At 63.1% G+C, this 56,893-nt stretch carries 51 protein-coding genes and 5 tRNA genes (2 of these 56 only partly in view); 37 read left to right on the plus strand and 19 right to left on the minus strand.

What is annotated here, in order from left to right:
- From CCICO_RS00450 to CCICO_RS00460, 3 genes are all read left to right on the plus strand, one after another.
- On the plus strand, positions 1-72 hold the 3' end of the coding sequence (locus CCICO_RS00450; RefSeq protein ID WP_018018480.1) for a hypothetical protein. The gene continues 378 nt to the left of window position 1, outside the view; only the last 72 of its 450 coding nucleotides appear in the window; its start codon lies off the left edge, out of view; its stop codon occupies positions 70-72.
- Positions 73-117: 45 nt separating this feature from the next.
- Positions 118-1,161 carry a hypothetical protein gene (locus tag CCICO_RS00455; RefSeq protein ID WP_018018481.1) on the plus strand — a complete coding sequence of 348 codons (1,044 nt, stop codon included), beginning with the start codon at positions 118-120 and terminating at the stop codon, positions 1,159-1,161.
- Positions 1,162-1,247: 86 nt separating this feature from the next.
- Entirely contained in the window at positions 1,248-1,694 is a 447-nt protein-coding gene (locus tag CCICO_RS00460) for a GtrA family protein (RefSeq protein WP_026161240.1), read from the plus strand.
- A gap of 17 nt (positions 1,695-1,711) precedes the next feature.
- Here CCICO_RS00460 and glfT1 read toward each other — a convergent pair whose 3' ends face one another.
- The 3 genes from glfT1 to wzm form a co-directional block, all read right to left on the minus strand.
- Complete coding sequence (gene glfT1 / locus CCICO_RS00465; protein WP_018018483.1) at positions 1,712-2,614, minus strand: galactofuranosyltransferase GlfT1; 903 nt, start codon at positions 2,612-2,614, stop codon at positions 1,712-1,714.
- 67 nt (positions 2,615-2,681) lie between these two features.
- Entirely contained in the window at positions 2,682-3,482 is an 801-nt protein-coding gene (wzt, locus tag CCICO_RS00470; protein WP_018018484.1) for a galactan export ABC transporter ATP-binding subunit Wzt/RfbE, read from the minus strand.
- A 63-nt stretch (positions 3,483-3,545) separates the two neighbouring features.
- Entirely contained in the window at positions 3,546-4,445 is a 900-nt protein-coding gene (wzm, locus tag CCICO_RS00475) for a galactan export ABC transporter permease subunit Wzm/RfbD (protein WP_018018485.1), read from the minus strand.
- Positions 4,446-4,876: 431 nt separating this feature from the next.
- On the opposite strand from wzm, the gene CCICO_RS00480 reads away from it, so the two are divergent.
- The gene (locus tag CCICO_RS00480) at positions 4,877-6,073 is read left to right on the plus strand and encodes an aminotransferase class V-fold PLP-dependent enzyme (protein WP_018018486.1); all 1,197 of its coding nucleotides are present in this window, start codon (positions 4,877-4,879) and stop codon (positions 6,071-6,073) included.
- Between the two features lie 136 nt (positions 6,074-6,209).
- Here the strand turns inward: CCICO_RS00480 and CCICO_RS00485 are convergent, their stop codons facing one another.
- On the minus strand, positions 6,210-7,178 hold the full coding sequence (locus tag CCICO_RS00485; RefSeq protein ID WP_026161241.1) for an NAD(P)H-quinone oxidoreductase: 969 nt from the start codon (positions 7,176-7,178) through the stop codon (positions 6,210-6,212).
- 119 nt (positions 7,179-7,297) lie between these two features.
- Here CCICO_RS00485 and CCICO_RS00490 point away from each other — a divergent pair.
- A tRNA-Ser gene (locus tag CCICO_RS00490) sits at positions 7,298-7,384 on the plus strand.
- A gap of 541 nt (positions 7,385-7,925) precedes the next feature.
- Here the strand turns inward: CCICO_RS00490 and CCICO_RS00495 are convergent.
- The gene (locus CCICO_RS00495) at positions 7,926-8,618 is read right to left on the minus strand and encodes an ArsR/SmtB family transcription factor (RefSeq protein WP_083878208.1); all 693 of its coding nucleotides are present in this window, start codon (positions 8,616-8,618) and stop codon (positions 7,926-7,928) included.
- 93 nt (positions 8,619-8,711) lie between these two features.
- Here CCICO_RS00495 and arsB point away from each other — a divergent pair, with 93 nt between their 5' ends.
- Both arsB and CCICO_RS00505 read left to right on the plus strand, forming a co-directional pair.
- Positions 8,712-9,809: an ACR3 family arsenite efflux transporter gene (arsB, locus tag CCICO_RS00500; RefSeq protein ID WP_018018490.1), complete on the plus strand. Its 1,098-nt coding sequence runs from the start codon at positions 8,712-8,714 to the stop codon at positions 9,807-9,809.
- An 11-nt stretch (positions 9,810-9,820) separates the two neighbouring features.
- Positions 9,821-10,246: an arsenate-mycothiol transferase ArsC gene (locus tag CCICO_RS00505; protein WP_018018491.1), complete on the plus strand. Its 426-nt coding sequence runs from the start codon at positions 9,821-9,823 to the stop codon at positions 10,244-10,246.
- Here CCICO_RS00505 and hisC read toward each other — a convergent pair.
- On the minus strand, positions 10,243-11,265 hold the full coding sequence (hisC, locus tag CCICO_RS00510) for a histidinol-phosphate transaminase (protein WP_026161242.1): 1,023 nt from the start codon (positions 11,263-11,265) through the stop codon (positions 10,243-10,245). The two genes, CCICO_RS00505 and hisC, sit on opposite strands and share 4 nt — an antisense overlap.
- Positions 11,266-11,359: 94 nt before the next feature.
- Here hisC and CCICO_RS00515 point away from each other — a divergent pair.
- The 15 genes from CCICO_RS00515 to CCICO_RS00585 all read left to right on the plus strand — a co-directional run bounded on the left by CCICO_RS00515 (position 11,360) and on the right by CCICO_RS00585 (position 28,451).
- Positions 11,360-11,448, plus strand: a tRNA-Ser gene (locus CCICO_RS00515).
- A 30-nt stretch (positions 11,449-11,478) separates the two neighbouring features.
- A tRNA-Arg gene (locus CCICO_RS00520) sits at positions 11,479-11,554 on the plus strand.
- Positions 11,555-11,770: 216 nt separating this feature from the next.
- Positions 11,771-12,760, plus strand: a complete 990-nt coding sequence (locus tag CCICO_RS00525) for a choice-of-anchor M domain-containing protein (protein ID WP_018018493.1) — start codon at positions 11,771-11,773, stop codon at positions 12,758-12,760.
- Positions 12,757-14,379, plus strand: coding sequence for an anchored repeat ABC transporter, substrate-binding protein (locus CCICO_RS00530; RefSeq protein ID WP_018018494.1), 1,623 nt, complete (start codon positions 12,757-12,759; stop codon positions 14,377-14,379). The genes CCICO_RS00525 and CCICO_RS00530 overlap by 4 nt, the downstream gene beginning before the upstream one ends.
- Entirely contained in the window at positions 14,372-15,223 is an 852-nt protein-coding gene (locus tag CCICO_RS00535) for a choice-of-anchor M domain-containing protein (protein ID WP_018018495.1), read from the plus strand. The genes CCICO_RS00530 and CCICO_RS00535 overlap by 8 nt, the downstream gene beginning before the upstream one ends.
- Before the next feature lie 7 nt (positions 15,224-15,230).
- A complete protein-coding gene (locus CCICO_RS00540) occupies positions 15,231-15,986 on the plus strand; it encodes a metal ABC transporter ATP-binding protein (protein ID WP_208854309.1) in 756 nt (251 codons plus the stop codon).
- Positions 15,983-16,825, plus strand: coding sequence for an anchored repeat-type ABC transporter permease subunit (locus CCICO_RS00545; protein ID WP_018018497.1), 843 nt, complete (start codon positions 15,983-15,985; stop codon positions 16,823-16,825). The genes CCICO_RS00540 and CCICO_RS00545 overlap by 4 nt, the downstream gene beginning before the upstream one ends.
- Before the next feature lie 2 nt (positions 16,826-16,827).
- Positions 16,828-20,211 carry a choice-of-anchor M domain-containing protein gene (locus CCICO_RS00550; RefSeq protein WP_040357148.1) on the plus strand — a complete coding sequence of 1,128 codons (3,384 nt, stop codon included), beginning with the start codon at positions 16,828-16,830 and terminating at the stop codon, positions 20,209-20,211.
- A 171-nt stretch (positions 20,212-20,382) separates the two neighbouring features.
- Positions 20,383-21,579 (plus strand): MFS transporter, encoded by a 1,197-nt coding sequence (locus CCICO_RS00555; RefSeq protein WP_083878210.1) that lies wholly within the window; start codon positions 20,383-20,385, stop codon positions 21,577-21,579.
- A 154-nt stretch (positions 21,580-21,733) separates the two neighbouring features.
- The gene (locus CCICO_RS00560; RefSeq protein ID WP_018018500.1) at positions 21,734-22,789 is read left to right on the plus strand and encodes a glycerophosphodiester phosphodiesterase family protein; all 1,056 of its coding nucleotides are present in this window, start codon (positions 21,734-21,736) and stop codon (positions 22,787-22,789) included.
- A 304-nt stretch (positions 22,790-23,093) separates the two neighbouring features.
- The gene (locus tag CCICO_RS00565) at positions 23,094-23,963 is read left to right on the plus strand and encodes a PRD domain-containing protein (protein WP_026161244.1); all 870 of its coding nucleotides are present in this window, start codon (positions 23,094-23,096) and stop codon (positions 23,961-23,963) included.
- Positions 23,964-24,004: 41 nt separating this feature from the next.
- Positions 24,005-25,597, plus strand: a complete 1,593-nt coding sequence (gene nagE, locus CCICO_RS00570; RefSeq protein ID WP_018018502.1) for an N-acetylglucosamine-specific PTS transporter subunit IIBC — start codon at positions 24,005-24,007, stop codon at positions 25,595-25,597.
- A 149-nt stretch (positions 25,598-25,746) separates the two neighbouring features.
- A complete protein-coding gene (locus tag CCICO_RS00575; protein ID WP_018018503.1) occupies positions 25,747-26,226 on the plus strand; it encodes a PTS sugar transporter subunit IIA in 480 nt (159 codons plus the stop codon).
- 414 nt (positions 26,227-26,640) lie between these two features.
- Positions 26,641-28,227, plus strand: a complete 1,587-nt coding sequence (locus tag CCICO_RS00580) for an SLC13 family permease (protein ID WP_018018504.1) — start codon at positions 26,641-26,643, stop codon at positions 28,225-28,227.
- A gap of 148 nt (positions 28,228-28,375) precedes the next feature.
- Positions 28,376-28,451, plus strand: a tRNA-Arg gene (locus CCICO_RS00585).
- 197 nt (positions 28,452-28,648) lie between these two features.
- Here the strand turns inward: CCICO_RS00585 and CCICO_RS00590 are convergent.
- Complete coding sequence (locus tag CCICO_RS00590) at positions 28,649-29,698, minus strand: prephenate dehydrogenase (protein ID WP_018018505.1); 1,050 nt, start codon at positions 29,696-29,698, stop codon at positions 28,649-28,651.
- A 38-nt stretch (positions 29,699-29,736) separates the two neighbouring features.
- Here CCICO_RS00590 and CCICO_RS00595 point away from each other — a divergent pair, with 38 nt between their 5' ends.
- The 7 genes from CCICO_RS00595 to CCICO_RS00625 all read left to right on the plus strand — a co-directional run bounded on the left by CCICO_RS00595 (position 29,737) and on the right by CCICO_RS00625 (position 33,826).
- Positions 29,737-30,231, plus strand: a complete 495-nt coding sequence (locus CCICO_RS00595) for a tRNA adenosine deaminase-associated protein (protein WP_018018506.1) — start codon at positions 29,737-29,739, stop codon at positions 30,229-30,231.
- Positions 30,191-30,709 carry a nucleoside deaminase gene (locus CCICO_RS00600; protein ID WP_301354675.1) on the plus strand — a complete coding sequence of 173 codons (519 nt, stop codon included), beginning with the start codon at positions 30,191-30,193 and terminating at the stop codon, positions 30,707-30,709. The genes CCICO_RS00595 and CCICO_RS00600 overlap by 41 nt, the downstream gene beginning before the upstream one ends.
- A 104-nt stretch (positions 30,710-30,813) precedes the next feature.
- On the plus strand, positions 30,814-31,011 hold the full coding sequence (locus tag CCICO_RS00605; RefSeq protein ID WP_018018508.1) for a CsbD family protein: 198 nt from the start codon (positions 30,814-30,816) through the stop codon (positions 31,009-31,011).
- 133 nt (positions 31,012-31,144) lie between these two features.
- Positions 31,145-31,232: transfer RNA gene (locus CCICO_RS00610), tRNA-Ser, on the plus strand.
- A 245-nt stretch (positions 31,233-31,477) separates the two neighbouring features.
- Positions 31,478-32,380 carry a universal stress protein gene (locus CCICO_RS00615; RefSeq protein ID WP_018018509.1) on the plus strand — a complete coding sequence of 301 codons (903 nt, stop codon included), beginning with the start codon at positions 31,478-31,480 and terminating at the stop codon, positions 32,378-32,380.
- A 166-nt stretch (positions 32,381-32,546) separates the two neighbouring features.
- On the plus strand, positions 32,547-32,804 hold the full coding sequence (locus CCICO_RS00620) for a GlsB/YeaQ/YmgE family stress response membrane protein (protein ID WP_018018510.1): 258 nt from the start codon (positions 32,547-32,549) through the stop codon (positions 32,802-32,804).
- Positions 32,805-33,187: 383 nt separating this feature from the next.
- A complete protein-coding gene (locus tag CCICO_RS00625; protein WP_018018511.1) occupies positions 33,188-33,826 on the plus strand; it encodes a TetR/AcrR family transcriptional regulator in 639 nt (212 codons plus the stop codon).
- Between the two features lie 172 nt (positions 33,827-33,998).
- On the opposite strand, the gene yidC is transcribed toward CCICO_RS00625, so the two are convergent.
- Complete coding sequence (yidC, locus tag CCICO_RS00630) at positions 33,999-35,549, minus strand: membrane protein insertase YidC (RefSeq protein ID WP_018018512.1); 1,551 nt, start codon at positions 35,547-35,549, stop codon at positions 33,999-34,001.
- A gap of 204 nt (positions 35,550-35,753) precedes the next feature.
- Here yidC and CCICO_RS00635 point away from each other — a divergent pair, with 204 nt between their 5' ends.
- Together CCICO_RS00635 and CCICO_RS00640 are read left to right on the plus strand one after the other, a co-directional pair.
- The gene (locus tag CCICO_RS00635) at positions 35,754-36,599 is read left to right on the plus strand and encodes a class E sortase (protein ID WP_018018513.1); all 846 of its coding nucleotides are present in this window, start codon (positions 35,754-35,756) and stop codon (positions 36,597-36,599) included.
- Complete coding sequence (locus CCICO_RS00640) at positions 36,600-36,752, plus strand: hypothetical protein (RefSeq protein WP_018018514.1); 153 nt, start codon at positions 36,600-36,602, stop codon at positions 36,750-36,752.
- A 3-nt stretch (positions 36,753-36,755) separates the two neighbouring features.
- On the opposite strand, the gene CCICO_RS00645 is transcribed toward CCICO_RS00640, so the two are convergent.
- The 5 genes from CCICO_RS00645 to CCICO_RS00665 form a co-directional block, all read right to left on the minus strand.
- On the minus strand, positions 36,756-37,349 hold the full coding sequence (locus tag CCICO_RS00645; RefSeq protein ID WP_018018515.1) for a DUF2020 domain-containing protein: 594 nt from the start codon (positions 37,347-37,349) through the stop codon (positions 36,756-36,758).
- A 120-nt stretch (positions 37,350-37,469) separates the two neighbouring features.
- Entirely contained in the window at positions 37,470-37,817 is a 348-nt protein-coding gene (locus CCICO_RS00650; protein ID WP_018018516.1) for a histone-like nucleoid-structuring protein Lsr2, read from the minus strand.
- 318 nt (positions 37,818-38,135) lie between these two features.
- Positions 38,136-38,768, minus strand: a complete 633-nt coding sequence (locus CCICO_RS00655) for a DUF6474 family protein (RefSeq protein ID WP_018018517.1) — start codon at positions 38,766-38,768, stop codon at positions 38,136-38,138.
- 166 nt (positions 38,769-38,934) lie between these two features.
- The gene (locus CCICO_RS00660) at positions 38,935-41,553 is read right to left on the minus strand and encodes a multicopper oxidase domain-containing protein (RefSeq protein ID WP_018018518.1); all 2,619 of its coding nucleotides are present in this window, start codon (positions 41,551-41,553) and stop codon (positions 38,935-38,937) included.
- 65 nt (positions 41,554-41,618) lie between these two features.
- The gene (locus CCICO_RS00665) at positions 41,619-42,875 is read right to left on the minus strand and encodes an MFS transporter (RefSeq protein WP_156809778.1); all 1,257 of its coding nucleotides are present in this window, start codon (positions 42,873-42,875) and stop codon (positions 41,619-41,621) included.
- A gap of 92 nt (positions 42,876-42,967) precedes the next feature.
- On the opposite strand from CCICO_RS00665, the gene CCICO_RS00670 reads away from it, so the two are divergent.
- Positions 42,968-43,927, plus strand: coding sequence for a LysR family transcriptional regulator (locus CCICO_RS00670; protein WP_051067221.1), 960 nt, complete (start codon positions 42,968-42,970; stop codon positions 43,925-43,927).
- Between the two features lie 108 nt (positions 43,928-44,035).
- A complete protein-coding gene (locus tag CCICO_RS00675; RefSeq protein ID WP_018018521.1) occupies positions 44,036-45,067 on the plus strand; it encodes an aspartate-semialdehyde dehydrogenase in 1,032 nt (343 codons plus the stop codon).
- 78 nt (positions 45,068-45,145) lie between these two features.
- Here the strand turns inward: CCICO_RS00675 and CCICO_RS00680 are convergent, their stop codons facing one another.
- On the minus strand, positions 45,146-45,859 hold the full coding sequence (locus CCICO_RS00680; protein ID WP_040357150.1) for an aldose epimerase family protein: 714 nt from the start codon (positions 45,857-45,859) through the stop codon (positions 45,146-45,148).
- Between the two features lie 96 nt (positions 45,860-45,955).
- Between CCICO_RS00680 and CCICO_RS00685 the strand changes: the two genes are divergently transcribed.
- The 4 genes from CCICO_RS00685 (at position 45,956) to recR (ending at position 50,322) form a co-directional block, all read left to right on the plus strand.
- Positions 45,956-46,885 (plus strand): 2-dehydropantoate 2-reductase, encoded by a 930-nt coding sequence (locus CCICO_RS00685; protein ID WP_018018523.1) that lies wholly within the window; start codon positions 45,956-45,958, stop codon positions 46,883-46,885.
- A 23-nt stretch (positions 46,886-46,908) separates the two neighbouring features.
- Positions 46,909-49,161, plus strand: a complete 2,253-nt coding sequence (locus CCICO_RS00690) for a DNA polymerase III subunit gamma and tau (protein ID WP_018018524.1) — start codon at positions 46,909-46,911, stop codon at positions 49,159-49,161.
- Positions 49,162-49,213: 52 nt separating this feature from the next.
- Positions 49,214-49,543: a YbaB/EbfC family nucleoid-associated protein gene (locus CCICO_RS00695; protein ID WP_018018525.1), complete on the plus strand. Its 330-nt coding sequence runs from the start codon at positions 49,214-49,216 to the stop codon at positions 49,541-49,543.
- Positions 49,544-49,695: 152 nt separating this feature from the next.
- The gene (recR, locus tag CCICO_RS00700; RefSeq protein ID WP_018018526.1) at positions 49,696-50,322 is read left to right on the plus strand and encodes a recombination mediator RecR; all 627 of its coding nucleotides are present in this window, start codon (positions 49,696-49,698) and stop codon (positions 50,320-50,322) included.
- 101 nt (positions 50,323-50,423) lie between these two features.
- On the opposite strand, the gene CCICO_RS00705 is transcribed toward recR, so the two are convergent.
- The 5 genes from CCICO_RS00705 to leuA form a co-directional block, all read right to left on the minus strand.
- Complete coding sequence (locus CCICO_RS00705; RefSeq protein WP_018018527.1) at positions 50,424-51,176, minus strand: type 1 glutamine amidotransferase; 753 nt, start codon at positions 51,174-51,176, stop codon at positions 50,424-50,426.
- Positions 51,177-52,469: a MurT ligase domain-containing protein gene (locus CCICO_RS00710; protein ID WP_018018528.1), complete on the minus strand. Its 1,293-nt coding sequence runs from the start codon at positions 52,467-52,469 to the stop codon at positions 51,177-51,179. It abuts the gene before it with no gap.
- A 60-nt stretch (positions 52,470-52,529) separates the two neighbouring features.
- Positions 52,530-53,591: a hypothetical protein gene (locus tag CCICO_RS00715; RefSeq protein WP_018018529.1), complete on the minus strand. Its 1,062-nt coding sequence runs from the start codon at positions 53,589-53,591 to the stop codon at positions 52,530-52,532.
- A 61-nt stretch (positions 53,592-53,652) separates the two neighbouring features.
- Positions 53,653-54,930, minus strand: coding sequence for an Nramp family divalent metal transporter (locus tag CCICO_RS00720; protein ID WP_018018530.1), 1,278 nt, complete (start codon positions 54,928-54,930; stop codon positions 53,653-53,655).
- A 457-nt stretch (positions 54,931-55,387) separates the two neighbouring features.
- Positions 55,388-56,893: the 3' portion of a 2-isopropylmalate synthase gene (gene leuA / locus CCICO_RS00725; RefSeq protein WP_018018531.1), read on the minus strand. It continues 312 nt past the right edge of the window; the window shows 1,506 of its 1,818 coding nt (coding positions 313-1,818); its start codon lies off the right edge, out of view — the gene reads right to left on this strand; the stop codon is at positions 55,388-55,390.

A 56,893-nucleotide genomic window follows, 5' to 3' on the forward strand; every position in this document is an offset into this window, starting at 1 on the left:
GAGCGGGCGAGGTTGCGTCGAAAAGCATTGAAAGAGGCCGACCCCTCCTACCGGCCCCTGCCTGCGCGCTAGGCGCTCGCGCTGCGAGGCGGGCGCGGCTGGTTTACATTAGCCCCTGTGAACCATTCCCATCCCAGCTTCGAGGTCGATGACTACGACTACGCGCTGCTCTACCACGTAGAAGAGCCTGCCTCCGGCGCGTGGCGGCGCATCCGCGTGCCCGCCAATATTCCCATGGATCGCTTCGCGCGCATCATGCGCGTGGTGCTTGACCAGCAGGAAGCCGGCGACTACTGCTTCTACACCCCCGCCGCCACCATCAAACCAGGGGCCAAAACCAGCACCGACATGGATGAATGGGCCGCAGAGGCCATCATCTTGGGCTCCCTCGACGATGACAGCTTCCGCTTCCGATTCGACGATCACCTCTCAGTGAACCTGCGGCTGATCACCACCCTCAACGACACCGGCGACTCGGACACGCTGTGCATCGACGGCGAAGGCAAACTGGACGATCCGGAATTCTGGGTGGATGTGATCAACCGCGAGCTGGATTCCGAGCGCTGGGTAGAAGCCACGCTCAGCCGAGCGAAAAGCTCCCTCAAAGATGTGATCAACCGCGCAGGGCTATGGGAGGCCACCCAGCTGGTGGCACTCGGAATGGACACCAGCCAGCGTGCCAGCGTCGACGAGCGCCACCAACTCCTCGAACCACTGGTGCACTACATTCACGAGCGCCACGAATGCACCCCCGGTGATCCGCTGCTGCGCTCCCTCGGGCTGGTTCACAGCGAAGGCGGGCTCACCGCGGTGGGCAGCCACGCCCTCAGCGATCCCGATGCGCTGTGGGAGCAACTCACCCGCACCCTGCCAGTGGAAAGGGAAGTGGTGGGCAATGATGCCGCCTGGTTGCTGCTGCTCAGCTACATCGCCGGGATGCCGCGGGGAACCACCGAAGCCTTCGTGATGCAGGGGATGGTGTGGGCAGGCCACCGCAATACCGGCTCCACGATTCTCGTCACCGATGACATCCGCGCCCTGGCCTCGCGGACCCTGTCCGTGCTCTCAATGCTGGGGATTATCGCCAATGATCTGCTCGTGGTGGGCGGGCCACTACACAATGCGCGCATCGACCTCCTGCGAGAAATCATCACCGACTAGAGCAATGCCCACCGGCGCCACGGCGTGGGGGTGCTAGTATCCCCCTCGTGGATGCGAACACAACCAAGCCCGAATACACCGGACCGCTGCCCTCCGTCGAGGGCCTCGAAGCTGGCGCCCTAGCGCCCAGCGGCACCTCGCTGCAGGTGCAGGCCGTGAAGTTCATTGTCTCCGGTGGCTTGTCGGCAGTGGTGGATTTGGGCCTGACCTATCTGCTGCACATCGTCTTCGGCGTGGACAAAAACCTCGGCCGCTTGGTGGGCTTCATCTTCGGCACCCTCACCGCCTACATGATCAACCGTCGCTGGACCTTCCAAGCCGAGCCCTCAGCCAAGCGCTTCACCGCCGTGGCCATCCTCTACACCATCACCGCCGTGGTGAACCTCGGCTTCTTCGCCGTGGGCTACAGCATCTTCTTCGACTGGGGCTGGGGCGAGCGGCTCTCTACCGTGGCGGCCTTCGTGATCGCCCAAGGCACCGCCACGGTGATCAACTTCATCGTCCAGCGGCTCTGGATTTTCAAGGTGAGCTAAACAGCCGTGGCCTTAAGCTAGGGGCGCTCGAAGCGTTCGCGGCGGCCCAGCTGGTGCAGCTTGAACCACTCCCAAAAGCCGCGGGGATCCCGCCGCTGGATCAGGAAGAACCAGCCGAAGCGGGCATATTCCTGCGGCAGAAGTTTGCGCATGCCCGGCTGATTCATCAGATAACCGCGGTTGCGGTAGGTGAAAAAGCGCTTGCTCTCATTATCGGGATACTGGGTGTGCATCCGCCCGCCCAGAATCGGCTTGAACTCCTCCGAGCCATCCGGGTGCAGATAAGCCGCCTGCAGGCAGGTGCCGAAACGCAGGCCCGAGCGGGCCAAGCGGCGGTGATATTCCACCTCATCGCCGCGGATAAACAGCCGCAGATCCGGCACTCCAATGCGTTCGGTGGCCGCGCGAGAAATCACCGCCCCATTAAAGAGCGAGGCGATGCCTTCCAACAGATCTTCCTCGCCCAGCTCGGAGCGGAAGCGCCGCCACTCCACGCCGCGGCGCAAGGGAAAGGCCAACTTATCCGGCTGCTCCAGATTGCACACCACCGGCGAGACCTCATCCAATCCGTGCTTTTCCGCGCAGCGCAGCAAGGTGGCGAGCACCTCAGTGTTTTCTGGGCGGCCATCATCATCGGCACACCAGATACCGTCCACACCTAGTGCTAGGGCAGTGAGGAAGCCATAGGCAAAACCGCCCGCCCCACCGAGATTGGTGCGGCTGGGAAGATACACCCCCCGCTCGCCGGCGATCTCCTCCACCAGCTCACGCACCGCATCCTCGGCGCCATTATCCACCACGATGATGTGCGTCAATGGATGGGTTTGCGCAGCCACGATCTCAAGCGAGTGGCGCAGCAGCTCGGCGCGGTGGTGGGTGACAATAACAGCGGCGATGGAATCGGTAGAGTGCAGCGGCATAGCTTTCATCATCTCATAGCCGCGCCGAGGAGTCTGGCTGCCGAGCGCTTAGCGGGGCCGCGTGTGTTTACTCCGAGGACTCCGAGCCCTCGATATCGGCGAGCAGGCGGCGCACATGATCGGCCGCGCCCTTGCCCTCATAGGCCTCCACCACATCCGGCACCGTGCCGGCCTGCTTGATAGTGCCGTGATCAATCCACAGTGCCGTATCGCAAAGCTGGGCCAAAAAGTCATTCGAGTGCGAGGCAAACACCAAAATACCGGAGCGCTTCACCAGCTCCTGCAGACGCTTGCGGGCCTTGGCCATAAACTCCGCATCCACCGCACCGATGCCCTCATCCAGCAGCAGAATCTCCGGCTCGATCGAGGTGACCACACCCAGTGCCAAGCGAATACGCATACCGGTGGAATAGGTGCGCAGCGGCATCGCCAGATAATCGCCCAGATCCGAGAACTCGGCGATCTCATCCATCTTCTTTTTCATCTGCTGGCGAGTCTGGCCCAAAAACAGCCCGCGGATGATGATGTTTTCATAGCCCGAAATCTCCGGATCCATGCCCACACCCAGATCGAAGACGGGCGCGACCCGGCCGCGCACATGCGCCGAGCCGCGGGTGGGCTCATAGATCCCAGAGAGCAGCCGCAGCAGCGTGGACTTACCGGCGCCATTGTGGCCCACCAAACCCACGCGGTCGCCCTCCTGCAAATGCAGATTGATATCGCGCAGCGCCTCCACGACCACCACATTGGAGTCATTCTTGCCAATGATGCCACCGGCGGCGCCGAGGGCTGCCTTCTTTAAAGAGCGGGTTTTGGCATCGAAGATAGGGAAATCAACGCAAGCATTGTAGGTATCAATAGAGACCATGGGATCGTTGTGCACCTTTAACGTGGAAGTGAATAGGGGAGGCGTCGATAAGCGCGAAAAGCATTACACCCAATAGCTGACGCGATAGCGCCACGTGCGCATCGCCAGCAAAGCCAGAACCAAACCGACCGCGGTGAAGCCCAGCACCACCCACCAGTGATACACCGGCAGCGGCGCGCCGATAAGAGGAGCGCGAATAACCTCCATGTAGTGGTACAGCGGATTCAGCTCCGCCAAGCGGGCGCGGCCCTCCACCTGGCCGCCCTGATCCTTTAGCGTCTGCGTGGTCCACACAATCGGAGTCACATAAAACAGCAGCTGAGTCAGCGCCTCCAGCAGCGGAGAAATATCGCGGAAACGGGTAGAAACAATGCCGAAAAACATTGCCACCCACACGCCGTTGAGCAAAAGCAGCACCATCGCCGGAATAGCCAAGAGCAGCTCCCAGCCCAGATGGCGCGGGAAAATCAGAATCAGAATCACCCAAATAACCAAATTGTGGGCCAGGAACAGAGTCTGCTTCCACACCAGGCGATACACGTGCACCGACAGTGCCGAGGGCAGCTGCTTAATTAACCCCTCGTTCGCGATAAACACCTCAGAGCCCTCACGGATACACCCTGAGATGAAGTTCCACATGATCAAACCCACCGTCACGTGCGGCAGGAATTCCGCCAGCGGAATACGAAACAGCACCGAATAGAGCAGACCCAAGGCCAAAGCCATCACACCGGTGGCGATCGTGATCCACAGCGGGCCCAGCACCGAGCGGCGGTAGCGCTGCTTAATATCCTGCCAGCCGAGCTGCAGCCACAACTCGTGCTGCTGCGCGCCCCGCACCAGATCCGACCATGCGGCCGCGAATGTCTGCGAACGCGACGGCGGGGCCGTGGTTTCATCCGTGCGGGTGATCCGCTCGATCGTGGCCTCTAAGTTCCTTGATTGGCTGTCTGACACAGTCATTAACCCTATAGGGTTAGCGGCCAAAAGTGGATTAGATAGCCACGGGGTGGCGCTTGACTTACACGCGGGATTGCATAGCCGAGATGCTCCGGTGGGGGTTCTATGGGCAGTGCTGTGGTGGGGCTGTGATCGCAGCCTGTGCGCGTGGCTCGTGGGGCGCATGACTACGCAAGAGGGCCAGCATGCAGGCCCCTCGACGCTCGAGAGATTGTGACGTGCGTGGTGCGTGAGGCGCAGGTGACGAGCGGGGGAGGCACGCTGGTGGGGATAGAGTGAGCATTCTGTGAGCTAGATGGTTATCTTGTGGGAAACCTCGGGGCGGTGGGTAAGCTGTGTACTACCGTCGGGCGGTTGCGCACCGAGCTCCGGCGGCCGGCGTGCCGTGCAATCCGGCGGGGTACCACGAGAAGTAAAGGAGCGGTCAACACACGATGGTCTTCGACGCCCCACGTGTACGTGGACTCTACGTCTCGTTGAGTGATGGTTGGATCTACCTCAACGCCCCGCAGGCCCAAATCCCGGAAAAGGTTTACGCCGGCCTCTCCAATGCTTTCCGCACCAGCCGCACCATGATGCGCCCCGAGCCCACCAGCGGGCACCATTCCCGCAGCTACAGCGCGGGGCGCACCGGTGCGCAGAGCACAGAAGAAACCGCGTGCCGCGCCATTGCTGACCTCTTGGGCACCCGCGCTGACTGCGTGGTCTTGGGCCCGAACCGCCAGGATCTACTCATCGCGCTGGCTCGCTCTATTTCCACGCGGCTACACCGCTCCGATGTGGTGCTCAGCCCCGATCCGCTCTTCGAGCCCTTCGCCCGCGAAGCCAACAACGCCATCTACGCCCAATACGATCTCACCCTCGGCTCTATTCCTGCCGCACAGTTCAGTGAGCTCGTCACCGGCGCCACCCGGCTGGTGGCTCTGCCCGCCGCTGATGGGCTTTTGGGAGTGGTGCATGATATCACCAGCATCGCCGAGATTACTCACGACCGCGCCCGAGCCTGGGTGCTGGCTGATCTCACAGATGTGGTGCCCTACCGTTTGAGCTCCATGGATGAGCTCGGCATCGATATCGCCGTAGTGGATGTCGCCGGCATGGGTGGGCCGGAGGTGGCTGCGCTTGTCTTCCGCTCTGCCACGATGCTTGGGCGGCTACAACGGCCCCTCGAGTTCCCCACCGTCTCGCCCGGTTTGCTTGGCGGGGTGTCGCCGGTGGTCGACCACTACGCAGGCCTTAACGAAAACGCCAGCGGCACGCGCCGACGCCGTCTTGAGATCGCCTTCGAGGACATGTCCGCGCACATGAGCAAGGTGTATCACCACCTGCTCGAATCGCTTACCCTGCAGAGTGTGCACATAGTCGGTGTATCCGGCGATGCGACTGAGCTCGGCGCACTCGACCTGGACCGCATTCCCCGGATATCCGTGGTACTGCCGGATGTTCCCGCCGCTACCGTGCACGAGCGGCTCGCCTCCAATGGCATAGCCACCGTGCTGCCGCTGTCCTCGCCACTGCTGGAAGAAATGGGGGTGGCCGATGCTGGCGGGGCCATCACCATCGGCCTGGCCCCCTACAACTCCGAATACGATATCGATCAACTCGCCCGCGTTCTGGCCTCCTTGGCCTAAGGCGCCGATAGGCGAGATAGGAACAACCGTCGCGCGGTGCTTCGAGGACTCGAGGCCGCGCGCCGGTTGTGCTGTGCGGGGTTGCCGTCGGCTGGGTTGCGGCCTACGTCAGCGGTTGTGACGTGCGGAGCTGTGCCTATTGGGAGATCTCGAGAATGATCTTGCCGGTCATCTCGCCCTTGGCCATGATGCGGTGGGCCTCGTTGGCCTCCGCGATGGGCAGCACTGTGGAGATGTGGTGGCTGATCTTGCCGGAGTTGAGCAGCGGCCACACACCCTCGCGGGTCTGGCGCACGATCTCTGCCTTGTCCTCGATAGAGCGATTGCGCAGTGTTGTGGCGGCGAGCGTGCCCCGCTTAGAGAGCAAACGACCCACGTTGAGCTCGCCCTTCGGGCCGCCGATCAACCCAATGATCGTGACCGTGCCATCCATCGCCAAAGCCTTGACGTTCGAATCCAGATAAGAGCCGCCGACCACATCGAGGATCACATCGCATGAATTGCGCATGACCTCAGCGAAGTCCTGCTCCTTATAATTAATAGCCACATCGGCGCCCAGCTTCTGCATCAGCTCGACCTTCTCGGCAGAACCAGCAGTGCCCGCCACCGTGCAGCCCAGCGCCTTGCCGAGCTGAATGGCAAAGGTGCCAATGCCACCGCCGCCGCCGTGCACCAGCAACGTCTGGCCCTGCTGCAGGTGGGCCGTCATCACAATGTTGGACCACACCGTGGTGGCCACCTCCACGATCGAGGCGGCCTCGGCGAAGCTCCAGCCTTCTGGGATGGGAAGTAGCTGGCCGGCCGGCACCGCCGCATACTCGGCATAGCCGCCGCCGGCGAGCAAAGCACACACCTCATCGCCGACCGAGTAGTCAGTATCACCCGGATCAGCCACCACACCGGCGATCTCTAGGCCAAGGATCTCCGAGGCGCCCTCCGGCGGCGGGTAGGCTCCGGCGCGCTGCGCCAGATCCGCGCGGTTGACACCCGCAGCCTTCACCTCCACCAACACCTCGCCCTCGGCGAGGCGGGGGCGCTCAACATCGTCCCAGACGAGATCGGGGCGCTTGGGGTTATCGGACTCGACGAGAGTGATAGCTTTCATCTTGGGCTGCTCTGTGCGTTCAGTCATAGCCTCCACAGTAGGTGAACGCGGGGGCAATCGGCTAGGATGTTGTGAGTCTGTGTGCCGCCCGCCTATGCGGGAGGGGCATGCACGGCCTTGGAGGCGTGGCAGAGCGGCCGAATGCACTCGCCTTGAAAGCGAGCGACCCGTGAAACGGTCCGGGGGTTCAAATCCCTCCGCCTCCGCTCGTGTGGTGTGGCGCGACATTGTATCCAACAGTGTCGCGCCACATTGCTTTTCCCTTGTTCGTCCTGCGTACGCTCTGCGCATTCGCTGGGTGGACTGCAGGGGTGGGTAGAAACGGTCAAGGGGTGCACTGGCGCTGATAGTGAAGCGCGCGATCTATGTCATCCACATAGCGGCGTGGGGCGTGTGTGCGGCGCTGATGGCCTCTTTCACAGGCGGCGAGAGTAACTCTATTGCAGCGCTGGTCCTACCTCGGAGCAACTGTCGCCTCGCTGCTATTTCTAGGTCTCTATGGCGGGACAGTGTCCTTGACCTCACTAACCCTTCGGCCGTACGGAACAAACGCACCCTGTTGCTTGGTCGGCCGGTGCGGCAGGAGGGTGCTCACGCCCTGCGGCTGCCCGGGCTCAATCGGGAGAAAACCCACCTCCTGCTCATGACTGGCGATAAGCATGCAGCAGAGATCGCTCGGCTGTATGGCTAAAGACCCAGCTCGCAGCCTAAATGGGCTAGCTAGCTGGCGATGTTATGTTTCGGGGATTAGTCGGGGGTGGAGGTGATCCACGCTGCCAGCTTGGTGACACGATCGGTGATTTCTGCGCGGAGCTGATCCGGTTCCATGGCGTCTATGTCTAGCTCCCATGTGCTGTAATCTACGCTCGGAAAGCGGGGGCAGTCGCTATTCGGCCCGAGGATTATCACTCTATCTGCGCTTTTGATCGTGCCGGGATCAGGCTGCGCGCCATCCACGCTCACATCAGAGTTAGGTACCACTGTTGCTCGGTCGCCCAGTAGGGATCGGGCCGTGTCCGCGGCGAAGAGGGCGCTCTCTGCGGAGTTCGCACTGAGGAACACAATGGTTGGATCATCGCCGGCGCGCGAAGAGGCCGAGATGGGTTCGCCGCTGGCTAGTCCGCGGAGAAGAGTGAGCACGGCAGGATCAAGATTCTCGCTGATGGTGTAGTAACTCCACTTGCCACGTTTGCTGCGCTCGGCTACTCCCGCATCTACGAGTTTGCTCAAGTGATGAGACAGCGTGGAGCGGCTAATTCCAAAATCCTCGGGAAAGGCGCACGCACACACTGGTGACGGGCTGCACGCTGTCAGGAAGGCTGCGAGCTTCAATCGAGTCGGGTCCCCGAGAGCGGCAAGCACCGGCGCATGGCGGCTCGCCGTGGAGTCATCCAACAACGTGGGAGAGGGGCAGCATTCGGGTCCGGCGGGGGAGGTCATGGCACAAGAATAACAAAACGTTTCGACATTTATCGACGCGTTGATTTATGCTTATCGTGTCGACAATCATCGAAATGTATGGAGGCTGTGTTCATGACGACGGAACAACAATCCCAGCCATCCCGCACGGAACCGGCGTCGCTGTCCATCGTGGATCGTTACCTGCCGGTGTGGATCATCGCCGCGATGGCGCTGGGGCTGGCACTAAGCAGGATCGCGCCGGGGTTCGGCTCGGCGCTTCATAACCTTGAGGTCGGTACGATCTCTGTGCCCATCGCCATTGGCCTACTCGTTATGATGTATCCACCTCTGGCTAAGGTGCGTTATGACAAGTTGGGCGGACTCGCCACTGATAAGCGGCTCATGGCAGTATCGCTCACACTGAACTGGGTGGTGGGGCCGGCCTGTATGTTTGCGCTTGCTTGGCTGTTCCTGCCCGATCAACCAGAGCTGCGCACTGGGCTAATCATTGTGGGCTTAGCGCGCTGTATCGCCATGGTATTGGTGTGGTCCGATCTCTCCTGTGGTGATCGTGAAGTCACCGCAGTGTTGGTGGCCATTAACTCCATCTTCCAAGTGCTCATGTTTGGAGTCTTGGGCTGGTTCTATCTCCAGATCCTTCCTCAGTGGCTGGGGCTGCCCACCACTTCGGCTAACTTCTCTTTCTGGGCGATCGTTGTGTCTGTCCTCGTCTTCCTCGGCATTCCCCTGGCTGCAGGCGCGCTGTCTCGTGTCATTGGAGAGAAGGCGAAAGGGCGGAACTGGTACGAAGATTCCTATCTCCCCGCAGTCTCGCCCTTAGCGCTGATCGGCCTGTTGTACACCATCGTGGTGCTCTTCGCGATCCAAGGAGAGCAGGTGATCGCCCATCCGGGATCGGTGATGCGAGTGGCACTACCGCTGCTGTGCTATTTCGTGTTCATGTTTTTCCTCGGCCTCGTGCTATCACGAGCAGCCGGCATGGGCTACTCCCAATCCACATCGGTGGCGTTTACTGCTGCGGGCAACAACTTCGAGCTGGCTATTGCAGTAGCCATCGGCACTTTTGGGGCTACGTCTGGGCAGGCACTAGCCGGCACTATTGGTCCGCTGGTGGAAGTGCCCGTGCTTGTAGCGCTCGTTTACGCCGTCACGTGGCTGGGGCCGCGCATGTTCCCCAACGATCCCACCCTGCCCGCTTCGAGGTCTTAGGAGGATAAAGCATGAAATCCACCCCAACGGTGCTGTTTGTGTGCGTGGCAAACGCTGGAAAATCCCAGATGGCTGCTGCGCTCGCACGGCTCTATGCCGGAGACGCATTGCGCATCTACTCCGCTGGGACTGAGCCTAAAGAGCACATCAATCAGCTGTCCGCGAAGTCAGTGGCCGAACTTGGTGCAGACATGACAGGCGCCACACCTCAGCCGGTGGATCCCACTTTGTTAGAGAGCGTGGATCGCACCATCATTCTTGGAGAAGCCGCTCAACTCCGTCTCCCCGCTCATGCCCAGGGAAGCCTCGAACGCTGGAGTGTGTGCGAACCTGCCAACGACGGTATAGAGGGTGCCGAACGTATGGCGCTGATTCGAGATGACATTGCCGCTCGCGTTCGAGCCCTCATTCGTGAGCTTCTCTCCGAGAAGCCTTAGAGTCCCAGCTCGCGCCACGCGGCGAGGAAGCGATCCATCTCCGCAGGGTTGGTCACGGTCACCCGCAGTCCCTCGGGGAAGGCGCGCACCAGCACGTCCTTATCTGCAAGTTTCGACGCCACCTCGAGGGCGTCTTCCCGCGGAATCCACACGAAGTTCGCCTCGGAGGGCACAGCCCCCAGCTCCTCTTGGAGGCGCTGGCGCTGCTCAACCACCTCATCGGTGCGGTGCAGCAGCTCTTCGGACTCTGCCAGCGAGGCGCAGGCTGCGGCCTGGGCCACGGCGTTGACGCCGAAGGGGATGGCCACCTTATTGAGGGCCTCGATGATGTTCGGCGCGCCGAAGGCATAACCGATGCGCATGCCGGCCAGGCCATAGGCCTTAGAGAAGGTACGAAGCGCAATGAGGTTGGGGTGGGCGTCGATAAGCATGTGCCCGATGGGGGTGTCCTCGGCGCGCATGTACTCGAAATACGCCTCATCGAGGGCCACGATCACATCGCGCGGCACAGCCTGCATGAACTCCTCAAACTCGGCGGCGGTGATGGTGGTGCCCGAAGGGTTATTGGGGTTGCACACGAAAATCAGGCGAGTGGACTCGGTGACCGCGGCGGCCATGGCGGGAAGATCAAGACGGTGCTGATCATCCAATGGCACCGGCACGCTGGTGGCGTTCGCGACCTGCGCGAAAATGGGATACGCCTCGAAAGAACGCCACGGGAACACCACTTCCTCGCCACGGTCGCAGGCAATCTGCACCAGCTGCTGGCACAGTGCGGAGGATCCACAGCCCACCGCCACATGATCCACGGTGAGTCCAAGATGCTCCGCGATCTGCTCGCGAATATCCATCGCCGCCATGTCTGGATAGCGGTTCGCCTGGGAGACCACCTGCTCCATTGCGGCCTGAACACTCGGGAGGGGACCAAAGGCCACCTCGTTACTCGACAACTTAAGGGCACGCGGATTGCGCTTACCCGGAACATAGGCCGGCAAAGAAGCAAGATCAGGGCGAATCATGGTGCTTAACACTAGCACCCACCGCAGACACCCACGGTTTTTGCGCCCAGATGAATGATTGCTATTATTGCCAGAGCGCATCACGCATGCGCGTGGAGACGTGCCAGAGCGGCCGAATGGGGCTCACTGCTAATGAGTTGCTCTCTTAACGGAGGGCCGGAGGTTCAAATCCTCTCGTCTCCGCTCTCACCTCTCTTCGGAGAGGCTGAGAATGCGCCCGTAGCTCAACGGATAGAGCATCTGACTACGGATCAGAAGGTTAGGGGTTCGAATCCCTTCGGGCGCACCACTCAACCCCAGTTCATCGAAGCGATGGGCTGGGGTTTTCGCATGCCTGAGGCTGGTTGTGGGGGAGGGGAGTGGTGGCGAGGTGGCGTCGATAAGCAAGCTCAGATGAAGCTGAGAGAACCCTTTCCGCACGATAATGGGTGTCATTTGCAATTATTAGGAAGGCGGGTGATAATCGGCCCTATTACTGAAAAAAGTTGCTAATAGGGAGTGGTCGATGCCAACAATCCGCAAGCTCACCCGAATCGTCGTGGCGCTCAGCCTGGCGCTGCTTGCAAGCATGGGTGTGCCCGCCCACGCGCAGGAGGCTGTCCTGCTGGACAATGGGCACGTTGATGCCTTCAACGTCACCGCCGACGCTGATGGTCTCTACCTCGATCTGAAGGAAGATATCACTGGTCAGCACGTGATTCGTGATCCCGAGTCCGTGACCCTCGGGGTGAAGCAAGAGGCCTATCACGAGAGCATCCCCGGCCTCGATATTCCGGGCTACCTGCTGCCCCTGACCGCCCAGAGCGGCCTGCTGTGGCCGGGCTGGGACACCAGCGCTGTGGCCGCCGCGAACCTCGGTGCGATCGACATCGTCTTCCAGGAAGTTTCCGGCCCAGGTCGGGTGTTCCTGTTCACCCAAGAGGGCCTCGGTGGCGGCCTCGCACCGCTGGTTGATACCGGTCTGGAGCTGATGAGCGGCTCCACCATCCACCAGGATTACCCCGCGCACACCCACGCCTACTGGGTGTTCGAGGAGCCCGGCACCTACCAGATGAACGTCTACGCCTCCTCGCCGGAGACCGGCCAAACCAGTGATGTCCGCACCTACACCTGGGAGGTCGGCGACGGCACCGGCACTGTTCCGGACACCGACTCCACCGAGGGTGGCGAGTCCGGCGAGGCTGGCGGAACCGGCGACCACGGCGCGAACTCGGGTGAGGCTACCGGCTCCTCCGGCTCCTCCGCTGCGGGCGGTTCGGGCTCCTCTGCCACTGGCTCCTCCGCAGGTGAGGGCGCCGGCTCCGGCAAGCCCGTGCCCCCGGCCGCAGGTAAGAGCGGATCTGGCGCCGCTGGCGCAGCTGCCACCCCTGCGGGCGGCAAGGCCGGCAAGACTTTAGCCAACACCGGCATTGATGGCGTCACCGCCGCGATGGTTGTTCTCGCGGCTGGTTTCATCCTGCTCGGCGGCGCGATGGTGTACTCCCTGCGCCAATGATTCACTCCCGTCTTTCCAGCCGAGCAGGCGCTGCTCATCGACGCCGCGCCGCAGCCGCCGCAGCCCTCGTGCTCGCGGCGGTACTTGGTGTCACAGGGTGCGCCACGCCCCCTGCCGGCTCTTCTGCCCACGGCGCAGGCGACTCCGCGGGCGAGAAGCCGCTGCGTGTCGCTGCGACCACTCCCATCATCGCGGACATGGTCTCGCAGGTGGCGGGGCCGCGCGTAGAGGTGACCCAGCTGATTCCGTCCTCGGCGGATCCGCACATCTTTGAGCCTCGGCTCAGTACTGTGCGCGCAGTCGCCAATGCTGACGTGGTGTTCAGTAACGGCCTGCTGCTCGAGGAGCAATCCATGCAGCGCACCCTCGAAGCACACCAGCACCCGGGCGCGCGGCATGTTGTGCTCGGCGATAGCCTCACCACCGCCGGCGGCTATGTGCTGCCGCTGGTGGAACAGGCGAACCTCGACACCGTGTGGCTGGGCTTTCGGGTGGAAGGACGCAAAAAGGACGGCGCCAAGGTGCGCCTGCGGTTTATGGATACCGACGGCCCGGGCGATGTCGATGCCTTCATTACCGGTACCTTCGGCACCCCAGAGCGGCTGTTGAGCAGCCGCGATACTCGCCGCGAGGCGCTGCTACCGCAAAACGCTCACACCCATTTGAGCTGGGCGTTTAGCGCAGCTGGCTATTACAGCGTGCACATCGCCGCGGATTTGGTGGAAGAATCCACCGGCGAAGTGCTCGAGCCGCTCGCCGAGCAGGTGCTGCACTTTGCCGTAGGTGTTGCCCCCGAGCACTACCCGGCCGAGGACATCGAAGCCCCAGTCACCCTGCTCAACCAGGGACACCAGGACGTCACCGTGGATCTGCACAGCAACGCCATCACCCTCACCGGCGATAGCGAAGTCGATCCGGCCCACACCGTGATCGATGTGCCGCCCGCCACCTTGCAGCTGCTGCCCGCTGATCCGAGTTATCGCTTCCTCGGGCGCCCGCAGCAGGAGGTGTACATGCTGCACCAAGCGGTGTTGGGCAAACACATCCACGGCGATACCGACCCGCACGTGTGGCTGGATCCAAACAATGGGGTGGCCATGACCAAGGTGATCGCCGAGGCACTCGCCGCCGCGGATCCGAGCGGGCGAGCCGAGTATCAGCGCCGGGCCGAGGCCTACGAGGCGCAGATCAGAGACACCGCCACCGAGATGCAACGGGACATCGACCAGATTCCGGCTTCTCGACGCAAGCTGGTGACCACCCACGATGGCTACGGATATCTCGCCGAGGCCTTCGAGCTGGAGGTCGCGGGATTTGTCTCCCCCAACCCGGCGGTGCAGCCCTCCCCACGGGACCTGCGGGCGCTGCGCGAAACCCTGCGTGGGCTGAACGTGCCGGCCGTGTTTGTACAGCCCAACACCACCGCCCAAACCCAAGATTTGCTCTCTGCAGCCGATGACGAAGACGTGGAGGTATGCACCCTCTACGGCGACTCCTTCGGCCCAGACATCGACTCGTACCTGGACATGCTGCGCGCCAATGCGGCCAACATGCGCAGCTGTTTAGGCACAGATAACTCAACCCCTCACACACCAACAGGAAAGGATCGCCGTGCGTGATCGTCACCAGGCCCACCGCCATCGGCAGCACCCCGGAGCTGTGCTTGTAGCAAGCCTTCTGTGTCTCAGCCTTCTCAGTGGGCTGCTCATGGGCCTGCCGGGTAGCGCTCCGAGCGCCACTGCCGACACCGCTCCGGCCGCTGCCACCGCGATGCATGAAGGCCACGCTGACTTCGGGCCGGTGATCGCCGATGGTCAGTTTGCCCTGCAGATCAGGGACGATACTGTGTCCCCGCCCGAGTGGCGCAACCCAGATGAACTGGTGTTTGTGCTGGATCAGTCCTCCGCCCAGCAGCTGCCTGAAGGCGATGAGTTCGCCTTTACCGGTGCCGAGCCCGGGCAAAGCGTGTGGGTGATTCCGCAAACTCAAAAGCCCGAGGTGCCCTGGCTGGGGTGGAACACCCAGTCGCCCACTCTCGAAGGCGTAGTGGATGGGGGAGTCACCTTCACCTACGAAGGCCACCAGGGTCCGGGAGATTTCTCCCTCTTCCTCCAAGACGGCGGACTCAACGGCCCTGAGCAGGTGTTTGTGAACGCCGGTGATACCGCCTTCGTGGACCTCGGCACCCACACCCACGCCAACTGGGTGTTCACCGAACCCGGAGTGCACCTGGTCAAGCTGAATGTGAACGCCGGCGAGCAGACCGCCGAGGCGGTATTGCGCTTCGTGGTCTCGGACAGCTCCGCCAGCGAGGAGGAGATCACCGCCGCTGCCTCCGAGGAGTGGACCGGCCCCACCGAGGAGACCAGCTCCGGGGTGGATGGCCTGCTGCTGCTCGGCATCGGGTTGTTCGTTGTGGCCGTGCTCATCGTGGGCGCCGCCGTGTGGCTGCGCCGGAGGTAAACAGGTGGTGTCGAATTCGCAGTCCATCTCGGCCGCCCCGGAGCTTCCGCTGAGCCTTACAGGCATCACCGTGGAGTACTCCGGGCACCGAGCGCTGGACGATGTCTCCTTCGACGTGCCGGCCGGCCGCCGAGTGGTGCTGCTCGGGCCCAACGGGGCGGGTAAAACCACCCTGTTGCGCGCCGCGCTCGGGCTGATCCGCCCGCGCAGCGGCACCGTGCAGCGCACAAAACGCACCGGCTATGTGCCCCAGCACTCGGGCTTTCACTGGGACTATCCCGTTACCGCGCTCGATGTGGTGGCCACCGGTTTTACCCACGGCCTATTTTCTAGGCGGCCCGCTGCCGCCCGGGAGCGCAGCCGCGCTGCCCTTGCGGCGGTACAGCTGGAAGACAAAGCAGACCGGCCGATCGGGGATCTCTCCGGCGGCCAGCGCCAACGCGTGCTGCTCGCCCGCGCCCTAGTGAATGAGCCGGAGCTACTGCTGTTGGACGAGCCCTTCACCGGCGTGGATGTGCCCAGCCAAGTGCTCATTACCGAGGTGGTCGAAAGCCTCGAGGATGTCGGTGTACTCATGTCCACCCACGACATCCCCGCGGCACTAGCCACCGCCAATGATGTGGTGATGCTGCGCCGCAGGGTGATCGCCCACGGCGGGGCTAAGATGCTGTCCTCGCCCACGGTGTGGGCCACCACCTTCGACATCCCAGAAACCAGCCCGCTGATTCGCGGCTATCTCAACCACGTGGAGGTGATGGCATGATCTCCCCGCTCGACTTTATTGCCGACCTCACCAACCCCGCACTGGCCTTCTTGCCCAGAGCACTGCTGGTGGCGGCGCTCAGCTCCGCGCTGTGCGGGCTGGTGGGCACCCACATGGTGGTACGGGGCATGGCCTTCGCCGGCGACGCCATCTCGCACGCAGTGTTTCCCGGTCTGGCCATCTCCTTCGTCCTCGGCGGCTCACTCTTTCTCGGCGGAGTAATCGGCGGAGTGGCGGTGGCAGTGATCATCGCGCTCTTCGCCCAGCGCCGCGTGGTGGGGGAGGACTCCGTGATCGGCGTGTTCTTTGCCGCCTCCTTCGCGCTGGGCCTCGTGGTCTTAAGCAAAAGCCAGGCCTATGCGGGATCCTTGGCGTCATTTCTCTCCGGCTCCATCACCGGCGTCAACACCCGCGACATCGTGGTCACCATCATCGCTTTCGCCCTCATTGCCTTCGTGCTGGCCGTGCTGCACCACAGTATGGTGCTGGCCAGCCTCGACCGTGACATGGCCCGGGCTGCCGGGGTGAAAGTGCTGGTGGTGGACCTGGTGCTGTATGTAGCCGTGGCAGGGGCCGTGGTGGTGGCGGTGCACACCGTGGGCAACATCCTGGTGCTCGCGCTGCTGATCACACCACCGGCTACTGCCCGGCTGCTGGTTCATCGGCTCGTGCCCATGATGGCGCTGTCGATGACCTGCGGCGTGATCTCCTCCGTCATAGGGATCTACGCCGCATGGTCGCTCGATATCCCCGCCGGCGCGGCCATCGTGCTGGTCTCAACTCTTCTCTTCATCTGTGCGTGGGCGCTACGCCCGCTCCGAGCCCTCAGGAAGGTATAACAATGGCTTCTACTCACCGCCGGACGGTGATGCTCGCGATCGTCGGTGTGGTGTGCCTGCTCGCCGGGCTCTTCTCACCCGGTGGCGCCGGCATCCGACTGATCGCCGATGCCACCCAACCGCCGCACCGCCCCGGCAAAAGCGCGGTGTACACCTCGCTGCCCGAGGATCAGCGCTGGGTGAATCCCGATGGCCAAGCCACCGATGATCCCCACCCCTGCGCCGGGCGGGACCTGTTGTACAAGGCGCATATCGACGCCGGCTACGTCACCCGTAACGCCGAGGGCGCCCTCGACGTGATGGTGGTGAACTTTGCCAACGTCGAGCCCATGGACCAGAGCTGCATGCGCATCCCCCCAGAGAGCTACCAGGGCAAGGAAGTCTCCCGCTTTGTGGTTCCCGATGACCCGAACCTCAGCTTCCTAGGCGCGCCGGGCAGCATCGTGTGGCGTGCACCCTTTGAAAACTACGGCGGCCAGTGGCTGCCGGTGTGGGCGGGTCTCGGCGCTTTCGATGCGCACCACGAGTGGGAGGTGCCCAATGATTTCGTATCCAACTCTGTGGACCTCACCTTGGCCGATTTCGACGGCCCCGGTGAGATGAACATCTATAACTACGTCTCCAGCTGGGACCGTGCGAAGCGCATCATCTCCTCCCGCGATCTGCGCACCACCTCCCTCGACGTGGGCGGACACGGCCACATGAACTGGACCTTCTCCGAGCCTGGCGTGTACCGACTGGTGTGGCAGGCCCAGGGCCGGCACTATGACGGCAGCATCGAGCGCTCCAAGCCTGTGGAACAGATTTGGTTGGTGGGAGAGGACGGCCAGGTGGGTTTGGCCCCTGGCACCACCAAGGAGACCAATGGCTACGGCATAACCGCAGAAGAGCAGCGCGAGGAGATGGGGCTGAGCGAGCCCACCGAGGAGGTGGCCGACCCCGAAGTACAGGATCACGCCTCCGAAATCTCTGCTGAGGATGCCGCGAGCCTCGTCGAGCAAGCATACAAATCTGACGCAGGTGCCCCGATTTCTTCTGGGGATGTGAACCTCGAGCTGGAATACGACAAGGCGAATAACACGGTCACCCGCCGCACCACTCGAGACGGCGAAGAGCTCGACAACGCCGTGATCATCGAGGTACCTGATAACGGCGGACGCTGCGTAGACCCGGATGATCCGGTGTTGGGGTCGCTGGCGCGTGCCGCCGGCACCCGCTTCTTCTGGTCCACCGGCGAGCGCGGCGGCGACACCCCGTCCTTCTCCGTGGACACCTCTAAGCTGAACAAGGAAGACCTCAACCAACAAGAAGTGATGGTGGCCTCCGATGTGGAAGGTCCCGCAGGCATGGTCTATGCCTTAGGCCTAGGCGAGGGGGATTCCATCTCCCCAGATGCCACCAATGCCAGCACCCGTTCCCGCCCCGTGCAGCTGCTGGGCCAAAAGCCCCACGAGCTGAAGTATCTGATGTCCACCCCAGGCATCTACAGCGAGTACGGAACCGCACTGGTGTACGGCAAGGATAAGTCCAGCTACGGCTGGCTGGAACACCGTTTCCTCGTGGGTAACCAGGTGATCAATGCTTGGCGTGAGAAGGCCGGCATCGACGAGCGCCTGCCGGAAAACCCCATCGACTGCAGCGCCGTCACGGACCTCACCGGCCGTGATCCCTTCGCCAGCGCCCCCGGCGAGGATGATTCCACCACCCCGGGCGATGGTAACGAGGACTCCGAGCCTGAGGTCCCTGGCGATGGTGGCGATGGTGAGGAGACCAGCACTCCGGACACGACTACCTCCGAGCCCAGCGAGGAGGAGACGAGCACCGAGGAACCCGAGCCAAGCACGAGCAACCCTGAGCCAACCGCACCGGGTGATGCCGACAACGGCGAGGATTCCGGCGATACCGGTGACAACCCCGGTGCCGATGAGGGTACGGATGATGAGGAGAACTCGGATACCTCGGATCTGCACCGTATCGAGGCAGGCCACCTAGACTTCGCCCTCGGCACCATCGACGGCCAAGGCGTTGCCTATGTGCGGGATGATTCCGACCCCACCTCCCCGGTACGACGCGACTCCGGCACCGTGGCCATCGTGGTGCCTGACCGGGCGTGGCATGATGCCGCCAAGACCAAGCACATCGATGGTTTCGGCGAGGGCGCTTATGTGCTGCCCGAGGTGCAAAACCGCCACCTGCCGTGGCCGGGCCTGTCCAACGAGTCCTTCGACTTTGCGGGAGTGGATCCAGACAATCAGACCACTACGTTCCGCATCGCCGATGTGTTGGCAGCCCCAGAGGGCGGCCGGATGATGATGGGTGCCACCGAGAACATGAAGCTGGTGAACCAGCTCGACACCGATGATCTCTCCAAGGCCCTCGTGCTGAACCCGCGGACGCACGCCCACAAGGTGTTCTTGTTCAACAAGCCCGGCGTCTACGAGATCGAGTACGAGTACTCCTGGTACGACTCCACCGGGGAAGTCCAGCGCACCCCGCTGGTGGTCACCTTCGAGGTAGATGCCGAGAAGGCAGCTGAGGGCACCGAGCCTCCCACGGCTCCCGGTGACAACGAGGATGGCGAGGAGACCTCGGAGACAACCTCCACCACTCCGACTACCTCGGCTAAGACCGCCCCGAAGCCGGTGCCCAAGCCGAAGCCGACGCCTACGACCACCTCGAAGCCCGCTCCCAAGCCGAGCAAGCCCGCTCCCAAGCCCACGAAGCCTGCTCCTAAGCCTGCGCCCAAGCCGGGCGAGGATGCCGATGAGCACGGCTCCAATGAGGGCAAGGAATCGCCTAAGGCTCCCGGCACCGGCAAGGGCGATGCACCGAAGGACAAGGGCAACGCCACGTCGAAGCCCGGCAAGAAGCCGGATGTGCACGCGGTGTCCACGCCGAATAACACCTCCCGCGGCTACGTGCCGCCGGCAGGCAAGTCCGGCAGTGGGGCGACACTTGCCGCACCAGTGCGTGGCGCCGGATCAGCGGCCCCTGCACCGGCCCGCGCCGCACTGCCCGCCCCAGGTGCCAAGGGCACCCCAGCAAAGGGAGGCGCAGCCAAGGGCACCCCGCCGAAGGCGAAGGGTACCCCGGCAAAGGGCAAGCCCACCCCGCCGCATGCCAAGGACTCAAAGTCCCGAGTGATGCCGCCGAGTGATCCGCGCACCATGGATCAACAACCCGGCATTAAGAAGAACATCGCGGCAACCTCTGCCACCTCCGAGTTCTGGCGTGGCCTTATGCTCGGCATCGGAGGCTTAAGCATCCTCGCCGCCCTGTTCCTCTTCGCTCACACTCTGGGGCGCAAGTCGGCAGCAGCAGCCAGCGAGGACGATGAGGACACCACCAACAATGGCGGTAACAACCCCATCAACAACTCCTGGTAAGTCACGGGCCTAGGGGCCGATAGCAGAGACACGAGCCGGCTGGACTAAGAACCAGCCGGCTCGTGGTCTATCAGTAACCGCTACGCCGCTAACCCAACCCTAGGGAGGGCGGCGCAGACAAGCGCCCGCAATCTCCCCGCAGCAGAGATCTATGTAATACAGTTCACACACATGAAGAACAAGCAGTGGTTAAGGGTCGCGCTCCCGGTGTTCGGGGTGGCGTGGGGTGGAAATGGCTTCACGCCGATGCTGGTGCACTACCGCGAGCAGGGAGTGCTGGCCGCCGTCACCGTGGACCTCATGCTGGTGTACTACGCCATCGGTGTGGCCATCGGGCTGCTGGGCACGGGCCCGTTGTCGGATCGCTTCGGCCGGCGAGCACTGATGCTGCCCGCGCCGATTGTGGCTCTCATGGGTTCGGTGCTGATTGCCAGCGGCGAGCAGACCGCTTGGCTGATGGGACTGGGCCGCTTCTGTGCCGGCATTGCTGTGGGTATGGCCATGACCGCCGGCGGTAGCTGGATCAAGGAGCTATCCACCCCGCGTTTCGACGCCACCGCCAAGCCCTCCTCGGGAGCGATGCGCGTGGCGATGTCACTCAGTGCCGGCTTCGGCCTCGGCGCTGGGGCTTCCGGACTGATCGGTCAGTGCGCACCGCTTCCTGGCCAACTGCCCTTTGTTTTCCACATCCTTCTCACCCTCGCCTTCCAGCCGCTGCTCTTCGGGGTGCAGGAGACACGCCAATCGCCGCGCCGAGCTGCGGGTGCGATACCGCGCAGCGGGGTGTTTCCGCTGCGCGCCATGTTCAGCTTCCGCTTCCTCTTCCTCGCCGCCGCCGTGGCGCCGTGGGTGTTCGGCACCGCCTTCGTGGGTAATGCCATCTTGCCGCAGCGTTTCCAGCCAGAGATGGACCATCCCATCGCACTGACCGGCATGTTCATCACTATCGTGCTCATCACGGGCTTCGTGGTGCAGCGCGGTATGCCGCTTCTGCCCGCGCATCTGCGCCCCTCGTTGAGTCTCGGGGCGGTCGTGGTGTCTATGAGCGCCACGGTGTTTGTGGTGGATCACCTCAGCCTGCTGCGCGTGGCCTTTGCTTGTGTGCTGCTGGGCGTGTCCTATGGTTCCTGCATGTACACCGGCCTGTCCGAGACGATCGAGGTGGCCGTCCCCAATGAGCTGGGTAGCCTCTCGGGGGTGTACTACTCGCTCACCTACACAGGCATGGTGTTTCCCGCGCTACTGACCGCGCTGTCAGGAAGTTTCACCTATCCGCAGATGCTCGGGTTTGGTGCCGCGGTGGCGGTGGTGTTGCTCATCGTCAGCGTGTGGGCCTCTCGGAGGGTCTATCGCCCCCAGCGGGGGTAGTGCACGAGGGTACGGCTGCGTAGGTTAGTGGGCGCCGAGGAACATTGCCGCCTTAGAGTGGTCTATGAGTGCGGGGGCAGTGCTGCGCTTATGAACGCGTCCCTCCAGTCAGCTCCCGCTTGGTCCTCACTGAGACAACCACCAAGGAGAACATATGACACTGCGCCGAAGCCTCTGTGCCCTCGCCGTTGGATCGCTCGTCCTCGCCGGATGTTCCGACGGCTCCAACGATGATGCCAGCTCCGAGACCCGTTCCGACGCCTCCGAGTCCGTCACGGTGGACGCCTCCGCCCTCGATGTCCAAGCACATCGCGGCGGCAGGGGAGAGCACACCGAAGAATCCCTCGTGGCGTTTTCCCACGCCCTCGACTTGGGAGTGGACACCCTCGAGCTGGACATCGTGATGAGCGCCGATGGGGTGCCCATGGTGTGGCACGATCCGCGCATCGAAGACGACAAGTGTGCCGATACCGAGCCCGCTACCGAGGGCGATGAGCAGTATCCCTATGTGGGCAAGCTGGTTCACGAGCTGACCTATGAGCAGCTGGAGACGCTGCGCTGCGATAAGACCCTCGAGGACTTCCCCGACGCCACCCCGGCAGAAGACAATAGGATCGCCCAGCTCTCCGAGGTCTTCGACTTGGCCAAGGAGAAGAACCCCGAGGTGGCCTTCAATATTGAGACCAAGATCGAGGCGGAAAATCCGGAGGAGTCGGCTCCGCCGCGCGAGTTCGTAGACGCCATCTTGGCCGCCGCCGATGAGGCTGGGCTGCGGGAGAAGATCACCATCCAGAGCTTCGATTGGTCCAGTCTCGAGATCGTCCAAGAGATCGCCCCAGAGGTGCCCACCGTGGCGCTGTATGACGAGACCACATGGACTGAGAACTCCCCGTGGCTCGGCTCCGTGAGCTACGCCGATGCGGAAGGCGATGTGCTGACTGCGGTGCAGCAGCTCGGTGCCACCGTGGTGAGCCCGGGCTACGCGGTGCCCTATGGCGCAAAGGCTGGGGAGGATGATTACCACCCCGTGGCCACCGCCGACTATGTGGCCCGCGCCCATAAGCTGGGCCTGACCGTGATCCCATGGACCGTCAATGATGAGGCCACCATGCGCGATCAGATCGAGGCCGGTGTGGACGGGTTGATCACCGACTATCCCGCCCTGCTGGTGAAGGTTGCCCAGGACTATGGCTGGGAGCCGAAGGCCTAAGAATAGTCTGAGGCGAGCAAGCCCCCTGTTGCTAGTGTTGCGCAGGGGGTTTCGCGCTTCCTACCCCCACTTGTGCGCATAGGTGGCTGTGGCTTTTTCCACATTCCGTACTCATCTGACGTTATAACCAGCTATGCTTTGAGATGTATCACAGCCCTCGGGTGTCACTGATTCGATCAGGCATCACCGCGCACTGGATACTCCCATAGTGACTATCGCCGCCGGCCCACCCCCCCCTGATGCCGGGTTCGTGCGGTGCACGCCGTGGGAGTCGATCCCCTTGACACACCGGAGGTGAGCGAGCATGTCAGAGCTTCGAATAGCTCGTGTGCTGAGCAATAACGCCGTGGTGGTGCGCGATGCCGAGGGCCCAGCCCACCAATCCAAAGTGATTGTGGGTAAAGGACTTGGCTTCGGCGCCTCTATCGGAGACATCATGTCCCGCGCCGAGGTCACCGCCGCAGAGAATCGCCAAGAATATGTGGAGCTCACCGCGGAGCAGGAGGAAATCCTCACCAGCTTGGGGCGTATCGACGCCACCCAGCTGGCCGTTATCAGCGCCGCCATTGACTTGGCCGTGGATGTGCTGGGGGAATTACACCCCTCCATTTATGTGATTCTCACCGAGCATCTCTCAGCGGCAATTGAGCGCGTCGATCGTGGCGAGCTCATCGAAAATACCCTCGTCAACGAGATCAAAGCGGTATTCCCCGAGGCTTTCTCCGCCGCGGAAGTGGTGGTGCACTACCTCAACGCCAACCTCGACACCCGAGATCTCCCACTGGACGAGGCCGCGTTTATCACCCTTCACCTCACTGCCGCCCGCACGGGTGACACCGTGAAGAAACCCCTGGCCACAGCCAATGCCATATCTCGGGCGGAACAGCTCATTCACCGGCGGCTGGGCCATCTTCGGGCGGCTGAGGTGAGCGTCGATAAGCGCGATAATTCCGATGATTCCCTGCCCATTAGGCTGCGTTATCTCCTCACGCGACTGCGGGAGCACAACTACCGCCATAATGCACTGGCCAGCACCATTGCTCGGCACTTGCCGGAGGAGTGGGAGCTAGCCGAAGACGTGATACGCGGCCTGCAGGGCGCAGAAACGTTGGATCCGGAACTGCGCGGAGAAATCGCATTTCTCGCGATATATCTGCACGGATACACGCACTAAAACACAACTATTTCCACACAAAGAAGGGGTGAGTGAAGGTCATGAACAAGGTAATGACTTCACTGCAGCGTCTGGGCAAAGCCCTCATGGGCGCTGTGGCCGTCCTCCCAGTGGCGGCAATTCTCATGGGTATCGGTTATTGGATCGACCCCACCGGCTGGGGCGAGGATAATACCTTTGCCTCGATTCTCATTTCCTCCGGAAGTGCGATTCTGGATAATCTCGGCCTGATCTTCGCCATCGCGATCGCCTTCGGCCTAGCCAAGGATTCCAATGGTGCCGCGGCGCTTGCCGGTTTCATCGGCTTTGCCACGCTCACCAAGCTCTTGGGTGAAGACGCCGTGGCCGTCTACCGCGGAATTGGTGATCCCGAGGAACTCACCGGCCAAGCGGCCCGCGACTGGGCCGCCGAAGGCTGGGCTGCCGTGGGCAGCAAGAACGTGCTCTTCGGTATCGTCATCGGTGTGCTCGCCGCCTGGGTGTATAACCGCTTCAGTGGCGTGAAACTACCGGACTTCCTGGCGTTCTTCTCCGGCCGCCGTCTGGTGCCGATTCTCACCTCTTTCTTCTCCATCATCCTTGCCGGCATTTTCTACTTCGTGTGGCCGGTGATCTACGGAGTGCTCTTCAACTTCGGTACCTGGATCCAGGGTCTTGGCGCCGGCGGCGCAGGCGTGTACGGCTTTTTCAACCGTCTGCTCATCCCCACCGGCCTGCACCACGCGCTGAACTCCATCTTCTGGTTCGACGTGATCGGTATCGATGACATCGGCAAGTTCCAGGGCGGTGCATCCACCATCGCTGATGCTGCCGCAGCCAGCGACGCCGCCAGCTGCCCCGGCATCTGGGACGGCAGCCACTGTGAGGTAGTGGGCGTGATCGGCCAGTATCAGGCCGGCTTCTTCCCGATCATGATGTTCGGCCTGCCCGGTGCGGCACTGGCCATCTACTTGCGCGCCGACCGCAAGCGCCGCAAGGTGGTGGGCTCGCTGATGCTGGCCGGCGCCCTGGCCGCCTTCTTCACCGGCGTGACCGAGCCGCTCGAGTTCTCCTTCATGTTCGTTGCCCCCATGCTCTACGTGGTGCACGCGGTACTCACCGGTATCTCCCTGGCGATCGCCGCCGCATTCCACTGGACCGCAGGCTTCGGCTTCTCCGCCGGATTCGTGGACATGCTGCTCTCCGCCCGCAACCCGCTGGCCAATAACTGGTGGATGCTGCTGGTGCTCGGCGTGATCTACTTTGCCCTCTACTTCGGCATCTTCTACTTCCTCATCGGCGCCTTCAACATGTCCACCCCGGGACGCGGTAAGGACGCCGAGGTAGACAGTGACGAGGACGACGATGCCGGCGACGATGACACCCGCGCCACCGCCGCGAAAATCATCACCGCCCTCGGCGGCGCTGAGAATATTGACGCCCTCGATTACTGCGCTACCCGCCTGCGCGTGGTGGTGAAGGATGGCGAGAAATTTGAGGAGTCTCAGCTGCCTCAGAACAAGGTGCTCGGCGTGATTAAGCCCTCCAAGAACTCGGTGCAGATCATCATCGGCCCCCAGGTGCAGTTCGTCTACGACGAAGTTGTGCGCCAGACCCCGAGCAGTGTGAGCGCCACCGGGGAAGGCGAGGACTAGCCTCCCCACGCCAGCTGCCCCGCAGCTGATGGGATGAGTGAGGCCGCGGTGCGTGCTGCGGCCTCACCACAGCACTAGACTCGCTCATGGCATGCGGGCACACCCTCACAGCCCGCACAGCGCGAGTAGACACAACCCAAGGAGACACAATGTTCGGATTCGGCAAGAAAACCAAGGTTCACGCACCCTGCGAGGGTGAGGTCTGCGCCATGTCCGAGGTCGATGACCCCGTATTCGCCGAGGGCATGATGGGCCAAGGCTTCGCCCTCAAACCCGCCGGCGGCGTACTCGAGGTGACGGCGCCTGTCGACGGCACGCTCGTGACCGTATTTCCTACCGGCCACGCCTTCGCCCTGAAAACCGAGAAGGGCCTCGAGGTGCTGGTGCACGTTGGCATCGATACCGTGAGCATGAAGGGCCGTGGCTTCGAACGCCTCGTGGATAAAGGCCAGAGCGTGAGCCAAGGCACCCCGATCGTGCGCGTGGACTTCTCCGAGATCGACAAAGAGGGTCTTTCCACGATCATCCCCGTGGTGTTTACCAACAAGAAGCAAGTTAAAAGCGCAGAGGTTCACCCGGCGAAGGCAGTCACCCCAGCCGATGTGGCCTGCGAGGTCTCCATGAACTAACAGCGTGGGCCTCGCCCAACCGCGCCACCTCCAGTGGACGAGGGGCCGGACACCGCCTGCCAAGTGCAGCCGCGGTGGCCGGTCCCTTTTGCGTATCTATGAACCAACCGCCGGCCCGAGTGCATACCGTGGCCACGGAACCCATCCAGATAGGGGTAGTGTTCTCAGGTTTTCCGGTGATTTCGGGCGAAAACACTCACAGTGATCACCCTAAGAACTACTCTAAAAAGGGTAAGCACTCCCTGCTACAGGAAGTGCTGCGCGGAAGCTGCCTTGGCAGCGGCCCCCGCCCCTGCCAGCAGGGGAAATGCCAGAAAAAGGGGGGCCGTACATCACCACAGAGAGCCCATGAGGTGTTGGCGAGCGGCTTCGCACCCGTTTTTCTTCACTCACACATGGAAAGCTGGTACCGCTGTGTCTACCCCAGTTACTCACGAGTCGAGCTCCCACGCGCCGGCTGCCGACGCGGAGGCCCCCTCGGCCTCAGCGTGGCGTCGACAAGCCTTTGGACTCTTCTTGGGCGTCGTGCTCGCACTGATCGTCTACTACATCTTCCCGGAATCCGCGGCTGAGACCGTGAACAAGGCCTACCCAGACGCCGAGGATCCCTACACCTATCAGGCACTCCGCACCACAGCCGCAGGCGCGGTGCTCATGGGCGCCTGGTGGATGACAGAAGCCATCCCGCTCGCTGCCACCGCCCTCGTGCCGCTGGCACTCTTCCCCTTGGCGCAGCTGGTGGACTTCGGAGACATCTCCGGCCAATACGGCAACCCCACCATCTTCCTGTTCATGGGCGGATTCATCCTGGCGCTCGGCATGCAACGCTGGAACCTGCACCGGCGTCTCGCGCTCAGCGTGGTGATGCTCGTGGGCACCAAGCCCAAGCAGCTCATCGCCGGCTTCATGATTGCCACAGGCTTTTTGTCCATGTGGGTCTCCAACACCGCCACCGCCGTGGTGATGCTGCCCATCGGTGTTTCCGTGCTCGCGCTCACCGCTGAGCAGATCGGTGGATTTGAGAAGCAGAAGAAGTTCGCCACCGCGCTCATGCTCGCCATCGCCTACTCGGCCTCCATCGGCTCGCTCGGCACCATCATCGGCACCCCGCCCAACGCCCTGCTGGTCGGCTACATGTCCGACAACCACGACGTGCACATTGGCTTTGGTCAGTGGATGCTGGTGGGCGTGCCGCTCGCGGCGGTGTTCCTCGCCATCGCGTGGTTCGTGCTGGTCACCGTGTTCAAACCCGAGGTGAAAGACATCCCCGGCGGCCGCGACCTGATCCGCAATGAGATCAAAGCAATGGGCCCGATGAGCCGCGGCGAAATCTACGTGGGCCTGATCTTCCTACTCACCGCGCTGAGCTGGATCTTCATCCCGATCATCATCCGCATCAGCGGCTCGGCGCTCAACATTGCCGACGCCGCCATCGGCATGACCGCAGCGCTCCTGCTGTTCATTCTCCCCGCCGATGCCAAGACCGGTGTGCGGCTTATTGACTGGGACACCGCCAAGGAACTCCCCTGGGACGTGCTGCTGCTCTTCGGTGGCGGCTTGGCGCTGTCCAAGATGTTCTCCGTCTCCGGACTCTCGCTGTGGATCGGTGAGCTCGCCCGAGACCTCAACGCCCTGCCCACCATCCTGTTCATCTTCGTCATCGCCGCGGTGGTGCTCATCCTCACCGAGTTCACCTCCAACACCGCCACCGCCGCAGCCTTCTTGCCCATCCTGGGTGGTGTGGCCGTAGGTATCGGCCTGACCACGATCGGTGGCGAGGAAAACGTGCTCCTGCTCACCATCCCCGTGGCTCTCGCCGCCACCTGCGCCTTCATGTTGCCGGTGGCCACGCCGCCCAACGCCATCGCCTTCGGTTCTGGCTATGTGCGCATCGGCGAGATGGTCAAGGGCGGTATCGGGCTGAACATCGTCGGCCTCTTCCTCATCACCGCCACCGTCTACCTCCTCGCGGTGCCTGTGTTCGGCCTCGTGCTGCCCTAGGCGCTGCGCTGGGAGAAAGCGGCGCATCCGCCTCGGAAGAAACCGGCATTATGCCTTATGAACAGGCAATTTGCCGGTTTCTTTGCGGAGGGTGTAATGTATTTTCTCGTTGCACAGCACTGATAATCATCATCAGTTGCCACGCACTGCGCCCGTAGCTCAACGGATAGAGCATCTGACTACGGATCAGAAGGTTAGGGGTTCGAATCCCTTCGGGCGCACCAACAGAAACCCCAGTTCATCCACATGATGAACTGGGGTTTCTGGTATGCGCGGCTGGCTGTGGCTCGCTATGGCGGGCCGGTGAGAGGCGGAAGCGGGGCGGTGCCTCTCGGCGGCCAGTATCACCGGGGTGCGGTGGCTGGTGCCTGCACAGGCCGTGTCCGCCTCCTGCCGCACCGCACCGCCTCGCCTGTTTTTTTTACAGCTGCTCCTCGTTCGACAGTGGGGCAGGGGCTTCGAGGAGTTCGATCCGGGCTCCAAGCCCCTCGGCGTGCACCAACTGCTGCACCCAGGAGGCGCTGCCGGGTTGAATGCGCAGCACGGGGCGGGAGCTGATCTGGGTGCCGCTGGTGGGGGTGGAATTGCTGCGTGCCTCGAAGCGCACGCGGGAGCGATACCCGAAATCCACCAGCTCGCCGATGTTCGGCGCGGAGGTGGTGAGGTGCGTGCGGGCGTCGTTCAGCAAATTCAATGCCTCATCAAGGGCGGTGAGTACTGCCTCGTGGTTGGTTTCGCACATGGCGCGTACGAGCGAGGGCGCCGAGCCGGCCACGCGGGTGCCGTCGCGGAAAGAGCCCGCGGCAAGGGATAGGGCGAGCGGTCCGCCGTTGTCACCCACCACGGCGAGAGCCTCGGCGAGCAGATGCGGCACGTGGGAAATGCGGGCCACCGCGGAATCGTGATGATCGCTGCGTGCAGGAATCACCTCGGCGCCGACCTTGCTGGCCATGCGCACGCAATCCACCCACAGTTCCAGCCAGGTATCGTCCACGGCCTCTGGGTTGTCTGCTGCGTAGTCAAAAGTAATCACCCATGCGGCCCCTTTGAAGAGCTCGTGGTGGGCGGCCGACCAGCCGGAATCGGCGGTACCGGCCATGGGGTGTCCGCCCACGTAGCGGCTGGCCATGCCGCGGGAAGTCACCTCGGCGAGCACGGCGGACTTCACGCTCACCACATCGGTAATGCCGCAGGAGGGGGCGTAGGTGGCGATGGCATCAAGCATTGTGCCGATCGCCGGCATCGGCACCGCCAACACAATGAGGGCCCCCTCCCGCTCGGCGCGCTCAAGGGTGGGCTCGAGCTCAGAGGAGACGTTATAGCCCTCATCTTGGGCCGTAGACACGGCAGAGGGGGAGCGGTTAAAGCCGAAGCAGGCGTGGCCGGCGCGGTGTAGATCGCGCAGCAAAGAGCCGCCAATCAGGCCCAAACCGAGGATGCAGACGGGACGAGAAATGTTATGCGGGATCATCCGACAAGTGTGGCACAAAACGACTACGGTTACGTGGTATGAGTGCCGATCGCGTCGACTTTTCTGTGGTGGTTACCCTCAACAACGGCCAGTGGCAGGTGCAGAGCTACGAGGATGACTTCGAAAGCCTAGACACCTCCATTTCTGCGGTGCGCAGCCTCCGCGCGGAAGGCCCCGCCTTCGCCCTGCTGTGCAGCGAGGACGACTATTTCATCATCGTTCGCCCCACCCCTTCGCGGGTTTTTGCATTGCTTTCCGACGCCACCTACGCCCTCGAGGACGACCTTGCCGAGGACGTACTCGATGAACTCGGCATCGACCTGCCGGATCTGGATGAGGACGAGCTTGATGATGTCGACCCGTGGGCTGAAGGAGACTTCACCATCCTCGAAGACGTCGGCCTGCCCGAGCAGGTGATGGACGTGATCCTCGACGACGAGGAGCTCTGGCCCTCCGAGGCGCTGATGAAGATCGCCGAGGAGCTGGGCTTTGATGAGCAGCTCGCCGATGTCACCGGGCTTGAGCTCTCCTAAATCCGTGTTGCCCACACCGCGCTACCTGCGCGAGGCTGAATTGCTCATGCACCGCGCCCTTGAGGTGGCGGCGCGTACCCCCGCCGGCGATGTCCCCGTAGGTGCGGTGATTGTCGATCCTGAAGGGCGTGAGGTGGCGCGGGCAACGAATCGTCGAGAAGCCGATGCCGATCCCACAGCCCACGCCGAGGTGCTCGCCATCCGGGAGGCCGTGCGCCAGGTGGGCGATGGCTGGAGGTTAGAAGACTGCACGCTGGTCGTGACCCTCGAACCCTGCGCCATGTGCGCCGGCGCGGCCGTCGGGGCCAGGGTGGGGCGCATCATTTTCGGAGCGTATGAACCCAAAACGGGCGCCTGCGGCTCCGTCTATGACATCCCACTAGATCCGCTCACCGTGCATCGCCCTGAGCTTATCGGCGGCGTGTTGCGAGAAGAGTGCGAGGCGCTTATGCAGGGGTTTTTCCGAAACCTACGGTGAGATAGGTAACGATTGGGTCTCAAAAACAACCCCACGTGGCGCGAGACGGGTTTCACATCTATTGTCGGTGATTGATAAACGTTCACCAACGGAAGGAGACTTTTATGTCTGATCTCGAAAACGCAAAGGACGACCTCGTAGGAAAGGCCAAGGAAGGCTTCGGCGAGGCTACCGACAACCAGGACGTCAAGAACGAGGGCAAGGCCGACCAGGTTAAGTCCGACGTGAAGGACAAGGTTGAGGAAGCCGGCGAGGCTATCAAGGACAAGGCCAACGAGGTCCTCGGTAAGTTCAAGGACTAATTCCTTAGCGCACGCCGCCGCTGTCCCAGTAGCGGCCGTGTGATTAGCCCGATCCGCTGCGTGCAGCCACTGCTGGACAGTGCTGCGCCAGCGGATTTGGTGTATGGCGCCACCTGACCGTAACCTATTACGCGGTGGCGTGTCCGAGCGGCCGAAGGTGCTCGCCTCGAAAGCGAGTGTAGGGTAATCCCCTACCGAGGGTTCAAATCCCTCCGCCACCGCTCTTTAACTCCCGATGTATCTGTGATGGATGCCTCGGGAGTTTTTTCATGCCCGGCCCAAGCTAGGAGGCATAAGTGCAGGTCACAGTCTATGTGGGTGGGCAGGTGGCTGCTCGTGGGGGAGATCCCTCACGGTGATAGTGGCCTCACCGGGCCCGCACTGGTTATAAACACTATCCCCACGGGCTATATCCAGGTAGGCTGAGAGGTGACAACAAGCCACGTGATTGGGAAGGCGATACACGATGAGCAAAGAGCAAATCATTGTTGCTGCCGTAGATGGCTCGGAGGCCTCCAAGACCGCCGTGCGCTGGGCCGCCAACACCGCTATGAAGCGCGGCGAGCCCCTTCGTTTGGCCGCAAGCTACGCGATGCCGCAGTTCCTCTACGCAGAGGGCATGGTTCCGCCGCAGGAGCTTTTCGACGACCTGCAGAAGGAAACCCTCGAAAAGATTGAAGAAGCCCGGGCAATTGCGCACGAGGTGGCGCCCGACATCAAGATCGGGCACACCATCGCCGAAGGCTCGCCGATCGACATGCTGCTGGATATGTCCAAGGACGTCACGATGATCGTCATGGGCTCCCGCGGCCTAGGCGGGCTCTCCGGGATGGTGATGGGATCGGTCTCGGCGGCTGTGGTCAGCCACGCTGTCAGTCCGGTCGTGGTGGTTCGCGAAGACAGCCAGGTGCTGGACTCCACCAAGTACGGCCCCGTGGTCGTTGGCGTGGACGGCTCTGGGGTGTCCGAGAAGGCCACCGCCTACGCTTTTGCTGAGGCAGACGCCCGAGGTGCTGAACTGAACGCCGTGCACACCTGGATGGATATGCAGGTGCAAACCTCCCTCGCGGGTCTGGCCGCCGCTCAACAGCAGTGGGCAAGCGTGGAGCGCGAGCAGGAAGAGATGCTTGATGAGCGTCTCGCCCCCTTCATTGAGCGCTACCCGAACGTGAAGGTGAACAAGATCGTCACCCGCGACCGGCCAGTGCGCGCCTTGGTAGACGCCGCCGAAGGCGCCCAGCTACTGGTGGTTGGCTCGCATGGTCGAGGCGGATTCAAGGGCATGCTGCTGGGCTCCACCTCGCGGGCTCTGCTGCAGTCCTCGCCCTGCCCGATGATGGTGGTTCGCCCAGATTCGGATCCTGATTAAAACGATCCCCACATTAAGGTTTGGACACGATTCGAGCACGAAACGTCCTACGGCTAGCTTTTAGGGATTCCGCTCTGTAGAACGGGTAGAAGCACCACACAACCTACGTGTGACTAAAAGTAGCGGTGCCTGCAGAAGGCGGGCACCATTAAGAAAGGACATACACATGCTTGGACTTGGTTTCTTTGGCTGGATCATTATCGGCGGCTTGGCAGGCTGGATTGCCTCCAAGATCATGGGCACCGACGCTCAGATGGGCATCGGCATGAACATCCTCGTGGGTGTTGCCGGCGGCCTCATCGGCGGCCTGATTCTCGGCCTCGCCCTGGACGTTGAGTCCGGTGGCTGGTGGTTCAGCTTCTTCACCTGCTTGCTGGGCGCTGTGCTCCTGCTCTGGGTCGTGGGCAAGGTCAAGAAGAACTAGCCGATCACACCCCACAGCCTCTCAATATGAGGCTGTGAGAGCACGATCGTACGAAGGCCGTCGGGATATCCCGGCGGCTTTTGTTATGCCTGCAGTACCCGTGTCGGATCTATCCCAACCACCCTGGACACATGTGCTGCGGTATCGGTGAATCCACGCGGGGCATTGCTCTATCGATCCGTTCGCTCGGGCCGATTCGCTACCACGGCCCGCCCCAAACACGATATGCTGCTAGGGAAGAAACAAAACAGACCGGTGCGTCTATACCGCCTTCAGGTGGCGCTATATGCGCGCCGGATCCTCGCATGTGGCATCTACAGTGCCTCGCATGTGGCATCTACAGTGAAGGCACTCACGTGAAGGAAGGGTGAGCGGAGAAAGCGATGGCAGCAGCAAAGGGTGCAGGGACCAAGAAGCCTGGTCGGGCACGGCGGAAGAATCGCCCGAGCCCGCGGGAGCGGCTCCTCGCCAGCGCCACCTCGCTGTTCACCACCGAGGGCATTCGCGTGATCGGCATCGATCGCATCCTGCGCGAGGCAGATGTGGCCAAAGCGAGTCTCTACTCCCTCTTCGGTTCCAAGGACGCGCTCGTGATCGCCTACCTCGAGGCTCTGGATCAATGTTGGCGCAACGATTGGCAAGAGCGCGTGGCCGAGCTGGCAGATCCCGAGGAGAAGATCCTTGCCTTCTTCTCCAAGGCCATTGAGGATGAGCCGGAGAAGGACTTCCGCGGCTCCCATTTTCAAAACGCAGCCAGCGAGTATCCTCGGCCCGAAACCGATTCCGAGCGGGGCATCATCGCCGCAGCCCTCACCCACCGTCAGTGGATGCACGAGACCATGACGGCCCTGCTCACCGAGAAAAACGGCTATCCCAGTGAATCACTGGCAAGCCAGCTCCTCATCTTCCTTGACGGCGGCCTAGCCGGGGCCAAGCTCACCCACGATATCGCACCGCTGCTTACCGCCCGCGATCTGGCGAAGCAGCTCCTCGGCGCCCCGCCCGCCGACTACGCCATCTAGCGCAGCCAAGCAGGTAACCGAGCCGCGAGCGCGGAGGGCTTTCGTTCCTGCGCTCTGAGCTCTAGGGCTGTGTGGCGCGTTCTGCGGCGCACTGGCGCCTGAGCGCTCGAGAGACCACCCCCAGCTCAAGCACGGCCCTTCTCGACGCCCGCTCTACTACGTCCCGCCCGCTCTACCGCGGCCGCCGCGGCTTATTCACATCGGCCATGCGATGCCGCCCGCGGTGCGGTTTCACGTGCCGCATCAGCTGTTCCTTCGGTCCCACGGTGTTCTTACGCCGCAGAACATGCGAAGTCGGCTGGGGGCGTGGCGATAGTGGCGCAGGCTTTGCTGACGCAGCCGTCCGGTGGTGACTGGCGCTAGCGTGCTGCGGCTGCGGGCTCTGGGGGCTGTCCGCATGACGCGGGGCGGTGATATCCGCCATGGCGGGCACGGTGCGTGGCGCCTGGCGCCGCTTAGAGGCCGTCGGCGCGGCCATGTGCTCCTCGTCGAGGTTGAGGGTGATCACTGTCCGTTTCGGCTTCTGGGTGGTCCCTTCGCCCGCATCGTTGGCAGGAGACTCTTCGCGGCTGTGCTGCGGCGGTTCCGGCGGTGGGGGGAGGGGCTCGCCGCGTTTGAGCGCCTGCTTGTGGGCGCGTTTGGCGCTACGCAGCGCCTTGGCGGCCTGTTTGGCCTGGGCTTTGGCTTTGGCGACTGCCTCGTCATAGGCCTTGCCCCGCTCTTTGATCATGGCGATCTCTTTGTGCAGCTGGGCCCGCTTGGACTTGCCGGCGGTGATGCACTGCAGGCGGCGTCGACGCACGCCCCACTTACGCTGGCGGAAGAAGGCTTTCTTTTTGCGGTAGTTTTCGCGGCCCTTATCGCGATGGGCGATGAACTCCTCGCTCAACGGATAGCGGTAATGCATGATGGTCATCACCGTCATGGACTGGGTGAGAGTCCACAGGTTATTACCGAACCAGTAGATGGCGATCGCCACCGGGAAGGGGCCAAGCAGGCCGAAGTAGATGGGGAAGATCGCCGCCATGAACATGAAGGGCAGCATGAACTTCTGCATCTTCACCGCACTACGCGAGTTGAAATCGAGGGTGAAGTAGTTGCGAATCGAGGCGGTCACCATGTTGACGGTGGTGAACACGGAGGCACAGATCACCAGCGGCAACACAAAGTGGAAGACCTGCTGGTGGGTGGTGTGCAGGAGCGCGAACTGTTCCTCGGACATCGACACATACGAGGCAATGGGCACATCCCGTACGCGCACCTGCAAGAAGCTGGCTACTTCCTCGGAGCTGAGCAAACCGATGGGCGGGTGATTGGTGGATTCGATGCCATCGGAGGGGCGTGCCACGCGCAGCATCAGCCGGTAGAGGCCAATAAATACAGGAATTTGGATGAGCGCCGGCACGCATCCAGCACTTGCTGAATATTGGTTTTCCTTGTACAGCTGCTTGCGTTTTTGCTTCTGCTCTTTGAGTTTGACCGGATCGGTCACGAGCCCATATTCCTTGCGCAACGCCGCAAGTTGTGGGCGAAGCTTATAGGACATGCGGCTGTTCTTCTGCTGTTTCCAGAAGAAGGGGAAGATGGAGAGCCGGACGGTGATAATCAGGCCAAAGATGGTGAAAAGCCAAGCTCGGGATTCGCTCAATCCGATCCCGTCATGAAGCAGGATATGCCAGAGCTTCATTACCCCGGAGACGGGGAATACGAGAGCATCAACCATCGAATTCTCCTACTGATAATTAAGTATAAAATCTCCTTCACACTGTATAGGTTCGCCAGCGCAATCCAACTCCGGGGCGGCATCTAAGGCCACGAGTTGTCTTAGAACTCATACTCTGCCTGTTGGGTAGTCACCCCCGCCGCCGTGTTGTGCGAGCTGCGTGAATAGTGCTCACCATGACACTCTGGCTTAAAATATCCACTTATGAGTGCCCCTGTCCCCGAATCTGGAAAGCTAGCGCAGATTTTTCATAACTGGCGTCGCCGTTACCGCCCTGGTGTTCATCGTGCCCCGGACTGGAAGCGTCTCGGCGGTGTTCAGGTCCTCGGCGAGCTGCTGCTGACCATCGGCGTGCTGATCCTGCTTTTCGCCTATTACGAGGCCTATTGGACCAATCTCGAGGCCGGCAAGAAGCAGGCCGCCGCCAATGATCAGCTGGATGCCGAGTGGTCTAATCCGCGCCAGAAAAAGGTGCCCGAGCTGGGCGATGCTTTTGCACGCATGTATGTGCCGGCCTTCGGCTCGGATTACCACTTCGCCATCTTGGAAGGCACGGACGATCACACGCTGCTCTCGGGCCCGGGTCGCTACACCGGGACCGAGATGCCCGGCGAGGCGGGTAACTTTGCGATTGCCGGCCACCGAGTGGGTAAGGGTGCGCCTTTCAACGATCTGGGCAAGCTCAACACCTGTGATGCCGTGGTGGTCGAAACCCAAGACACGTGGGAGGTCTATCGGGTGCTGCCGGTGGATGGCGATGATCAGCACACCGACTGCTTCACCCCAGAGCAGCAGCGGCGCATAGCCTCGGGTGATTATCACTCGGTGCATGGCCGCACCATCACCACCCCGAATAATGTCTCCGTGCTGGAGACCATCCCTGGGGTGACGGATGATGACCCAGAGGTGCTTAAGGCCGAGCCGTTGATGACGATGACCACCTGCCACCCGCAGTTTTCCAATGCGGAGCGCATGATCATTCACGCCATGCACGTGGCCCACTACGATAAACAGGGCGGTTTTACCCCGCCGGAGCTGGAGGAACGATAAATGTATGGATGGATATGGCGAGTGCTGCCCGGCCCGTGGCCGGTGAAGCTCATTCTGCTCATCGCCTTGCTCGTCGGCATTTTCTTCCTGCTGATGAACGTGGTGTTTCCGATGATTTCGCCGATGCTGCCCTATAACGACGTCTCGGTGTAGGGCTTATAGCCCGAGGTTGGAAATGACTTCCTCTGCGATCGACTCGGGCTTAATGGTTTGTTCCTGATCGCTGAACACCACCACGCTGGTGGCACCCTTGGCCACCGCGTACACGGAGTAGCCCGGCAGCCCAGACTCATCGAGGCTGCCGCGCCCGCCCTGAAAACCGGCGGGCTGGTCGGCGGGTTCGGTGGAGCCCACCGGTGCGGCCCAATCCACCACCTGGCGTGCGATCGCCTCGTCCTCGTTGTACCGCACGCTCACCATCACCTGCGGGTTATCCCCATAGGACCAAAACACGCAGGCGGGCGGATCAAAGCGTGTGTCCACGCCCTGATCGATCACGCGCTGGCCGTTGGTGTTGGCCACGAACTGGGTGTCCAGATAGGGGCACACCTCGTTGGCGCCGCGCGCCACCTCCGGGAGGGTATCCACCGGCAGCCCAGGCTGCGCATCGCTTATCGACGCCTCCTCGCTGCCCTCATCCGCCCCGCCAAAGCCCAGTGATGCGGTCGAGGAATCGCTGCAGCCGGCCAGGCCAAGGGCGAGGGCGGTGCCAAGAATAAGCGGGAGGCGGCTAGGGTGGCGAAAGGTCACGGCGGGTCCATCCTTCGGCTGGGGAGGGGGGAATAAAAAACTCAGCCCTTCACACTACTGTGATCAGTGACGTGAGGGGGCTGAGTTGAGCTCAGAGGGGAAAAATCTGGGCCACGGGTATTACTTAGCGTGGGCCTCGTAGTAGGCGTCGTAGACCTCTTGGGGGATCTTGCCGCGGGATGCCACCTGGTAGCCCTTGTCCTGGGCCCACTTACGGATCTCGCGGGACTGGTTGTTCCGTCCCGTAGCGGCGGCGGACTTGCGGCGGGAGCGCCCCGTGGCGCTGACAGTGCGGCCAGCAGTCATGTACGGCTGGAGATCCTGGCGGAACTTAGCGGCGTTTTCCGCCGACAAATCCAGTACATACTCGCGACCCTCAACGGCGAAGTGGACGATGTGTACGGCGTCCTCCTCCAGCGGGGTCTGATCAAGATCATCGAAATACTGGGTTACTTCCCTGCGTGCCATGGTGAGAGTACCTCTCCTCAAACGATTCTTCGTGTTCTGCGTTTCTTGTAGCTGCTCGCGGCGCACTATGCATAGTGCATAACCAGCGCCACCCGCTACCCATTGCCAATGCTACAAGAAGAAATGTTTTTTCGAAGTAATTCCGCAGAGAAAACAGCTTGGGAAGGAATTTTATATGAGAACACCATTCATAATCGCTGAGCGCAGCCTAAGCAGGCCGGAACAAAGGGGGTAGAAAAAACCAGCCCACGCACGTTTCTCCTCTGGAAGGAGAGGGGCGGCGGGGCTGGGAAGTGAGGTGAGTTGCCTCACTAAGACTTAAGACTTCAGCTTGGAATTAATTTCCTGCATGATCTGGTCGAGGTCGCGGTTAATGGAGGAATGGGAACGGCGACGCTGCTCCACAGTCATGTACTCCGCATTATCCACGGCGGCGTCGAGCTCCTTGAGGCGGTCATCCACATCCATCTTGAATCCACGCGGCAGGGAGGACTGCTCCAGGTTAGTGCTGATGCCTGCGATGCGGGCCTTGAGTGGTGCGCCGTGGCCGTTGAACTGGGCGAGCTGATCCGGGGCCACCCCCAGCTTGCGAGAGCGCTGCTGGATGCGCTGCTCCTTTGCCCAGGTGATGCCGCGGTAGACCAGCGGCAGCAGCAGCGGTGCGAGGGTGCGGGCGAAACCGGCGTAGCGCTTCGCGTTCTTCTTATTGAACTTGCCGGCCTTGAGCTTATCCAGCTCCTGCTGGGCGCGCTTACGCTCGTGCTTGCGCTTATCCTTCATACCCTTGCGATCAGCCTTGAGCAGGTTCTTCTCCTGCTTAGCCAGCAGTTTATCGCGCTTGTACTCCAGCTTGGCGGCCTCCTTCGCCTCCTTCTTGGCGCGCGCCTTAGCGGCCTTGATTTCGGCTTTGGACTTTAAGCGTGCCTTTCGGATTGAGCCGAACAAACCCATGCTGAACTCCTTGTTGCATTGTGCCGCCGGGGATGCAGCGGCGTTGTGTTCTGCCGGTGAGAATACCGTGCCTCATCTATTTCTGCGCCCAAGTCTACAGTGTGGTTTCTCAGGTTCCCGCAGCGGTGCGCAGGTGAGCGGGGTGGCGTCGATAAGCGATGCATCACTAATCGCTCACAATAATGTGGCCCTTCGCCCCGCGCTCGGCGTCGATGAACTGGTGATTAACAAAAGTGTAGGTGCCGGCCTCGGGAAAACGCGCCTCCACAAACCCTCCTTGAGCGGCCAGCAGGTCTAGGGCTTGGGCGGCGCCATCGCCGGCGGCATCGCGCAACTGATAGGCACCCTCCTTATACATTGTGTGAAATTGCGTGCCCACGATGTGGAAACTGGTTGCGATATTCGGCCCAGCATTCACCACCCAGAAGCGGGCGGTCTCACCGCTGCGCAGAGCAAGAGGGGCGGCAACATAACCGAACTCGAGGCCATTAAATACCGTGGCGTCCGGGTGCAGTGCCTGTAGCTTCGCCTCATCCACCGGATGCGCCGCCGTGGTATTCAGCCCATAAACCTCGGATTGCACCAGAATGTATTCGTGATCCACCTGTGCCAGATCGGGTGGGTCGATGATGACGGCACCAAACATTCCGGCAGCGAGGTGCAGTGACATCGGCGCGGTGCCGCAGTGATACAACCAAGCGCCGGCGTGCTCGGCGCGGAAACGATACTGCAGCTGCTCGCCTGGGGCGATCTCCCGCATCACCTCATCGGGGCTGACCATGCCGGCGTGGAAATCAATGGAGTGGTTCATCGAGCCGTGGTTGAGAAGCGTGATCTCGAAGATATCGCCCACCCGCCCGCGCAGGGTAGGGCCGGTGAGTTGGTCGTTGAAGGTCCACCGCCCGCGGGTGCGACCATCAACGCTGAACTCGGTTTCGCTTATCTCAAAGGTGTGGCGGTGCACCGAGGATTCCGGCGCGGCCGCCAGCTCGGGATCGGCCACCATGGCCGGATCGATCTTCTCCGGCTGGGTAGGTGTGTCTGCTGCGGCGGCGGGGGTGTGCTCGCCGTGGGCGGAGGCGTGGCCATCGGCGCTGGTGCGCTGGCCAGCCACAGTGATCTGCAGAGTCATGCCCTGCAGCCGGTGTCCCGCAATCGAGCACCAGCCCTCCACCGGGGCGGTGATGACCCCAGCGTCCAGCTGTACTGATTCGCCAGCGGGGATACGGCCCGTGGCCTGGCCGGTGGCGAGCACGAGGTCGTGTGCCTGATGGGGGTCGGTGTTGCGCACCGTGAGCAGGAGCCGATGCCCCTTCGGCACCTCGAGGGTGGCGGGGCTAAAGCGCATGTCGTGGGCATCCACGCTGAGCTCAGTCGTGCCGCTTTCTGCCACCGGCCCTGATGTGGGGGCGGGCGCCATGCGAGGGGAGGATTGCATGCCGACGAGGCTGGCTACGAGGGCCAGAATCGCCAAGCCTGCCGTGATCTGCTGGGCGGGGGAGTGGGTGCGCGGGGCTGGTCCCTCGAGCCGGCCAGCGAGGACGGCCCGCTGGCGGCGCCGAGAACTCAGCAGCAGGGGAAGAAAAGCCGCGAGGGCGCCGGTGGCCAGGATCGAGGCGGCTACCTTCAACCAACTCGAGCTCCCAGGCAGGATCCAGATGAGCAGCCCGCCATTGAGTAGCGTCCAGCGCAGCAGGCCCGCGGCCTGGAGCCGATAAAGCCCGGCGCGCACTGCGGCAGGGCCGCCGCCGAGCATGCTGGGCAAAAGGTGGGAGAGGGTGCCGATGAGCAGCTGGGCGGCGAAGCCCACCAGCAGTGGCAGCACTGGTAGCTCCGGGATAGTGCCGCCCAGGAGGGAGGCACTCATCGCGGCGAGGGAGCCGATGAGCCAGAGTGGGGCGGTGGCCAGCGCAAGAGAGGAGAACGTGATGCGATCCCTCGGAGCGGCGAACACGCTGCGCATCACAGGGATCCAGCTGAGCCAGCGAATCAGCCAGCCCACCCCGTAGATCGCGAGGGCGAGGCCGATAAGCAGAACGGAGTGTAGCCGTAGCGCGCAGATAGCCAGCACGCTGCCGGATCCCAGTATCCAAGCGATGGCGTTATCGGCGCCGAAGTTGCCTTGTGCCCGCCAGATCGTGGGAAAGAGCAGCGCGGCGGCGCCGGCGGCGGTCAGCCCGACAAATCCGAAGACATTGGTGATCACATGGCCAAGGGCGGCGGTGGAGGCGGTTTTTGCACTCAGCGTGCCGAGGTGGATGAAGGCGGTATCGAGGAGATCATAGGCAAATAATGCCTGGGCCAGCGCGAATAGCCAGAGGGAGGCGCCGAAGCGCCGCGGAGAGTCAGTGCCACGGCGCAGCAGGATCAGATGCACGGCGTTGGCCAGCACACTGCAGGTCACCACCACCGCGCCGAGGCTGAGTAGCGGGGCGTCCCACTCCAGCTCTGGGGTGAGCAGCTGGCCCACAAGCACCGCCACGATGCCAAGGTTGAGCCCGCCGATGATCCACGCCCTCGTGCGGAACGTGGAGGGGCTGGGGCGCAGGTGGAGCAGCTGGTCGCTGAGCTGGCAGGACCAGATGAGAATGGAGTTGCTCAACACCCCCAGCGTGAAGGTGTGGGTGAGTATCCACTGGTTGTGGGGGATAAAGGGGTGCGCCAGGGAGATGATCACGAGCGCGATCAGCCAGAGGGTCGCTGGCAGTGCTTGCTGTCTGCCGCGTCGGCTGCGGGTATCGGCGCGTGTCGACGGAGTGGGCAGGGGAAGCACACCAGCATTCATAGCCACGAGTTTATCCGTGGAAAATCCTGCCTCCAACTAGGGCCTGGGCAGGTGGGTGCTGGTGGCTAGGGGCGTCGAGAAGCGCTCAAGAGCGCGAGACCGATGCCCAGGGTGATCGTGCTGACTGCCGCCAATCCCAGAATCAGCCCAGTCCAGTGGGTGGCATCAAAGAGCAGGCCCGAGAGCCAGCCGAATACCGAGGAGCCCAGGTAATAGCAGGCCACATACATGCTCGAGGCCTCGGCGCGGTTGTCGGTGGCGGTGCGGCCCACCCATGCGGAGGCGGTGGAGTGAACAATGAAGAAGGCTGCGGTAAACACCAGCATCGCGGCGATGAGCACCCCCAGCTGCGGCGCCAAGCACACCACGAGCGCCAGGAGGGAGGCGCCGGCGCCGAACACCAGCGTGATGCCGGGGCCATATTTACTGCTCCACACCCCGGCCCGCGCCGAGGACCACGTGCCCGCGAGATACAGAATGAACACCACACCCACGAGGGCTTCGCTTAAGCCGAAATCGTGAATGAGCACAAAGCCCACATAGTTATAGAGCGAAACAAACACGCCCATGGCCAAACCGGCAATAAGGAACAGGCCCGCGAGGCGGGGGTTTTTCCAGTGTGCTGCCATGGCCTCCAGCTCGTTGCCGAGGCGCAGCTGCTTGGGCTGGAAGCGTCGCTGCGTGGGCAGGGCAATGATCGCAATCGCCGCGCAGATCCCCGCGAAGAGCAGATTGGCCCCGAGCGCCCACCGCCACGTGGACAGCTCTAGCACGCCGGCAGGAATGAGGCGACCAGACAACCCGCCGAGCGAGGTGCCGGCGATATAGACGCCCATCGCCTTTGCCAGCGCGGCGGGGGCGAGCTCCTCCGAGAGTAGCGTCATGGCCACTGCGGGAACCCCTGCGATCATCGCGCCCTGAATGCCGCGGCCGAGGATCAGCCACGTCGCACTCGGAGAAAAGGGAAGCAGCAGGCCGATGAGGATGCTCGCGATCAATGAGACTGTCATGATTCGCCCTCGGCCGAAACGCTCCGAGAGGATCGAGGCCGGCACCACGCACAGCGCCAGCGCCCCAGTTGCTGCCGAGACCGTGAGCGCGCTGATCGTGGGGGTGATGTCGAAGGCGGTGGTCAGCCGCGGCAGCATCGCCTGGGTGCAGTAGAGCGTGTTGAAGGCCGCAAGGCCCGCCGCGAGAGTGGCGGTGAGAGCGCGGCGATAATCGGGGTCGTTGCGCTCGAGGCCGGGTGGTAGCGCGGCTGCGGTTGAGGGGGCGGCGGCCGGGGTGGCGTCTGCGGGGCGGGTGCGGGGTGTGGCGGACATGCACACTATGGTGCGCCGCCAGCGATAATTAGTAAAATGTAGAAAATAGTTCAGTTCCATGCGAAATGTGCATGAATCTCGGGGAGGGGCCCATGAGTTCACTCAGTATCGAGGATCTGCGGGTATTTATGGCCATCGCCCGCAATCAGCACATCACCGCCACCGCCGATGAGCTCGGCATGGCGCAGCCCACCGTCACTCGCGTCTTGCAGCGCGTCGAACGCGAGGTGGGCGCCCAGCTCTTCGAGCGCCGCGGCCGCACCCTGGTGATCAACACCCGCGGGGACACTCTGCGCCGCGCCGCCGAGGCCATCATTGCACGTTATGACGCCACCCGTTTGGACATTTCCCGACTGCTCGATCCAGAACACGGCACCATTCGCCTGGACTTCATGCACTCCCTCGGCACCTGGATGGTGCCGGATCTCATCCGCGACTATCGCCGCGCCCACCCCGGGGTGCACTTTGCCCTGCACCAAGGGCCCGCCTCGGCGCTGATTGAGCGGGTGCATGCCGACGAGGCGGATCTCGCCTTGGTGGGGCCGCAGCCCCGCGGCGCCGAGGCCGCCGAGCTGCACTGGCGCCAGCTCTACCGCCAGCCCTTGGCGGTGGCCTGCCCGCTCGGGCACCCCCTGGCCGCGGCGGGGCCAGAGCCGATCACCATGCAGGAGGTGGATGGGCAGGCCTTCATCGCCACCAAACTGGGCTATGGCACCCGCCAATTGCTCGATGAGTTGGTGGCCGAGGCTGGCATCACCGCCCCGGTGGCCTTCGACTCCATGGAGCTATCTACCGTGGCCGGGCTGGTGAGCGCTGGGCTGGGGGTGGCGCTGCTGCCGATGAATGATCCTTACCTGACCGGCGGGACAGCTCAGCAGGGTTTCATTCTGCGCCCGCTGCGCCCGGCCTGCTACCGCGAGCTCGGAGTGGTGTGGCGAACGGGCGTGGAGCTCACGCCCGCGGCCGAGCAGTTCCGGCGCTGGGTGCTCGAGCGCATCCCCGCCCACGGCGAGGATCCTGCAGATCTGGGCTCGCCGGGGTATGGGGTGTGAGATTGCACCCGAAAAACGGCCACATCATTGGCTTAAGGTGTGTGCCCGCGTACGATGAAGAGCCACTGTATGTCCTCTACCGTCTTAAGAAAGGGCGGCTGATTTTCCATGACGACTGTCGCAGTAGTTGGCGCCACTGGCCAGGTCGGTCGCGTGATGCGCACCTTGCTCGAAGAGCGCAACTTCCCCCTGGATACGATTCGCTTCTTCGCCTCTCAGCGCTCCGCCGGAACCACCCTTGTTTACGACGGTAAGGACGTGGAGGTCGAGGACCTCTCCCAGGCAACCGTGGAATCCCTGCAGGGCATCGATATTGCTCTGTTCTCCGCGGGCGGCTCCACCTCCAAGCAGTACGCCCCGCTGTTCGCTGAGGCCGGCGCCACCGTGGTGGATAACTCCTCCGCATGGCGCAAGGATGACGAGGTGCCGCTGATCGTCTCCGAGGTGAACCCGCAGGCCAAGAATGAGGTGCCCAAGGGCATCATCGCTAACCCCAACTGCACCACTATGGCCGCGATGCCGGTGCTCAAGCCCCTGCACGATAAGGCTGGGCTGAAGGTGCTGCACGTCTCCTCCTATCAGGCCGTCTCTGGCTCCGGTCTCGCCGGTGTGCAGGCCCTCGCCGAGCAGACCCGCTCGGTGGATGGCTCCGCCGAACAGCTGGCGCTCGACGGCTCCGTGCTCAACCCCACGGACCTTGGCCCCTATGTGGCGCCCATTGCCTTCAATGCTGTGCCCTTGGCCGGCAACATGGTGGATGATGGCTCCCTCGAAACCGACGAGGAGCAGAAGCTGCGCAACGAATCCCGCAAGATCCTCGGAATCCCCGAGCTGCGGGTCTCTGGCACCTGCGTGCGCATCCCGGTGTTCACCGGCCACACTCTCACCATCCACGCCGAGTTCGATAACCCTCTCACCGTGGAAGACGCCAAGCAGCTGCTGGCCGATGCCCCCGGTGTGGAACTGGTGGATGTGCCCACCCCGCTGGCCGCCGCCGGCACCGACCCCTCGCTGGTGGGTCGTATCCGCCAGGACCAGACCGTGGACGATAACAAGGGCCTGATCCTCGTAGTCTCCGGCGATAACCTGCGCAAGGGCGCAGCACTGAACACCATCCAGATCGCGGAACTGCTGGTCTAAGCACCGCCTCTACATATGCGATAGCCACCGACGAGCCCGCACAGGCTCGGCCGGTGGCTCCCGCTTTTTCTGGGGTGTCTAGCTCACCTTCACCGTCATCCCAATGGAGGCCCAATCCTCCGGCCCCACCGAATGGCCCGTCGAGTCCGGCCCCAGCAACGCCGGCTCCACGCACACGAAACGGCGCCAATCGCCGGGCTGGAGATCCCCGATGTTCTCATCGGCGGCCTCGCCCGGATTCCACACCACCACATGATCGGTGCCCTGGGAGGTGATGGTGAGGGTGCGGGAGCGGTCGCTAATAGTGAAGGGGGAGTACTCCTCGGCGGCGACGCGCTCGTCGGTGGGGGTGGCGTCGAAAAGCCAGGTGCGGCCTGCGCCCTCCACGCGCGTATCGGTCACATCCTCGACCAAAAAATAGGGGTGAAACGCCAGCTGAATGGGGCGGCGATACTCGGTGAGGTTGTGCGCGCGCAGCATCAACGCGAAACCCTGCTGCGTATGCTGCGCCGAGAAGCGCAGATCCCAGCCGTCGTGGCTGCAGCGCGCGTCGATACCGCCGGTAGTGTCCTGCACCTCCCACGGGATGCGCCGCGCCCAACCATGCTGCAGCTCATCGTGGCCCAGATCCTGAGCGAACCACGGCGCAATCACCGGCACCCCGCCACGAATCGAACTATTCTCGCTAAAATCCGCCAGCGTGGACATAAACAGCAGCTCACCGCTACTATGCCGCGCGGACTCAAGATGGCCGCGCCCCGCCGGCATGGACAGACTCGTCTGATGACTCATAACACCTCAGTCTAGCCCGCCCACAGGCCCCCGCACGCTTATCGACGCCACCCTCACGCACATCCACCCGCGCTGCCGACAGCTACGATGACGGGCATGAGAATCGCGATCGTGGGAGCAGGAGCAATCGGCGGCGGCTACGGAGTCCGCCTCTATCGGGCAGGCGAAGACGTAACCTTCCTCGCCCGCGGCGCCAGCCTCGACGTGCTACGCAGCACCGGGCTGACCTTCCACACCCCCGAAGGCACCACCGTCACCCAGGTGCCCACCGTGGCCAGCTTCGACGAGATCGACCACGCCGATCAGCTCGACCTGATCATCGTGGCCACCAAGGCCCTGCGCGCTGGCGACTGGGAGGAAGCCTTCACCGGACTGCCCGCCGGGGTGCCGGTGCTCACCACCCACAACTCGGTGGAGGCGCCCTACCGTGCCGCCGAGATCATCGGCGCTGAGCGGATCATCCCCGCCGTGGTGCGCACCTTCATCCACTACGAGGCGCCCGGGGAGATCACTCAGCATCCCGGCACCCTCAGCCTCACCTTCGGCGCCTGGGAAGGCGGTGGCGCCGCCGGGCCGCACGCCCACACCATCCGCCAACTCGAGCAGGCCTTGCAGCGCGCCGGGATCACCGCGATCGTTCATTCAGATATCTGGGTAGACATCTGGGAAAAGTCCATGTTCGTGGCCAGCTGCGGGGTGCTGGGCGCGATCTTTAACGCCCCCATCGGTGAGCTGCGCAGCACCTACCGGCGCGACCTGCAGGCCGTGGTGGAGGACTTCGCGCGCGTCGGCCGCGCCCATGGCGTCCACCTCGGCGAGGACGTGGTGGAGCGCACCATGAGCTTTGTCGACGCCAGCCCCGCGGCCGCGACCACCTCGATGCAACGCGACTACGCCGCAGGCAAAGCCAATGAACTCGACGCCCAAATCGGGGCAGTAGTGCGCCTAGCCGCCGAGACTAAAGTGCCGGCACCGGCCGCCACCTTCGCCTATGATGTGGCGCGGCATCTGCATCGCGCGCGCTAGGCGCACAGGTAGACTTGCCTACCGTGGCTCTCTATCGCAAGTACCGTCCCGCGTCCTTCGCAGAAGTTGTCGGCCAGGAGCACGTCACCCAACCCTTGTCGGTGGCGCTGGACTCCGGCCGCATCAACCATGCCTACTTGTTCTCGGGGCCGCGGGGCTGCGGTAAAACCTCCTCGGCGCGCATCATGGCGCGCTCCCTCAACTGCGTCAATGGCCCCACCTCCACCCCGTGTGGGGTGTGCCCCTCGTGCGTGTCCCTAGCCCCAGGCGGGCCCGGCAACCTCGACGTCACCGAGCTCGACGCCGCCAGCCACCGCGGCGTGGATGATATGCGTGAACTGCGCGATCGCGCCTACTACGCACCAGCGGAATCCCGCTACCGGGTGTTCATCATCGACGAGGCCCACATGATCACCACAGAGGGCTCGAACGCGCTGCTGAAGATCGTGGAAGAACCCCCAGAGCACCTCATCTTCATCTTCGCCACCACCGAGCCGGAGAAGGTGATCAACACCATCCGCTCGCGCACCCACCACTATCCTTTCCGTCTACTCACTCCCATGGCGATGCGCGGGCTCCTCGAGCGCACCGTAGAGGCCGAGCAGGCGCAGGTCGACGATGCCGTGTACCCACTGGTGATCCGTTCCGGTGGTGGCTCCCCGCGTGATTCGCTGTCCATCCTGGACCAGCTACTCGCCGGCGCCGGCCCGGATGGGCTCAGTTATGAGCAGGCTGTGGCGCTGCTCGGGGTGACCAATGATTCGCTTCTCGACGCCGCCGTCGAGGCACTCGCAAGCGAAGATTATGCGGCGATGTTCGCCACGGTGGACGACGTGATTGAAGGCGGCTTTGAGCCCCGTCAGTTTGCCCTCGACCTGCTCAATCGCCTGCGGGACCTCATGGTGGTGCGCACCGTGCACGACGCCATGAACCACGGGCTGGTGGATGTGCCCTCTGGCAGAGAAGCGGTCCTAAGCGAACAGGCGGCGCGCTTCAGCCCCGATCAGCTTGCCCGCATGGCCGCGCTTACCAACGATGGCCTCAGCGATATGCGCGGAGCTACCTCCGCTCGGCTGCTGCTCGAGGTGATGTGTGCCAAGCTCATGCTGCCCACCGCTGCCGCCGGCAGCATCAGCGGCGCCGAGAGTGTGGCTGCCGCAGCCCCAGCGAGCCCTGCTGCGCCTGCGCGGGGCGGCAGCTCGGACAGTGAGGAGAAAAAGCCAGCGCGCCGCTTTGAGCGCAAGTCCGTGCGCGAGCAGCGAGAGCGCGAACAGCGCGAACGGGAGGAGCGCGAGCGGCAGCAACGGCAGCAGGAGCGCGAGCGGCAGCAACGGCAGCAGGAGCGCGAGCGGCAGGCTGAGTCCCCGCGGACCGAATCCCCACAGGAGGTGGCCCAATCCGAGGCCCCGCAGGCCCAGCCTGCCGCGGAGTCTGCGGCGGAGCCGGAGCGGGAGGAGGCCGGGGAGGAGGCGTCGACAAGCGTTGTAGAACACCAGCAGAGCATCGTCGAGCAGTGGCCGGAGATTCGCCGCGCGATCTTTGAGGCCAATGCCCGCACTGGCGTGATGATTGCCGAGGCGCGGGTGCTGGAGGAAACCCCCGAGGCGCTCACCCTCGGCCACCACACTGGGGCGCTCGCGACACGGCTGTCCGCGCCGGAGCATGCCGAGGTGATCGCCCAGGCAATCACCCAGGTCACCGGCGCGCAGGTGACGGTCAGCTGCGTGATCGGCACCCGCGTGCCCGCGCGCACAGCAGCGAGCGAAAACACTGCGGACGCCGACACCGAGGAAGAAGAACCCGCCCGCCCCGAGCCGCGCGCCCCCGGCGGCTGGGTAGCCCCGCAGCTACCGCCCGAGCCCGGCACCACCGCCCCGGTACGCGAACCCGAACCAGAGAAGAAGCCCGAGCCGCCGCGGCGACGCTGGCAGGAACGCGCAGCGCGCGGTAACCCCTATGCCCGGCCTGGTCAGCAGCCCCCACCGCCCGAGCCGGAGGAGCCCAGCGACTACAGCGGCCGCGATCCCTATGCGGGGATGGCGGATTCCGTGCCGCTGCCACCCGAACCCGAGCCGGACGACGCCGCCCCCGAGCACGAGGCACCCCCGAGCATGCCGACGCCCACCCCGGGCCCGCCGGTGGAGGAAAGCGAGGAGGATGTGGAGGAGTCCTTCGCCCGCGAAGCCGCCGAGGGCGAAGGCAGCGCCGATCGGCGTGACCAGCGCACTGTGGCCATCGAGCTGCTGCAGGAGCAGCTGGGAGCGAAGCTGGTATAAAACGTCTAGACTCGTTGGGGCGAATCCGATACCCCGAAGAAAGGCAACAACCATGACTCAGCCCGATATGCAGCAGATTCTCGCCCAGGCCCAGCAGATGCAGGAGCAGCTGCAGCAGGCGCAGCAGGAGATTATGGCCACCGAGGTTGTCGGCGAGGCTGGCAATGGTTTGGTGAAGGCCACCATGAACGGTGCCGGCCACATCACCGCCGTCGCCATTGACCCGAAGGTCGTGGACCCGGAGGATGTAGAGACCCTGCAGGACCTCGTCGTGGGGGCACTGGAAGACGCCCACAAGCGCATCTCCGATGTGGCCGAGGAAAAGATGGGCCCGCTGCAAAACGCCGGCTTCGGCGGTGACTTGGACGGCATGCTCGGCTAGCATCCGCCTCCGCCGCTGTCTGGCACACGCACTCGCCCCGCCGCCGTGCGGGGTGTTTGTCTGTTCCCAGACCGCCGCCAGCACATCCCTGAATCATTAGCTGCAGGCCCCATCCGGCGCCTGTACCGGCACACGAAGGACACTCACCCCGCATGTTCGAAGGCCCGCTCCAAGATCTCATCGACGAGCTTTCTCGGCTCCCAGGAGTGGGGCCGAAATCCGCGCAGCGGATCGCCTTTCACCTGCTCAACACCGACCCCGAGGATGTAGAACGCCTACAAAACGCCCTCGGTGCGGTGCGTGGGGGAGTGACCTTCTGCCGCATCTGCTGCAATGTTTCCCGCGATGAGGTGTGCCGCATCTGCGCCGACTCGCAGCGCGACCCGAGCGTGATCTGCGTGGTGGAAGAACCCAAAGACATCCAAGTGATCGAGCGCACCGGGGAATACGAGGGCCGCTACCACGTGCTCGGCGGGGCGCTCGACCCGCTCAACAATGTGGGCCCGAAAGACCTCACCGTGTCGCAGCTGCTGCAGCGCATCGGAGGGGTACTCGAGGATCGTGAGGGCGAACCCGCCCCCGATATCAACGAGGTGATCCTCGCCACCGACCCCAACACAGAAGGAGAGGCCACAGCCTCGTATCTGGCGCGGCTGCTGCGCGACTTCCCCGACCTCGTCATATCGCGGCTGGCCTCCGGAATGCCGCTGGGCGGCGACCTTGAGTTTGTCGATGAGCTCACGCTCTCCCGCGCGCTCACCGGCCGCCACCGGCTCTAGCCGCGCCCCGCTTCTACACACCAGCACGCCCGCGGGTGAAGACACATCACCTCGCGGGCGTGACAACGCTGTGGTGGCCGTGGAGCCCTTGCGGTGCTGCGCTAGCCTTCGAGGCGCTCCTCGCGCAGCTGCGAGACCTCATCGAGCACCAAGGGCTCGAGATCAGTGAACTCCACGCCCATCGCCCGAGCAAGCAGGAGATCCGCGATGTGCGGATTGCGGGCCAAAAACGGCCCATGCATATAGGTGGCAATCACGGTGCCCTGGATGGCACCGTCACAGCCGGCCCCGTGGCCGGAATCAGTGTTGCCGATACCGCGGGAAATCGAGCACAGCGGCTGAGCATCCGGGCCGAGCACCGTGGAGCCCATGTGGTTTTCAAAGCCACTCAGGCTCAGGCTCGAGGTGCCGCTAATGCGCAGAGCATCCGAGATCTGCTCGGTGAGGACCGCGGAGGGGGTGGCCTCCACCTCGCCGATGGCCCGCTTCTGCAGTTGCGAGGTGGTGGCGTCGATAAGCCCCAAGCCCTCGTGGACCCCGCCGGAGGCGTGGAAGGACTCGCCCAGCACCTGGAAACCAGCGCAGATGCTCAAAATCGGCGTTTTCTTCTCCGCGGCGCGGGTGAGACCACCTTGGGAGCGTAGGTGCTCCGCCGCCAGAATCTGAGCGGCATCCTCGCCGCCGCCGATGCAATAAAGGTCGCAAGAATCCGGGATGGCGTCCTGCAAGGTGATGCGGGTGACCTCGGCGTCGATGCCACGGAGGCGGGCGCGCTGGCGCAGCACGAGGGCATTGCCATCATCGCCATAGGTGCCCAACACATCCGGTAGCAGCAGTCCGATAGTGAGAGTCATTTACTCGTTTCCTTCCTTGGCTGCCTGCGCGGAACGTTCTAGGGCCTTCTTCAGATCGCGGAATGCTGTGTAATTGGCCAGCACCTCCACCCGACCGGTTGGACAGGCGCGGATGGCTTCCACGGGGTCGTGAATGAGATCGTGGTTGATCGAGGCGTACTTGAGCCTGACCGCAAGGTCAGTGCCGCGCTCGCCGGCGGCGTGCACCTTCAAGCCCTCGAAGTTCTCGAAGACCACATCCCACAGCCACGAAAGATCCTCACCGTCGGCCACTTGGCCGTTCACCGCGATCACGTGGCCATCGGCATCGCGATCGAGCATGGACAGCGCCTCCTGCCAGCCGGCAGGGTTCTTGGCCAGCAGCATGTGTACCTCGCGGCCTTCGAACTCGATGGTGGAGTAGCGTCCCGCCACATTATCCACCTCTTCCACCGCGTTGCGGGCGCCATCGAGGCTGATATCGAAGCAGCTCACTGCAGCCGCGATCGCCTGGGCCGCATTGCCTCGGTTGGCGTTGCCCGGCAGCTTCAGATCCAAGGGCGTATCGCCCATCGGGGTGCGCAGCGCCTCGGAATCTACTACCCAGGTGGGCTCGGGGCGGCGGAACTCGCGGCCATCCGCCAGCGGCTTGGTGGCGTACCAATCATCGCCATTGTGCACCACGTGCGAGCCGGTGCGCGGGCAGGACACAGAATCGCCGATCCAGCCGGCGCCGGCGGAAACCCACACCACGTTCTCGGCGTCGAAAGCCGCAGAGGTGACCAGCACATCATCGCAGTTAGCGATCACAGTCATCTCAGGGTGGGCCTCGATGCAGGCGCGCAGGGCCCGCTCGAGCTTGTTGATCTCGCCCACCCGGTCCAGCTGGTCGCGGGTGAGGTTGAGCAGAATCAGGGCCGTGGGGTGTAGCCGATCCGCCACCTTCGGCACATGCAGCTCATCGCACTCCAACACCACGTGGCTGGCATCCTTGCCGGCCATGAGTGCGGAAATGATGCCGGCATCCATGTTGTCGCCACCATCATTGGTCGCCACGGTGTAGCGGCTACGCAGCGCGTTGGCGGTCATGCGAGTGGTGGTGGACTTGCCGTTGGTGCCGGTGATCAACACAGTGGGGCGGTCCTTGCCCACGGTGGACATGATGGTGGGGTCGATCGCATTGGCCACCAGGCCGCCGATCATGCCGCCGGCGCCGCGGCCGGTCGCACGCGAGGCCGCAGTGGCTGCTGAGGCTGCCGTCGTGGCCACAGTGGCACGCAGACGGCGAAGGGGCCGAGGAAGGTTGATGCTCATGGTTAAGAAATTGTAGCCTCAACCGCCGCCACGAGGGGTAGCGCCTCCGCGCGGCCGTGGCTAGCTGTTGTGTGGGTGCTCGGCGGCGGCCGCCGTGGCGCGGGCGAGTTCGACAAACGCGGTATCGGCCATGAGGGGAATGTTTTTGCGCTGCGCGTGCATCGCCTTGCCCTTGAGGTCACGGGTGTGGTTGCAAATGACCAGCGAGGACCCGCGGCCCAGCTTCTCGCTGTAGCTTAGCCCCGCATCCAGGGCGGCCTGAATGATCTCGGTATCCGGCAGCTCGATCTGAGGGGTGAGCACCACCTCCATGCCAGGTTCGAGGGCCCCGCCTGGCTGGTAGGCGCCGGGATTATCCGCAGTGGGGGCGGTGTGGGCGGCATCCACGCGCAAGACGGTGCGCTGCAGGCCGCAGCGATCCGCCTTCAACTCCTCGGTCTGGTAGCTCACCGGATCGCTCAGAGCAGCGTAAAGATCCCACGTCAGCTGGGTGGATTCGAAGGAAAACTCGGCCTCAGGGATCTGTGCGCGCTCCGGCGTTGCGTGGGGGGAGGCGTCGGAAAGCCCCCACTGGCGGGTCACGCCGCGCAGCCGCTCATCCTCGATCGTGGCGCCAGTGCGGCGCACGGTGGTGAGAACATCGATGATCGCCACCGGCTTGGGCACATGGCCAAAGTTGGAGCGGTTGCGCTTGCCGCCGCGTCGGCGCCGCTGCTTCGGGGCCTGGGCGCGCCGGTTATGCGCGATCGCCCGCTTCGACTCCGAAACAATGAACCCCCACGTCAACGCCATATCGAAGGTGATCAGAGTGCGGCCGTCGATCATACGGCAGATACTCTTGGCCACCGCGGCAAACGTCGGCGCGGCAGCCACCTCCTCTTTGCTCAGCCCGTGCAGATGCGGCGGGCCGGGATCGGCCTTGGGATTAAGCACGTGATGCACGTGCTCGTCGAGCTCGCCCGTGGGCGTGAACGTAGCCAGATCGATGGCCACCATCCGCGCCGAGCTGGGGTGAATGCCGGAAGTGTGCACCGTGGCAACCACATAGGGGGCCCGCTCGAGCTCGGCTTGTCGACGCGCCCTGCGCTCCTCGCGGGAAAGATGATGGTTACCGGTACTCATAGGCTCCTATGCTAAACCACAACCACCGCCTCCCCGCGGAACAGGGCTCGGCCACGCCGGATTAGAAGTAGCCCATGATCTGGTTGATACAGATCGCCACGAAAGCCACAGAGATGATGCCCATCATGGTGTTGGCGAACCAGCCGTTACGCCACCACTTCGGGGTGGCATCAGTATTGAGCAGAATGAGCAGGGTGAAGCCCAGGAAAGGCATGAAGAACGCGCCCAGCACGCCATAGAGCAGGACCAACGCCACCGGGCGCCCAAGGAACAGCAGCAGCATCGGCGGGAAGGTCAGCCACAGGGTGTAGAGCTTGTAGTACTTACCACCCGTCGTGGTGGAGGGGTGGTTTTCCGGCAGCTTACGCAGATGGCCGATGTAGTCGGCGAACATCAGCGACACACCATTCCACACGCCCAGCACCGAGGAGAAGCTCGCCGCCCAGAAACCGATGAGGAAGATCTTGCCGATGGTGGGGTTATAGCGATCCGACAACACATCCGACAACCCCAGCAGCGCCTTATCGCCGCTTTCCACCGCGACATTCGCGGAGTAAAGCAGGTCAGCGCCGAGGATCAGCATGGCCACCACGAAGATACCGGTGACCACATATGCCACCGTGTTATCGATACGCATCACCTTCATCCAGCCAGGAGTGCGCCAGCCCTTCTCACGGCACCAATAGCCATAAGCCGCCAACGTGATGGTGCCGCCCACACCACCAGCGAGGGATAGCACATACAGCCCAGAGCCCTCCGGAATGCGAGGCACAAGGCCGCCCAAGATTTCGGGCAGGTGCTGCAAGGACAGTGTGGCGATGCCAACGACGGTGAGAAACATCAAACCCACCAGCACGGCGATGATCTTTTCGAAAAACTCGTAGCGGCCCACCCAGGTGAGGATGAAGCCAAGAATGCCGGTACCGATGGCCCACCATTTTAAGTCCGTGCCTGGAAAGAGCGCGGCCAAAGGAAGCGCCGTGGAACTCATGGCCGCCGCGCCATAGACAAAGCCCCACACCACGATGTAGGGGGCGAAATACCAGCTGGTCCAGCGGCCAATTCGGCGCCAGCCGGTGTAAATCGTGTGCCCAGTAGAAAGGGAATAGCGCCCCACCCCCTCGACGAGCACAATCTTCATGATCGCGCCCACCACGGCCGCCCAAAGCAGGGTGTAGCCGAACTTCTGTCCGGCGATCATGGTAGCCACAAGATCGCCGGCGCCCACGCCGGTGGCAGCGGCTACCAGGCCGGGACCAATCACGCGCCACTTCGCGCTGGGATCAGGGCCATCCGTGGGTGGCGTAGCGGTGGTCTGTGCCGTGTCAGAGCTAGACATGTGAGCCTCCTTCGTCAAATCCCCCAAGTGTTTTGTGAATCACAATCCTATCAAGCAATAGAAAAAAAGGGGGTGAGTGCCAAGCGCTAGTGCTACCCCTCTACGAGCGGTCATAGAGCGGCTAAGGTTTTGGGCAAGGGGGCAAGGCCTCGACAATGGACTCCGCCTAGGTGGCCGCCGTTCCGCAGAGCTGGAGCGCTTCCTTCCACGAGGCCACCACGGCCAAATAAGGCCGGACCAAAAGAATGCGCGATAGGCGTGGGTGGTGCTCGTAGAGCATGGCGCAGCACCCGCTATCGGCATCTCGCAAAGAGACGCTCTGCTTTACACATGCCTCCGCTGCCTCCGCAGAGGTGAGATAAGGAACAAGGCTAGAGGTGGAGGGGATGCGGCACTTCGTGGGAGGCACTGAGGCTACATACCACACGGCTCACGCATCCCGCAGGCCACTAAGCCGCTAGCTCAGTGCTCGATTGATGGCCGAGGTTACGGCCTTCAGCGAGGCGTAAGTGATGGAGCCGGCCACGCCGACACCCCACACCTGCTGGCCATTGACATCGGCGTAGACGAAGGCGGCGGCCTCGGCGTCATCGCCGGCAGTACGGGCGTGCTGGGAGTAGTCCAGTACTTCCACGTCGATGCCGAGCTGCTCCAGGGCGTTGGCGTAGGCAGACACGGGGCCATTGCCGTGACCGGAGACGGTCTTTTCCTCGCCGTTGATCTCCAGCTTCGCGGTCACCTGCGACAACTCCCCATCGGCTTGGGCGTTATCCACTCGCAGTGAGATCTGCTCCACGGGGCTGACCCGGTCCAGGTACTCGCGGGAGAAGATGTCCCACATGGACTTCGAGTTCACCTCGCCGCCCTCGGAATCGGTCACGGCCTGCACCACGGAGGAGAACTCCACCTGCATCGGCCGGGGCATGTTGATACCGTGGTCGGTCTTCATGATGTAGGCGACGCCACCCTTGCCGGACTGCGAGTTCACACGGATCACAGCCTCATAGTTGCGGCCCACATCCTTCGGGTCGATCGGCAGGTAGGGCACCTCCCACGTGATGTCGCGCAGCTCCTCCCATGCCACATCGGTATGGGTCGCGCCGGGCTGGTGCTTGGCGGCCATCGCATCGAGGCCCTTGTTCACGGCATCCTGGTGTGAACCAGAGAAGGCGGTGAACACCAGGTCGCCGCCGTAGGGGTGACGCTCCGGTACGCGCAGCTGGTTGCAGTATTCCACGGTGCGGCGGATGTGGGCGATATCGGAGAAGTCGATCTGCGGGTCCACGCCTTGGGTCAGCAGGTTCAGCCCCAGGGTGACCAGGCAGACGTTGCCGGTGCGTTCACCGTTGCCGAACAGGCAGCCCTCGATGCGGTCGGCGCCGGCCATATAGCCCAGTTCTGCCGTGGCCACGCCGGTGCCGCGGTCGTTGTGGGGGTGCAGCGACAGGATGATGGAGTCGCGGCGACGTAAATTGCGGTCCATCCACTCAATGGAGTCGGCGTAGACGTTCGGGGTGATCATCTCCACCGTGGAGGGCAGGTTGATGATCATGGGGTTTTCAGGGGTGGGCTGCATGACGTCGGTGACGGCGTCGATGACGTCCTTGGCATAGGCCACCTCAGTGCCGGTGTAGGACTCGGGGGAGTATTCCCAGCGCCAGTTGGTGTCCGGATAGTCCTTGGCGATGGTTTGGATCAGCTCCGCGGCGTCAGTGGCCAGCTTCTTGATCTGCTCCTTATCCTTCCGGAACACCACGTCGCGCTGCAGGATCGAGGTGGAGTTGTAGAAGTGCACGATCACGTTCTTCGCGCCCTCGCAGGCCTCAAAGGTGCGGCGGATCAGGTGTTCGCGGGCCTGAACCAGCACCTGGATGGTCACATCATCGGGGATCTTGTTCTCTTCGATGATCTCGCGCACGAAGTTGAAATCAGTCTGCGAGGCCGAGGGGAAGCCCACCTCGAT

The organism is Corynebacterium ciconiae DSM 44920, from assembly GCF_030440575.1.
GTDB lineage: Bacteria > Actinomycetota > Actinomycetes > Mycobacteriales > Mycobacteriaceae > Corynebacterium > Corynebacterium ciconiae.

What these genes read in the sequence shown, in the direction of transcription:
- glfT1 (WP_018018483.1), bottom strand. Translation starts at nt 2,614, where the DNA reads ATGCCGCTGCACTCTACCGATTCCATCGCCGCTGTTATTGTCACCCAC.
- wzt (WP_018018484.1), bottom strand. Translation starts at nt 3,482, where the DNA reads ATGGTCTCTATTGATACCTACAATGCTTGCGTTGATTTCCCTATCTTC.
- wzm (WP_018018485.1), bottom strand. Translation starts at nt 4,445, where the DNA reads ATGACTGTGTCAGACAGCCAATCAAGGAACTTAGAGGCCACGATCGAG.
- CCICO_RS00480 (WP_018018486.1), top strand. Translation starts at nt 4,877, where the DNA reads ATGGTCTTCGACGCCCCACGTGTACGTGGACTCTACGTCTCGTTGAGT.
- CCICO_RS00485 (WP_026161241.1), bottom strand. Translation starts at nt 7,178, where the DNA reads ATGAAAGCTATCACTCTCGTCGAGTCCGATAACCCCAAGCGCCCCGAT.
- CCICO_RS00495 (WP_083878208.1), bottom strand. Translation starts at nt 8,618, where the DNA reads ATGACCTCCCCCGCCGGACCCGAATGCTGCCCCTCTCCCACGTTGTTG.
- arsB (WP_018018490.1), top strand. Translation starts at nt 8,712, where the DNA reads ATGACGACGGAACAACAATCCCAGCCATCCCGCACGGAACCGGCGTCG.
- CCICO_RS00505 (WP_018018491.1), top strand. Translation starts at nt 9,821, where the DNA reads ATGAAATCCACCCCAACGGTGCTGTTTGTGTGCGTGGCAAACGCTGGA.
- hisC (WP_026161242.1), bottom strand. Translation starts at nt 11,265, where the DNA reads ATGATTCGCCCTGATCTTGCTTCTTTGCCGGCCTATGTTCCGGGTAAG.
- CCICO_RS00525 (WP_018018493.1), top strand. Translation starts at nt 11,771, where the DNA reads ATGCCAACAATCCGCAAGCTCACCCGAATCGTCGTGGCGCTCAGCCTG.
- CCICO_RS00530 (WP_018018494.1), top strand. Translation starts at nt 12,757, where the DNA reads ATGATTCACTCCCGTCTTTCCAGCCGAGCAGGCGCTGCTCATCGACGC.
- CCICO_RS00545 (WP_018018497.1), top strand. Translation starts at nt 15,983, where the DNA reads ATGATCTCCCCGCTCGACTTTATTGCCGACCTCACCAACCCCGCACTG.
- CCICO_RS00550 (WP_040357148.1), top strand. Translation starts at nt 16,828, where the DNA reads ATGGCTTCTACTCACCGCCGGACGGTGATGCTCGCGATCGTCGGTGTG.
- CCICO_RS00555 (WP_083878210.1), top strand. Translation starts at nt 20,383, where the DNA reads ATGAAGAACAAGCAGTGGTTAAGGGTCGCGCTCCCGGTGTTCGGGGTG.
- CCICO_RS00560 (WP_018018500.1), top strand. Translation starts at nt 21,734, where the DNA reads ATGACACTGCGCCGAAGCCTCTGTGCCCTCGCCGTTGGATCGCTCGTC.
- CCICO_RS00565 (WP_026161244.1), top strand. Translation starts at nt 23,094, where the DNA reads ATGTCAGAGCTTCGAATAGCTCGTGTGCTGAGCAATAACGCCGTGGTG.
- nagE (WP_018018502.1), top strand. Translation starts at nt 24,005, where the DNA reads ATGAACAAGGTAATGACTTCACTGCAGCGTCTGGGCAAAGCCCTCATG.
- CCICO_RS00575 (WP_018018503.1), top strand. Translation starts at nt 25,747, where the DNA reads ATGTTCGGATTCGGCAAGAAAACCAAGGTTCACGCACCCTGCGAGGGT.
- CCICO_RS00590 (WP_018018505.1), bottom strand. Translation starts at nt 29,698, where the DNA reads ATGATCCCGCATAACATTTCTCGTCCCGTCTGCATCCTCGGTTTGGGC.
- CCICO_RS00595 (WP_018018506.1), top strand. Translation starts at nt 29,737, where the DNA reads ATGAGTGCCGATCGCGTCGACTTTTCTGTGGTGGTTACCCTCAACAAC.
- CCICO_RS00600 (WP_301354675.1), top strand. Translation starts at nt 30,191, where the DNA reads ATGAGCAGCTCGCCGATGTCACCGGGCTTGAGCTCTCCTAAATCCGTG.
- CCICO_RS00605 (WP_018018508.1), top strand. Translation starts at nt 30,814, where the DNA reads ATGTCTGATCTCGAAAACGCAAAGGACGACCTCGTAGGAAAGGCCAAG.
- CCICO_RS00615 (WP_018018509.1), top strand. Translation starts at nt 31,478, where the DNA reads ATGAGCAAAGAGCAAATCATTGTTGCTGCCGTAGATGGCTCGGAGGCC.
- CCICO_RS00620 (WP_018018510.1), top strand. Translation starts at nt 32,547, where the DNA reads ATGCTTGGACTTGGTTTCTTTGGCTGGATCATTATCGGCGGCTTGGCA.
- CCICO_RS00625 (WP_018018511.1), top strand. Translation starts at nt 33,188, where the DNA reads ATGGCAGCAGCAAAGGGTGCAGGGACCAAGAAGCCTGGTCGGGCACGG.
- yidC (WP_018018512.1), bottom strand. Translation starts at nt 35,549, where the DNA reads ATGGTTGATGCTCTCGTATTCCCCGTCTCCGGGGTAATGAAGCTCTGG.
- CCICO_RS00635 (WP_018018513.1), top strand. Translation starts at nt 35,754, where the DNA reads ATGAGTGCCCCTGTCCCCGAATCTGGAAAGCTAGCGCAGATTTTTCAT.
- CCICO_RS00640 (WP_018018514.1), top strand. Translation starts at nt 36,600, where the DNA reads ATGTATGGATGGATATGGCGAGTGCTGCCCGGCCCGTGGCCGGTGAAG.
- CCICO_RS00650 (WP_018018516.1), bottom strand. Translation starts at nt 37,817, where the DNA reads ATGGCACGCAGGGAAGTAACCCAGTATTTCGATGATCTTGATCAGACC.
- CCICO_RS00655 (WP_018018517.1), bottom strand. Translation starts at nt 38,768, where the DNA reads ATGGGTTTGTTCGGCTCAATCCGAAAGGCACGCTTAAAGTCCAAAGCC.
- CCICO_RS00660 (WP_018018518.1), bottom strand. Translation starts at nt 41,553, where the DNA reads ATGAATGCTGGTGTGCTTCCCCTGCCCACTCCGTCGACACGCGCCGAT.
- CCICO_RS00665 (WP_156809778.1), bottom strand. Translation starts at nt 42,875, where the DNA reads ATGTCCGCCACACCCCGCACCCGCCCCGCAGACGCCACCCCGGCCGCC.
- CCICO_RS00670 (WP_051067221.1), top strand. Translation starts at nt 42,968, where the DNA reads ATGAGTTCACTCAGTATCGAGGATCTGCGGGTATTTATGGCCATCGCC.
- CCICO_RS00675 (WP_018018521.1), top strand. Translation starts at nt 44,036, where the DNA reads ATGACGACTGTCGCAGTAGTTGGCGCCACTGGCCAGGTCGGTCGCGTG.
- CCICO_RS00680 (WP_040357150.1), bottom strand. Translation starts at nt 45,859, where the DNA reads ATGAGTCATCAGACGAGTCTGTCCATGCCGGCGGGGCGCGGCCATCTT.
- CCICO_RS00685 (WP_018018523.1), top strand. Translation starts at nt 45,956, where the DNA reads ATGAGAATCGCGATCGTGGGAGCAGGAGCAATCGGCGGCGGCTACGGA.
- CCICO_RS00695 (WP_018018525.1), top strand. Translation starts at nt 49,214, where the DNA reads ATGACTCAGCCCGATATGCAGCAGATTCTCGCCCAGGCCCAGCAGATG.
- recR (WP_018018526.1), top strand. Translation starts at nt 49,696, where the DNA reads ATGTTCGAAGGCCCGCTCCAAGATCTCATCGACGAGCTTTCTCGGCTC.
- CCICO_RS00705 (WP_018018527.1), bottom strand. Translation starts at nt 51,176, where the DNA reads ATGACTCTCACTATCGGACTGCTGCTACCGGATGTGTTGGGCACCTAT.
- CCICO_RS00710 (WP_018018528.1), bottom strand. Translation starts at nt 52,469, where the DNA reads ATGAGCATCAACCTTCCTCGGCCCCTTCGCCGTCTGCGTGCCACTGTG.
- CCICO_RS00715 (WP_018018529.1), bottom strand. Translation starts at nt 53,591, where the DNA reads ATGAGTACCGGTAACCATCATCTTTCCCGCGAGGAGCGCAGGGCGCGT.
- CCICO_RS00720 (WP_018018530.1), bottom strand. Translation starts at nt 54,930, where the DNA reads ATGTCTAGCTCTGACACGGCACAGACCACCGCTACGCCACCCACGGAT.